The organism is Neobacillus sp. plas4 (assembly GCF_057221695.1).
This window is the reverse complement of sequence record NZ_CM170152.1, coordinates 4,755,466-4,813,136: the sequence shown is the minus strand read 5'-3', so window position 1 is coordinate 4,813,136 and position 57,671 is coordinate 4,755,466. Positions and strand designations below refer to the sequence as shown.

The window sequence follows — 57,671 nt, the reverse complement described above, 5'->3', positions numbered from 1 at the left end:
CATGATATGCCGGTAATAGGGTATAACTCCGAAACAGTGAATACGTTAAGATTGTGGAATGCTGAACCCTCTCAATTCCCTATTCATGAGGATATATTAAAATACAAACGAGAAACGGAATTAGTGTCTGAATTCCTTTATCCGGATGATACCCATGATGAGGGGAAAATTCTTAGATTAAAGCAGCAATATTTTTTAGTTTCCGCAAGTCTGCAGTCCATTATTAAAACGTACAGGAAAAAGCATGGAAATTTAAAAGATTTCCATGAACATGTCTGCATTCACATTAATGATACCCACCCTGTTTTAGCCATTCCTGAGCTCATGAGGATTCTTATTGATGAAGAAGGATTTGATTGGGATCAAGCCTGGCATATTACAAGGAATACGATATCCTATACAAATCATACAACTTTGTCTGAAGCATTGGAAAAGTGGCCGATTCGAATTTTCCAGCCGTTATTACCACGAATATACATGATTGTTGAAGAAATCAATGAACGGTTTTGTGGTGAGTTATGGGACCAATACCCGGGAGATTGGGATAAAATTGCGGGGTTGGCAATCATAGCTGACGGATTTGTAAAAATGGCACCATTAGCAATCTTAGGAAGTTTTAGTGTGAATGGTGTCGCAAAGCTTCATACAGAAATTTTAAAGACAAGGGAAATGAATGATTTTTATCAGTTGTTCCCGGAAAAATTCAATAATAAAACAAATGGAATTGCCCATCGCCGCTGGCTATTAAAAGCAAATCCTGATTTATCAGCGTTATTAACAGATTCTATCGGTTCGTCATGGACGCAATCACCGGCAGATTTGATTCAATTACTTCAATATAAAAATGATTCATCCTTTATGGAGCAGCTTTTGAAAATTAAAATAGATAACAAACAGCGGCTTGCTGAGGTGATTCAAAGCAGGAATGGTATTGTTGTTGATTCTTCCGCTATATTTGATGTCCAAGTAAAGCGTCTGCATGCCTATAAGAGACAGCTGTTAAAGGTATTACATATTATGTACCTTTATAATCAAATAAAAGAGGATCCTAGCTTTTCATTTGTCCCACGTGTATTCATTTTTGGAGCAAAGGCTTCTCCTGGCTATTATTATGCTAAGAAAATCATAAAGCTCATTAATACAGTGGCTGAAAAGGTCAATAATGATCCAATTATTGGAGATAAGATGAAAGTTGTTTTCTTAGAAAACTACCGGGTTTCACTCGCTGAAAAAGTTTTTCCTGCAGCTGACTTAAGTGAACAAATATCAACTGCCAGTAAAGAAGCTTCTGGTACGGGTAACATGAAATTTATGATTAATGGAGCATTGACCGTGGGAACTATGGATGGTGCAAATATTGAAATTCACGAATTGGTTGGGGACGAAAATATCTTCACCTTCGGGCTTTCGGCTGACGAAGTACTTCACTATTATCAGCATGGAGGCTATCAATCTATTGAATATTATCACCATGACAGCCGTATCCGCCAGGCAGTTGACCAGCTGGTAAATGGGTTTTTCCCGGGGGTCTATAATGAGTTTGAGCCGATTTTCGATTCCTTATTAGAGGAAAATGATCAATATTTCGTCTTAAAGGATTTTGCTTCTTATGCTGACACGCAAAAGAAAATTGGGGAAACCTTTAGAGACCAACAAATCTGGCAAAAAAAGTGTCTCGTAAACATCGCTCATGCAGGTTATTTTTCAAGTGACCGAACAATCCAAGAGTATGCAGACGATATATGGGGGATTAAACCCTTCTAATAAAATAAAAGGCTCCTGCTGTAAAAAGCAGAAGCCTTATTTTTTATGAAATAAAGTGTCCAAGGAAGATTCCAATAGCGAGTAAGAATCCAAAGATGGTATTGGTTTTTGCTGTTGCTTTCATGGCAGGTGCCATTTGAATAGGGGTATCACCTGCGATAAAGCCTTTAATTGCTTTCACAGCATTCGGTATACTAAGAAGGACAATTATTGTCCAAATCGGAGCAACACCTGTGATAATTAAACCCAATGCCCAAAGAAATGAGAAAGCGAACAGGCAAGCCATTAATTTAACTGCTTTCTTTTTGCCAATAAGAATCGCTAATGTTCTTCGGCCATTTTCTTTATCGCCCTCTAAATCCCGAATATTATTAGAGAAATTAATGACACCAACAAGAACTAATATAGGAACGGAAATAAGGATGCTTGTAGATGTTACCATTCCAGTTTGGATAAAGAATGAAATTAAAATGATTAACATCCCCATAAAGAACCCTGCAAAAATTTCTCCAAATGGGGTGTAAGCAATTGGCAGAGGTCCTCCGGTATACAAATAACCAATGGACATACAAACCAGTCCAAGAACGGCGAGCCACCAGCTTGTACTCATACAAATATATACCCCAATTAATAAAGCAATTCCATAAAGGCTAAGAGCAAGCTGCATAACTGTTTTTGGTTTTATTCCATCGCGGACAATGGTACCGCCAATCCCGATTGAATGTTCATTATCAAGCCCGCGTTTAAAATCATAATATTCATTAAACATGTTGGTAGCGGCTTGTATTAATAAGCTTGCGATTAACATGGCAAAGAAAAGACCAAAATGGATTTCCCCATGTGAAAGTGAAAGTGCTGTACCTAGCAGAACTGGAACAAATGAGGCCGTTAAAGTATGAGGACGCGTCATTTGCCACCAAACTTGAATACCGCGATTCGATTCGACAGCGGGCTTTGAAGTGTGCTGTAAATTTGGCTGCATTCTCTTCTCCCCTTTAAAAAGTTTTTATCTATATCTATGGTTAATTAGTATTATGAAGTTCAGACATTCCAACCCTTAGTATATGAAATCTGACAACAAGGGTCAAATATTTTTTATTAGGTAAATTAGCAGATAATTCCTGTCTGATTATAAATAGAGTTTTGGAGGGAAAATGTAAGTACCGAATAAAATACAAATAAAACCCTGCTCGGAATGTTTTACGTTATAATAAAGTATGGTAGAGGATAGGTAGTGACAAGTATGACTGACTTCTTTACAATGAAGTAGTATGTTTAAATTGGCATTAAAATGAATGGATAGCAGTCATTGGCTGTTTTGGAGGGATTTTTTTGGTTACCATTCAGGAAACGGAATTAAAGGAAAGGGTTATTTTGGCAGTTAGAACGGCCCAAAGACTAGGCCGGTCGATTTTAATGAGTGAAGTTCATAAAGTCGACAATATTAACCCATTATCTTTTTTTAATAGTGGAAGTGAACGCTATCTAGGGGAACGCTTCTATTGGAAAGACCCATCCGAAGAAGTTGTAATTATTGGCCTTGGCATATCTAAACAAATTCAGTCGGATCAGGCTACTGACCGCTTTTTTCACGTTGAAGAAGAGTGGGCAAAGTTTTTAAAGGATAGCCATATTTTTAATCCTTATAAAGAAAATGGTTTAGGTCCAGTTATGTTCGGGGGATTCTCCTTTGACCCGCTTAAAGCGAAAACGTCACTTTGGTCTAAATACGCGGATTCATTATTCCATATTCCAAAATATATGTTAACGATTGTTGAAGGTCAAACGTTTTTAACGACCAATATGGTTTGTACACCGAATGATGATGTTACACTTTTTGAAAAAGTTAACATTGAACGAGCTCAGTTACTATCATCGCTCGAACAAGATTTTACTTTTAGTCCGGCTAAACTCACTCAAACAAAAGAAATTTCACCACGGCAATGGAAGCAAAGTGTAGATGATTTAGTAATGGATTTAAAAAATGGACCATTGAAAAAGGTTGTTCTTGCCCGTGAATTAAGATTATTTTTTGATAATAACATTAAAGCCGAGGTTATTCTAGAGAATTTATACAATCAACAGCGGGATAGTTTTATCTTTGCTTTTGAATCCAATGGAGATTGTTTTATTGGTGCCACACCTGAAAGGCTGGTAAAAAAACAGGGTAACGATGTCTTTTCAACCTGTCTTGCGGGATCGATTAAACGTGGAAAAACGGAAGAGGAAGACGAGATTTTAGGGCAGACATTATTAAATGATCAGAAAAATCTTATTGAGCATGGATTTGTCGTAGAAATGATAAAAGAGGCATTAGAGGAATCTTGTGAGGAAATCATCCTCCCAGATAAACCACGGTTAATGAAAATTAGGGATATTCAACACCTTTATACCCCTGTGATTGGTAAGTGCCACAATGACGCTTCGCTGCTTTTATTAGTAGAAAGGCTCCATCCAACCCCGGCTCTTGGCGGACTTCCTAAACAAGAAGCAGTTGAAAAGATTAGACAAAGCGAGGAACTTGACCGTGGTTTTTATGCGGCACCACTGGGATGGGTCGATTATCGAGGAAACGGTGAGTTCGCGGTTTCTATAAGATCAGGTCTCATTCAAGGTCAGGAAGCCTCATTATTTGCTGGTTGTGGTGTAGTTGCTAATTCTGATTCAGAAAGTGAATATTTAGAAACAAGCTTAAAATTTAAACCGATGCTTCGCGCCCTTGGAGGAAAATAATATGGATCATCAAGTATCATTAACGGCTTATTTAGCTGCCTTTGTGGCGGAATTAGTGCAAACATGTATAAAAGATGTTGTGGTCAGCCCTGGGTCAAGGTCAACCCCTATGGCGATGGTAATGGCTGAACATCCAGAAATAAATATTCACATCCATGTGGATGAACGCTCTGCCGCTTTTTTTGCATTGGGGATTGCGAAAACAACAAACAAGCCAGTTGCGATTTTATGTACGTCTGGAACCGCTGCTGCGAACTATTTTCCAGCAATTGTGGAAGCGCACTATTCACGAGTTCCATTACTTGTATTAACAGCTGACCGTCCTCATGAACTTAGAGAAGTTGGTGCTCCACAGGCGATTAATCAAATACATTTATATGGCCAGCATGTAAAATGGTTTGCCGATATGGCTTTACCTGAGAATAGTGACGAAATCATCCGCTATGCACGCACTGTTTGTGCACGTGCGGCAGCTATTGCAATGCAGGCACCTGCTGGTCCGGTTCATTTGAATTTTCCGTTTAGGGAACCACTGATTCCAAAATTGGAGGAAGGTATCTTTCAATTAGAAGAACGGCCTATGGGGTATGTGAAGGTTCGAAACGGGGAATTGACCATTAGTGAGGATGAATTCAGAGAAATTGCTTCAAAGCTGAGTGAATACAAAAACGGTATTATTGTATGTGGAGACATAACAGACGAACAGTTTGCTCAAGCCGTCACAGAGTTATCTTCTGCCTTAAATTTCCCAATTCTAGCTGACCCTTTGTCACAGCTTAGAAGTGGGAAACATCAACTAGAGAACATTGTGGAGACTTATGACACATTTTTGCGAAATGAAGATGCCAAGACATTTTTAAAGCCGGATGTTATTCTCCGATTTGGAGCAATGCCTGTTTCAAAGGCGTTGACTATTTTCTTAAAGGAAAATCACCATGCTGAACAATTTGTTATTGATGGTGGCGGAGGCTGGCGAGACCCTGCCTCATTATCTACTGAAATGATATTCTGTCATGAAACTTATTTTTGTGAGCGGTTAGTAGCTTCTATCGATAAACGACAGTCAGCAAACTTCTTAGAGAAATGGCAAAAAATTAATAATCTTACAAAGGAAAACATGTCACTTATAAGAGATTATCAGAAGTTAAGTGAAGGCCGGTTATTCTACCAATTAGCAGAAATGCTGCCAGAGGGTGCTACATTGTTTGTTGGTAATAGCATGCCAATTCGTGATCTAGATAGTTTCTTTCTCAACAATCATAAATCCATTAAAGTAATGGCCAATAGGGGTGCAAATGGTATTGACGGAACGGTATCCACAGCATTAGGAGCTGCTTTATACTCGCAGCCTTTATATTTGGTTTTAGGAGATCTTACTTTTTTCCATGATCTTAATGGTTTGGTTGCAGCAAAATTATATGGTATTGATATTAGGATTATTGTTGTTAACAATAATGGAGGCGGCATTTTTTCCTTCTTACCACAATCGCAGCACCCAAAGAATTTTGAACTTTTATTTGGCACTCCGTTAAATTTAGAATTCGAGCATGCAGTTACCATGTTCAATGGGAATTATACGAAAGTAAAGGACTGGGACCACCTAGGGGAGCTTATGAATACATCATCTAAAAGCAACGGATTAAATGTATATGAAGTTGTCACCAATAGAGAAAGCAATTTAAGTGAACATCGCGAATTTTGGCGTATTGTTTCCCAGGAAATATCAAATTTTGTCAAAGGTCTACATTAATGCAGGTAAATAGTAACGGCCTTACTTATAATGTCGAGGTGTGCGGAGAAGGATTTCCATTACTTCCATTACATGGATTTACTGGAGATTCTTCTACATGGACACCTTTTTGTCCGGTTTGGGGGAAGCATTCAAGATTAATCATTCCTGATATTGTCGGTCATGGTCAAACAGAATTATCAGAGGATATTAATCGGTATAAAATGGAAGCGGTTGCGGCAGATTTGATTTTTATTTTAGACCGGCTGGAAATTGAAAAGTTCGACATCCTTGGCTATTCAATGGGTGGAAGACTAGCGCTAACGATTGCCATTCTTTATCCACATAGAATTCGAAAGCTTATTCTAGAAAGTGCGTCACCCGGGTTAGTAACGGAAGAAGAAAGAATTATGCGCCGAATGAAAGACGGGGAACTAGCAAACTTTATTAATGAACATGGAATAGAAGCATTTGTTGACTATTGGGAAGCCATTCCGCTATTTTCATCGATGGATGCACTTCCGGAACCAATGAAAGATAGGATTAGGGCACAACGGTTATCCAATTCTTCAAAGGGCCTTATGAATAGTTTATTAGGGATGGGGACTGGAGCTCAGCCATCTTGGTGGGAAAAGTTACAACTGCTAAGTTGTGAAGTGTTACTTGTGACGGGAGAAAAGGATGAAAAGTTTTGTAGAATAGCTGAAAAAATGCAAAAGTATTTAAAAAAAGCTTCATGGATTGTAATAAATGGCTGTGGACATGCAATTCATGTGGAACAAAAAGAAAAATTTGGTACAATAGTAAGTGACTTTTTATAAATACATAATTAAGGAGGAAGATTGTTTTGACAGTAGAATGGATTGCAGGACGCAAGTATGAAGAAATTTTATATGAAACGTATAATGGAATTGCGAAAATCACGATTAACCGTCCACATGTACATAATGCATTTACACCGAGAACTGTTGCGGAATTAATAGACGCCTTTGCTTATGCACGTGACGATTCCAGTGTAGGTGTTATTGTATTAACTGGTGCAGGAGATAAAGCATTTTGTTCAGGCGGTGACCAAAAGGTTCGCGGACATGGCGGTTATGTAGGTGAAGACCAAATTCCCCGTTTAAATGTTCTTGATCTTCAACGGTTAATTCGTGTTATTCCAAAACCAGTTATTGCGATGGTTAAGGGGTACGCTATCGGCGGCGGTCATGTCCTTCACGTCGTGTGTGATTTGACGATTGCTGCAGATAATGCTGTATTTGGTCAAACAGGTCCGAATGTAGGAAGCTTTGATGCTGGTTATGGTTCAGGCTATCTAGCAAGAATCATCGGCCATAAAAAGGCACGTGAAATTTGGTACCTTTGCCGTCAGTATAATGCACAGGAAGCTCTTGACATGGGATTAGTAAATACGGTTGTTCCACTTGAAAGAGTTGAAGAGGAAACGATTCAGTGGTGTAATGAAATTTTGGAGAAAAGTCCAACAGCGCTTCGTTTCTTAAAGGCAGCCATGAATGCAGATACAGACGGTTTAGCAGGACTTCAGCAGCTTGCTGGGGATGCAACTTTGCTTTACTATACAACAGAAGAAGCCAAAGAAGGCCGCGATGCATTTAAAGAAAAGCGTAAGCCAGATTTCGGCCAATTCCCTCGTTTTCCATGATTTAAAAGTTATCACGTTGCAGCTTGGTGGACTCCATCAGGCTGTTTTTATATAGGAAAGAGTCTGGCGGGGGTCATCAGAAGGGATTTGTCCTCAATCCGGTGTCTTGAGTACAAATCGTAGTGTTCGTCAGAATGATTTGTCCTCAATCCGGTGTCTTAAGGACAAATCATAGGAGTCGTCAGAAGGGATTTGTCCTCAATCAAGGGTCTTGAGGACAAATCGTAGGAATCCCGAGTAGGATTTGTCCTCAATCAAGGGTCTTGAGGACAAATCATAGGAGTCGTCAGAAGGGATTTGTCCTCAATCAAGGGACTTGAGGACAAATCTGAGAAGTCATCAGAAGGGATTTATCCTCAATCAAGGGTCTTAAGGACAAATCATAGGAGTCGTCAGAAGGGATTTGTCCTCAATCAAGGGTCTTAAGGACAAATCATAGGAGTCGTCAGAAGGAATTGTCCTCAATCAAGGGTCTTAAGGACAAATCATAGGAGTCGTCAGAAGGAATTGTCCTCAATCAAGGGTCTTAAGGACAAATCGTAGAAGTCTCCAGAAGGATTCGTCCTCAATTCAATATCTTGAGGACAAATCACCCGATTGACCAAAAAGGCTCAATCCAGACTCTTTAGAAAAACGTAAATTTCGGCTATTTAGAAAACATGCGGTACAATACTTTAGCTATATAAAAGACAATAAACCATAAAAAAGCAGGTGAGTATGAATGCAAGTAGAGACCATGCCAAACTTTCTAGAAAAGAGAGCATTTTTGACACCTGAAAGAACTGCGATTTTTTTTAATGAGGAAACGGTATCATTTAAGGAGCTTTATGATCGGTCTTATCAAACCGCTGGCAGGCTGCAAAAGTTAGGCATACAAAATGGCCAATATGTTGGGGTACTATTAAAAAATCATGTTGATACGGTAGTGATTTTATTTGCCCTTCAGTTACTTGGCGTTAAAGCAGTAATCCTAAATATACGCTTGACGACAACAGAATTGAGCTGGCAGCTAAATGACTCAAAAGCTGCTTCATTAATTATGGAAGATGAATTTCTTGAAATCAAACGGGAAGTCGAAATTCCGGTCATTACAAAGGACCAGTTGTTTGTGACGACACCAGAGATTCCAGTCATTCAGAAAGAAATTAATTTGGCTGATGTCTGTACCATTATGTATACCTCTGGCACAACCGGAAATCCAAAAGGTGTATTACAAACGTATGGCAACCATTGGTGGAGTGCGGCAGGCTCTGCATTAAACTTAGGATATAATGAAAGTGATCGCTGGTTATGCAGTGTCCCGCTTTTTCATATAAGTGGTTTTTCCATCTTAATGCGAAGTGTCATTTATGGAATGCCGGTAATTCTTCATGAAAGCTTTGAAGCGGAAAAAACCATTAATGATATAAAATCGAAACAGGCTACCATTATGTCAGTGGTAGGGACCATGCTCTTTAGGATTGTGAATACACTTAAGGATCCCCAGCTTCCAAATCATTTCCGCTGCTTCCTTCTAGGAGGTGGTCCGGCACCATTACCACTTTTGGAGGCGTGTTTGGCTAAAAAACTTCCTGTTTTCCAATCCTATGGTATGACTGAGACGTCCTCTCAAATTGTAACCTTAGCTCCTGAATATAGCATCACGAAACTTGGCTCTGCAGGAAAGCCGTTGTTTCCTTCACAACTTAAGGTTCTTTTGGATAATGGAGAGATTGCACCTCCGAATAAGGCCGGTGAAATTGTTGTTAAGGGTCCAAATGTAACAACAGGCTATTTATTTCGTCCGGATGCCACAAAGGAAAAATTTAATGACGGATGGTTTTATACAGGAGATATTGGTCTTTTAGACGAAGAAGGCTTCCTATATGTACTTGATCGTCGCTCTGACCTGATCATTTCAGGCGGGGAAAACATATATCCTGCTGAGATTGAATCTGTACTTTTATCACATCCTGATATCGATGATGCAGGTGTTACAGGCATTAAGGATGAAACATGGGGACAAGTCCCCGTTGCCTTTATTGTACGAAAAGAAGGTGCACGTGTAACGGAGATACAACTTAAGCAGTTTTGTTTGGAACATCTAGCTAAATACAAAGTACCAAAATCGTTTCAGTTTACTGATATCCTTCCGAGGAACGCTGCTAAAAAGCTGCTGCGCAGGAAGCTGAGAGAATGGGTTAATGAGGGCAGGTATAGCGAATGAACATTGCGCAAATTCGCCTTAGAGTAATTTGTATGCCTTTAAAGTCACCCTTTCACACACACTTAGGGACGGTGACAGAGAGAGAAGGAATTATTGTAGAGGTAATGGATTCTGATGGTGTTTCAGGATTTGGTGAGGGTGTGGCCTTTTCCACTCCTTGGTACACGGAAGAGACCGTGAAGACTAGTTTACATATTCTAAGTGATGTCTTAATTCCATTACTTAAGAAGAAGCAAATTAACCATCCAGAAGATGCAGCTGGTTTATTTAAGAAAATTAAAAGAAATCATATGGCCAAGGCTGGTTTAGAGATGGCTTTATGGGTTTTGTATGCTAAGAAAAATTTAATATCGCTTTCTTCTCTTTTAGGCGGTACGAGAGGGGAAGTTGCCTCTGGGGTAGTTATTGCAGCAGATTCTCTCTCAAACTCGCTCACTCAAATTGAAAAGTATTTAGAAGCGGGATATCAGCGATTTAAAATCAAGATTAGCCCAAGGCAGGATTATTCCTTAATAGCTGAAATTCGCCGCCAATATCCTGAGCTTCCGATTATGGCCGACGCTAATTCTGCTTATACGCTTAAAGACATTGACTCCATAAAAGCATTGGATGACTTTAATCTTTTAATGATTGAACAGCCGCTTGCAAGTGATGATATCATTGAGCATTCTCTGCTTCAAAAAGAAATAAGAACGCCGATTTGTTTAGACGAAAGCATTGTTAGTTTTGAGGACGCGAGAAAAGCAATTGAGCTTGGGAGCTGTAAGGTGATCAATATTAAAGCTGGAAGAGTGGGCGGGCTTTATGAAGCGAAAAGAATTCATGATTATTGCGTTGGCAGGGGCATTGAGGTATGGTGTGGGGGAATGATCGAATTCGGGATATCCCGTGCACATAATGTCGCACTAGCCTCCCTGCCAGGCTTCACCGTACCTGGTGATATTTCTGCTTCCAATCGATTTTGGGAAGAAGATATCATTACTCCAGAAGTAACCGTGGAAAATGGCTTCGTAACCGTACCAAAAGGTCCTGGGATTGGGTATGGAATCAATGAAAAGAGACTAAGAGAAACGACACAATTTGAAAAAATAATTACATTTTAAAAAAATTAAACCAGACAAAAGTTGTCTGGTTTGTGTTTTCTATATATCCGTAGGTTCAAAAGTTTTACAATCGGTTTCCTGACTATTATCGGCCGTTTTGCCTTTATGGCTTACAACATAAATGCTTTCAGCACTGCATTTATTTCCCTTTGCCCAATAAGAGCAGTTATTGACTTCACATAATACATCCTGTGCCATCCGTATCACTCCTTAGTCTAAATCGTAATACAGAATTAGCATTTGATGTTTTACCTGCTATCATCCTTGGTAAGTAATAGGTAATGAATGCTTTAGTCGTTTAAGGCCGTTTTTAGTGATTTTAAATTTTGCTCCATAAGGGAAAAGTATGTTTCTTTATCTTCAAGATTTTTCTTTGTCAGGACTCCTAAATTATGGACGGGTAAAGCCTTTGCTCCAATTTCCTTTTTTACAATATCCGCTAACTTTGATTGGACATTTTGCTCAAAAAGGATATAATGGAGGCCTTCTTTATCAGCCTGTGAAATGATTTTTTCCAGTTCTCTCTGTGAAGGTTCATTTGTTGTGGAAAGACCAGAAATACTGATTTCTTCGATCCCATACCGTTGCTCCCAATAGCTAAAGGCTGCATGTGTAACCAAGAAGTTTTTATGTTTAGCGTTTTGAATGGTTGTTTTAAATTCAGAATCTAAATTATCTAATTCATTAGCAAGCTGTTGATAATTTTGATCAAAAACCTCTTTATTTTCAGGCAGTTTTTCTACTAAAGAATCTCTAATAACGGCTGCCATTTCCTTTGAATAAATAGGGTCGAGCCACACATGAGGATTAAAATCTCCATGACCATGATCTTCATGGTCTCCATTCTCCTCGCCCTCATGTCCGTCAACCGGATCTAAAATCAAGTTCTCTGCAGTCGAAATCAGAGCAACGTTTTGATTTTTTAAGGTTTCCTTCGATTTTTCCACAAAGCCTTCTAATCCTAAACCAATATAGAAAAATAAATCCGAATCCGCCAGCTTCATCATATCTTTTTGGGATGGCTCAAACGTATGCTCATCAGAACCCGGTGGATAGATTGTATTGACACTCACGAATTCGCCGCCAATTCTTTCTGTAAAATATTTAAGAGGGAAAACAGTTGTATAGATAGTTAACTGGTCCTTTTCTTTTTGCGTTTGATCTTTTTCTTCACTGCAAGCAGTCATAAACAAACTTAGTAGGATAAAAATAGGCAAGAGTATAATTTTTTTCATAGGTTCTCCTTAGTTTTTTCTCAAATCGGAGCTATTACGATTTAATTTAGAAAAATTTTTAGTAGTAAGATAAATAAAAAAATGTATAATACGGAACGATTACGATTTCCTTATGTATCTTACAAAAAAAAATCTGAAATTGCAAGCAATAAATTGATGCATCTATAACTTATTATGTATTCTTATTATAGAAAAAAGAGAGGTGGAATAATTGTGAAAGAATCTTCATTATTGAATGAGATCCTGAATTATAACGAAAAGTTTGTTGAAAGTCATGAATATGAAAAATACGAAACAACAAAATTCCCGAATAAACGAATGGTTATTCTAACATGCATGGATACAAGACTGTTAGAGTTACTGCCTAAGGCCATGAATTTAGGAAATGGGGACGTAAAGACCATTAAAAATGCTGGTGCACTGGTATCTCATCCTTTTGGAAGTATCATGAGAAGTATTCTTATCGCAGTTTATCAGCTTCAAGCTGAGGAAGTTCTTGTCATTGCGCACCACGATTGTGGGATGAGCGGTTTAAAAGCTGAGCCAGTAATTGCTAGCATGATGAGCCGAGGGGTAACAGAGGAAACGATGGATACTTTGACTTATTCGGGCATTAATATTAAAAAATGGCTTCATGGATTCGAAAATGTTACAGAAAGCGTGGAGCATAGCGTTGGTGTAATAAGGAACCATCCATTAATGCCAAAAGGTGTTCCGGTACATGGTTTAGTGATAGATCCAAAAACAGGAAAACTTGACATTGTTGTTGATGGGTATCAAGATTAAATCTCTTTCTTCTCTGGCACCGGATCAATTCCACCTGGATGAAAGGGATGACATTTAAGTATTCTCTTAAGTGTAAGCCAGCCTCCTTTCAGCGCGCCAAACCGTTGTACGGCTTCTAATCCATAATGTGAACAGGTGGGATAGAAACGACAACTAGGTGGTTTAATGGGTGAAATAACAACCTGGTAAAAACGAATGATTGATATAAAAACTTTTTTAAGCATAAGGACACTCCCTTCAACTAAAAGATATCATAAAAAGAATAAAACATCTAAATTGTTAAATATTACAATGTTGATGAAAAAACTCGGAATATATTGTATGATACTATTTAGATGATAAAAAGGAGTGGAGAAAGAATGCCATCAGTAGAAAGCTTTGATTTAGATCATAATGCGGTTAAAGCCCCTTATGTTAGACATTGCGGTGTACATAAGGTAGGTAGTGACGGTATCGTTAATAAATATGATATCCGCTTTTGTCAGCCTAATAAACAGGCTATGAAGCCGGATGTTATTCATACATTAGAACATTTGCTGGCTTTTAATCTCCGTGCACATGTAGAGAAATATGATCATTTCGATATTATTGATATTTCTCCAATGGGTTGTCAGACTGGCTACTATTTGGTTGTTAGCGGCGAGCCAACAGTTGAAGAAGTCATCGACCTTCTAGAAGATACGATGAAGACTGCCGTTGAAATAACGGAGATACCGGCAGCAAACGAAAGACAATGCGGGCAAGCAAAACTTCATGATTTAGATGGAGCAAAACGTTTAATGCGTTTTTGGCTTGAACAAAGCAAAGAGGACTTAAAGCAGGTTTTTGCTTAAACTAAAAGGAAAATTCCTATTCGTTATGAATAGGAATTTTTTTTAAAGCTTTTTCACTTCATCTTCTATTTTATCGTTTTCTAGATGAGGATTATCATTAATCGGATCCACTGTATGCTTATAGGAATATGCTTTTGAAGTCGTAATAACGGCCAGCAATAGAACCACGATGATGATAATAATACTTACCACAAATATCGTATACATTTTGTCTCCTCCCCTTATTCACTATATTTTAGCACGGTTTAATACCTTTTTAACAAAAAAAGAAACTGCGGTCAGCAGTTCCTTTATCCTTGTATGTACAAATCAGTGAATATTTCTTGGATAGTAAGTATGGGTGCGCTGCTGTCCGTACTCTTCCTGTGCAAATTTACCTTTTAAACTCTCAATTAAATAAAGCCCCATTAAATCGTATAATTCTTGTTTATCCATTTCCTGAATCAAGTGCAGTAGATCTTCATGTGACATTTCTTCTAAGAAGGCGAATGCTAACATATCAATATCTTCTTCATCACCTGTCAGCTTGTCTCGATACATTTGAAATAATTCATCGACCAGTCTCATCTTGTACACCTCCGTAGAATACTTAAATTTTTTCCTTACTTATTCAATTCCCTTAATGATGAAAAATATCCTCTATCTTGCTGCAAAAGAATAGTAAAAAATGAAAAATCATTTTCTTAATATTATGACAATTATACCTGATTCATCGCAAAAAAATTAGTCGAAATTTGAAAAAGAATAAATTTTATTTGATTGTGGGAAATTTTAAATACTACCAGTAAGGGGATGACAAAATGAATCAGCAAAAAAAGACTTATTATATAGATGTTGGGACCGGCGAAATTTCCCAAAGTGCCACAGCCTCCACGTGGAGCTTTAAAATTCAGGCAAATGATGAGGAAATTACCGAGTTGAGAGAATTATTTGATCAAAACTATTCAACCGAATGGCAAAACTTCTTTAGAGCCCATGTTCCATATGTTCAATATCATTATGACCGTGAAAACGATGCATACGACAAAACCATTGAGCAAGTGTATGGAATGATTTATCAACTTGGTGATAATGAGGCAAGAAATCATATTGAATCAATGAATATTTTACCTAAAGAAAATTAATTTAAACGGAAAATCCTGTTTATGGGGGTTTTCCGTTTTTTCGATTATAATAAATGGAATAGTGAGTCAAGGGGAGGGCAAGAATGATAGAATTTTTAGATGCATTCGGAAACAAGGTGGAGCTGTCTCTTGCAGCCAATACTTTTCAGCAAAAGGCAAAGCATGTGCTTGTCATTTGTCAGTATAAAGATCACTGGTATTTAACGAATCATAAAGTTCGGGGACTGGAATTTCCAGGGGGGAAAGTAGAAACAGATGAATCTCTAAGCGATGCTGCTCACCGGGAAGTTTATGAGGAAACGGGCGGGATCATCGACGAACTGTTACAAATAGCAGAATATAGGGTAACAGATGAAAAAGATTCATTTGTGAAGGCCGTTTTTTGGGGAAAAATAAAAACGGTTGATAAAACGAATAACTATCATGAGACCAACGGACCCGTTGCAGTAAAAGGAGATATTCTACAGCTGCGGTTTGGTCAGGAATACAGCTTTATTATGAAGGATGAAGTAATTCAGGAGTGTTTTAAGCAAATTAATAAACTTCAAAATGAAAAGAATAGCGACAAATTTTAATAAGCCGCTATTCCTTGATAAGTTTTTTCTCTAATAGGTCCACAAGCTGATACATAATCGTGGCAACCACGGCAATGACCATTAAGGATAAAAAGACTAAGGTAAAATTAAATACTTGGAAACCGTAAATAATGAAGTAACCTAGTCCCTTAGAGGAAACTAAAAATTCTCCGACAATGACACCAACCCACGATAATCCAACATTCACCTTCAAGGTGGAGATAATGGTTGGAAAACTGGCCGGCAGGATGGCTTCCTTAAAGCACTGAAAACGAGTGGCGCCAAATGTTTGCAGTACTTTAATATAGTTCGGGTCCACCTCTTTAAACGAGGTATAAACGACAATGGTGGTAATAATAACCGAGATAATCGCTCCCATTGCAATAATGGATGGATAACCAGGTCCAAGAGCAACAATCAAGATTGGTCCTAAGGCCACCTTCGGCATTGCATTTAAAACGACAAGATAAGGGTCAATAATTTTTGAAAATATCGGAGACCACCAAAGCAATGCAGCTAATATGGTCCCGAGTAAAGTACCCAGAATAAAACCAAAAATTGTTTCTGTTAAGGTTACACTAAGGTTAGATAATAAGGAACCGTCTTGGATTTTTTCTAGAAATAAACTCCAAATTTTAGATGGTGAACTGAAAAGAAGGGGATCGATCCACCGCTGTTGACTTGAAATTTCCCAGCCGGAAAAAAAGAGTAAAAATATCATCAGTTGGTAAAAACGGACCCATCTTTTTTCAACCGTTAATGTTTGTAAATACTTTTTATGGAGAAGGTTCACATTATTTTTTTCTTGGTTCAAGTGAATCCAACTCCTTCCATATTGTCTGAAAGATACTTGAGAATGCTTCATGATTTCTAGCGTTGAAAGGTGACAAATTCTTAAGTTCATCTGGCATATCAAATACCTTATGAATTCTGCCTGGACCTGGTGAAAAGAGCACAACTCGATCACTCATGGCAATGGCTTCACCGATATCATGTGTTACCAGGATGGCTGTTTTCCCGAATGTATCCAGTGTATTGGATACTAAATCCTCCAGCTTTAACTTTGTTTGGTAGTCTAGTGCCGAAAAAGGTTCGTCTAGCATAAGAAGTTTGGGTTCAGTTGCCAGTGTTCTTACCAGAGCAGCTCTCTGTCTCATTCCGCCCGATAGCTGCTTAGGCAGCTGTTTTTCAATGCCGTTTAAACCCATTTGCTTTAGAAGATCCAGGGCAGCCAATTTGGTCTTTTCATTCAATTGATTTGATAATTTAAGGCCAAGGAGGATATTTTCTTCAATCGTTTTCCAAGGGAATAAATAATCCTGCTGGAGCATATAACCGATTTGATTTTTTTCTCCTGAGAGTGGTTTGTTTTCAAGCATAATACTTCCTTGGGTTGGTTTTATTAGCCCGGCAATGATTGAAAGTAAAGTTGTTTTACCACAGCCGCTAGGGCCGAGGAAAGAGACAAACTCTCCTTCCTCCACTTGAATTGTTATATCGGAGAGGGCCGTGGTTGCAGAGGCTTTAGTGAAATATGTGTGATGAACATCCTTAATTGCTAAGAAACTCATTTTGGACGGCCTCCAAATTTAATTATTCATTTTTAACCTTTTCTGCAATTTCTGTATTTACAAGTGTTTTGTGTTCTACCTCTTGAGGGAGTTCACCTGCTTCGTTCATAATATCCTGAAGATTATTCCATTCTTCAACATCGAGGATTGGGTCTGTTGCGAAGGATCCTTGCTCTTTATATCGATCAACTACAGTACTAATAAGTTCTATATCTGTATCAGGGAAATAGGACTCAATCGACTTAGCCACTTCATCTGAAGTATGTGTATCGACCCATTGCTGAGCTTTAAAGATCGCTCTAGTGAATTTTTCTACGATGTCCTTGTTTTCTTTCATATAACTATCTTTAGCCATAAAGGTTGTATACGGTACATGCCCGGACTCTGTTCCAAAGGAGGCAATAATATGTCCCTTTCCTTCTTTTTCAAAAATACTAGCCTGTGGTTCAAATAATTGGACGAAATCTCCAGTTCCTGAAGCGAACGCACTAGGGATGTTTGCAAAGTCAATGTTTTGAATCAAATTTAAATCTTGATGTGGATCAATTCCGTGTTTTTTAAGAACGAATTCGCCGACCATTTGCGGCATGCCGCCCGTACGCTGACCTAAAAATGTCGACCCTTTTAATAGATCCCATGAGAAATTTTCAATTTTATCTCTCGATACTAAGAAGGTACCATCTGTTTGTGTAAGCTGGGCAAAGTTAATAACTGGGTCATTTGAACCTTGGGCATACACATAAATAGAAGTTTCAGAGCCGACAAGTGCAATGTCTGCACCATTAGAGAGCAGAGCAGTCATGGTTTTGTCTCCACCAAAGGCTGTTGATAATTCAACGTCTAAGCCCTCTTCCTTAAAGAATCCTTTGGCAATGGCAACATATTCAGGAGCATAGAAGATGGAACGGGTAACTTCTACAAGACGGACCTTTTCTATTTTCTCCGTTTCAGTCTTTTCAGTGGTATTACATGCGGCGATTGAAAACATAAGAATCACAATTAGAAGAGAGGAGAGACTAAATTTCAACCATTTTTTCACACCAAAACCTCCTTTTTACAATAAAAAATCTGGGCTGCTGGCCTAATGTATCGTATGAAGGAGAATGAAATGTGTGAATGCCTATTTTTATTAAATTTGAAAGGTGAAATGTAAAGGTGAACAAACAAAATGGAGTAATTATCGAGGTTCATCGCTTCCCTTCACCGAATCCGAATGTGGAATTAAGGGTGATTACCTATCTTTCAAATGGATTGAAAGTGAAGGGAATGCTGGCAGAACCGAAAATAAAGGGGAACTATGATGGATTTTTATATCTTCGAGGCGGAATTAAAAATGTTGGAATGGTGAGACCAGCGAGAATCGCTCAGTTTGCTTCTGAAGGATTTATTGTATTTGCTCCTTACTATCGGGGAAATCAAGGCGGAGAGGGGAATGAGGATTTTGCTGGAGAGGATAGAGAGGACGCCTTTAGTGCCTATCTGCTTTTAAAATCTTTATCCCGGGTAGGTCCTATCCATATATTTGGATTTTCCCGAGGCGGAGTCATGGCTTTGATGACAGGACTCGAGTTTCCGGAAGCTGCTTCGATTGTCACTTGGGGTGGAGTATCGGACATGTTCTTAACTTACGAAGAGAGAAAAGACTTGAGGAAAATGATGAAAAGGGTAATTGGCGGTACACCTGGTAAATATCCAGAAAGATATGAAGCACGTACCCCGCTATATGAACTTGAAAATCTTACCCAGCCTGTTTTAATTATTCATGGAGTAAATGACCAAAATGTATCTGTAGAGCATGCCTACAGACTCGAAAGAAGACTTAAGATGTTAAATAAGCCGGTGGAATGCTGGTATTTTAATGATTTTACTCATTACTTTCCTCCCGTGATGAATAGAAAAATCGTAAAGGATTTAGCGAAGTGGATGAAATATCAAATCAAAAGATGATAAAATGATAGTAAGTCCAATAAAGAGGAGCGGATTCATATGGGTATGCCTTTTGAGTTGAATACAATAATTGTAACAAAAGGCCGTGAAAAAAGGGTAGGAGAAAATCTTTTCGTACTAGAAAAAGAAGGCTATCGTCTTTATCCAATTGATATCCCAATTGATGTTAGAAAAACAATTGAAAGTGATCCGTGTGGAACTGGAGTTATTCAAAAGATCGAATGGCAAAATAACAGCACTTGGTTAACGTATCAATTAATTTCATTAAATTCTACGAATTAAATAACAAAACCCTTATCGACAAAGATAAGGGTTTTGCTTTTTAAGCGACCGGTCCACCTTCTACTTCAATTTCAGCGGGGACCTTGGTGAATTTTTTAAAGTTTTCACGGAATTTTCCTGCTAATTCTTTTGCTTTCTCTTCATATGCTTGTGGGTCTGCCCATGTTTTGCTTGGCTGGAGTACCTCATCCGGAACACCGGCAATGTGGAGTGGAATATGAAGGCCAAAAATATCATCCTTCACTGTTTCTACATGGTTTAGTTCTCCTTCAATTGCAGCCTGAACCATCGCCCTTGTATAGGAAAGCTTCATGCGGCTGCCGACTCCATATTCTCCTCCAGTCCAGCCAGTGTTAACAAGAAAGACCGTTGCATTATGCTCAAGTATCTTTTCACCAAGCATTTCAGCGTATCTTGTTGCAGGTAATGGAAGGAATGGTGCGCCAAAGCAGGTTGAGAAGGTTGCCTCTGGAGAGGTTACGCCACGCTCTGTTCCTGCAAGCTTGGATGTATAACCGCTCAAGAAATGATACAACGCTTGCTCTCTTGTTAATTTAGAAATTGGCGGCAATACACCGAATGCATCAGCTGTTAAAAAAACAATTGTATTTGGGTGACCTGCAATACTTGGCAGAATCACATTATCAATGGCATAAATTGGATAAGCAGCCCGTGTATTTTCGGTCAAAGACGAATCATCGTAATCTGCTATCCTAGTTACAGGATTAAGTACAACATTTTCAAGTACAGAGCCAAAATGGATGGCGTCGAAAATTTGTGGTTCTTTTTCCCTGGAAAGATTAATGGTTTTGGCATAACAGCCACCTTCAATATTAAAGACACCAGTGGATGACCACCCATGCTCATCATCGCCGATTAAACGGCGTTTTGGGTCTGCAGATAAAGTGGTTTTACCGGTACCAGAAAGACCGAAAAATAGTGCGACATCACCTTCTACACCAACATTTGCAGAACAATGCATCGAGAAAATATTATTTTCAGGTAACAGGTAGTTCATAATCGAAAAGATCGCCTTTTTTATTTCGCCTGCATATTCTGTTCCGCCAATTATTATTGTACGTTGTTCGAAAGAGATAATAATGAACGTTTCTGATTTGGTTCCGTCAATCATAGGATCAGCTTTGAAATTAGGAGCTGAAATGATTGTGAAACCTGGTGTGTGCGTCATCAATTCTTCATCACTAGGACGGATGAACAATTGATGAGCAAATAAATTATGCCAGGCATATTCATTAATAATTTGAATGGGCAGCTGAGTCTTTTTATCCGCACCGGCAAATCCTTTAAAAACAAATAACTCATTTTTTTGTTTAAGATAATCCAAAACTTTCTGAAGGAGACTGTTGAAAACATCCGCTGAAATCGGCTGATTTGAATGACCCCAATCAATTTTATCTTTAATTGATTCTTCTTGGACAATAAATTTGTCCTGTGGAGATCTGCCTGTATATTTACCAGTAGACACACTTATAGCACCAGTAGAGGTTAAAACGCCTTCATTCCTGGATAAGATTTTTTCAACTAATTGTGGTACAGACAATTGAATGTGTACATTACTTCCTTCCAACAATTGGCTTAAATCATTTGGGATATGAACAGAATTCATCTCAGGGAACCCTTCCTTTTCGTGTTTTTAATATTCAATATATTCGTAAATAGTATAACACAATGAAGTGAATAATCTATACTAATTGACGAAATTAGGTGCTAATAAACACAGGATTTTTAAGAGTGGTAAAAGTTTGTACCTATATCCTAATTTTACTAAATATTTCATTGACTTTATTCGTTAAGTTCAAGTAAGATGGTAATTTGAACGGATACTCTCTTATCCTGAGCTGGTGGAGGGACAGGCCCTATGAAACCCAGCAACCTGCTTCATGAGAAATGATCGTTATAGGCGATTCTATTCTCGGAGTGCGAAGGTGCTAATCTGACGCAAGGCTGCCGCCTTGAACGATAAGAGTGAAAGGCCCGAGACAACCTTTCCTCATGTGGTAAGGTTTTTTGTTTTGTATAAGACCTTTTATTAAAAGTGCTATTAATAAAAATCCTTTGTTTATTTCATACTAAGGGAATGAGTACCGTATCAATGTCATAGGTTCTAGAAGTATTCCTGTCACCTTCATAGAATCTTGATTTATCTCATAATAAGGAGGAAATCAGATGTCAAGAAACGCTCGTTTGTTCACTTCTGAATCAGTTACAGAGGGTCACCCGGATAAAATCTGTGATCAAATTTCTGATTCGATATTGGATGCAATTCTAGCAAAGGACGCAAATGCCCGAGTTGCTTGTGAAACTTCTGTAACAACTGGATTAGTCTTAGTTGCAGGTGAAATCACTACCTCTACTTACGTTGATATTCCAAAAATTGTTCGTGAAACGGTTAAAGGTATTGGGTATGATCGTGCTAAATATGGCTTTGACTCCGAAACATGTGCCGTTCTAACCTCCATTGGTGAGCAAAGTCCTGATATCGCCATGGGAGTTGACCAGGCACTTGAAGCACGTGAAGGTCTAATGTCTGATGAACAAATTGAGGCTATTGGTGCAGGGGACCAGGGATTAATGTTCGGATTTGCTTGTAATGAAACAAAGGAGCTTATGCCTCTTCCTATTTCTCTGGCACACAAGCTTGCACGCAAACTAACAGAGGTACGTAAGGATTCTGTACTTGATTACCTTCGTCCGGACGGTAAAACACAAGTAACGGTTGAATATGATGAAAACGATAAACCTGTTCGAATTGATACGATTGTCATTTCAACTCAGCATAATCCTGAAGTCACCTTAGAGCAAATCCAGCGAAACTTGAAGGAATATGTTATTAATCCAGTGGTTCCAAAAGAATTAATTGATGACAATACGAAGTATTTCATTAACCCAACTGGGCGATTCGTTATTGGCGGTCCTCAAGGAGATGCCGGCTTAACAGGACGGAAAATTATTGTAGATACTTACGGCGGTTATGCGCGTCATGGCGGCGGTGCATTCTCTGGTAAAGATCCAACTAAAGTTGACCGTTCTGCAGCATACGCGGCGCGTTATGTTGCTAAGAATATTGTAGCAGCAGGACTTGCGGATAAGGTTGAAGTTCAACTTGCTTATGCAATTGGGGTTGCAAGACCAGTTTCCATTTCTATCGATACTTTTGGTACTGGAACTGTGAGCGAAGACGTGTTAGTGAATCTTGTTGATAAAAACTTTGACCTTCGCCCAGCAGGAATCATTAAAATGTTAGACCTTCGTCGCCCCATCTACAAACAAACAGCTGCTTATGGCCATTTTGGCCGTACAGATGTGGATCTTCCCTGGGAGCGTACGGATAAAGCTGACACTTTACGTCAACAAGCTAATAGTTAGAAAAAGTATGGGAGTTGCATGTTATATGTAACTCCTTTTGTACGTTTAACGTCAAAGTTTAAGTCAAAGAAATTTAGTGAAAACTGATAGAATGCCGGAATTTTCCTACCTTTCACACTGCCATTTTTGAAAAAATAGTGGTAGGATAAGAAGGTATATTTTTAGTTAGCTATTTAGATTGGAGTAGGTGAGGTACATAATGTGTGGTTTTATTGGTTGTGTACACGACAAGGAACAAAACTATCGTGATGATCAAAAACAACTATTCAAAAATATGAACGATATAATAACCCATCGTGGACCCGATGATGATGGTTTCTTCTATGATGATCATGTTCAATTTGGTTTTCGCCGCTTAAGTATTATTGATATTGAATGCGGTCATCAGCCATTAACATATGAAAATGAGCGTTATTGGATCATTTTTAATGGTGAGATTTATAACTATGTAGAACTTCGTGAAGAATTACTCAAAGAAGGCTTAGAGTTCGCGACACACTCTGATACAGAGGTTATTATTGCGCTTTACAGCCATTTGAAAGAAAAAGCCGTAGAAAAACTACGGGGAATGTTTGCCTTTACGATTTGGGATAAACAAGAACAAACTTTATTTGGTGCCAGGGACCCATTCGGAATTAAACCGTACTTTTATTTCGTTGATGGAGAGAGGACTTTCTTTGCTTCAGAGAAAAAGAGTATTCTTTTAGCTCTCGAAAATGATGTCTTGGACTATGACTCCCTGCAGCACTATCTAACGTATCAATTTGTCCCGGAACCTAGCACGATGTCTAAGGGCATTCACAAGTTAGAACCAGGACATTATTATACGAAAAAGATTGGCTCTCCAATGGAAATTAAAAGGTATTGGAAAGCACATTTTAACCCTGTACAAAAATCAGAATCAGATTTTATCAAAGAAATACAAGATGTGTTAATTGATTCTGTAAAAATGCACATGAGAAGTGATGTGCCAGTAGGGTCGTTTCTTTCTGGCGGAATTGATTCTTCGATCATTGCATCGATTGCCAAACAATTTCACCCAGCGATTAAGACGTTTTCTGTTGGTTTCGAGCATCAGGGATTCAGTGAAATCGATGTAGCGAAAGAAACGGCAGATAAGCTTGGGGTAGAAAACATCAGCTATGTGATAACACCACAAGAATATATGAATGAACTCCCGAAAATTATTTGGCATATGGACGATCCACTTGCAGACCCAGCGGCTATCCCATTGTACTTTGTGGCTCGGGAGGCTAGAAAGCATGTTACGGTTGTTCTTTCAGGTGAAGGTGCAGATGAATTGTTCGGCGGCTACAATATTTATCGTGAACCGCAAGATTTAGAGGTGTTTAATAAAATCCCTCGAGTAGGAAAAGTATTATTAAAAGGGATTGCCAACATGATGCCGGAAGGAATGAAAGGGAAGAGCTTCATTGAACGTGGAGTAACGCCTATGGAAGAACGGTATATTGGCAATGCCAAAATGTTTACCGAAACAGAAAAGAAAGAACTGCTTTCTGTATACCGTGAAGGTTTAAACCACATGGATATCACCAAACCTCTCTATGCAGAAACAAGAGGTTATGATCCTGTTGACCGGATGCAATACATTGATATTCATACATGGATGCGCGGGGATATTTTATTAAAAGCAGATAAAATGACAATGGCTCATTCACTTGAACTCCGTGTTCCATTCCTAGATAAAGTGGTATTCGAAACAGCTTCTAAAATTCCAACCAGCTTGAAAACAGCTAATGGAACAACGAAGTATATTTTACGAAAAGCAGCAGAAGGAATCGTTCCTGAGCATGTTCTAACCCGTAAAAAACTTGGTTTTCCAGTGCCGATTCGCCATTGGTTGAAAAATGAAATGAATGAATGGGCAAAAACCATTATTCGTGAAAGTTCCACGGATCATTTGTTCAATAAATCGTATGTGTTAAATCTGCTTGAAGACCACTGTCAAGGGAAAGCGGATAACAGCCGTAAAATCTGGACAGTGCTCATTTTTATGGTTTGGCATCAGGTTTATGTAGAAGGTAAATACTCCTTTTTCGGCCAAAAAGAATTACAGACAATGAAAAATTAACGTTTTAGCACCCATAAAAGATTTATGGGTGCTTTTGCACTTTTTATTTTTGCAGGGATTTATAATACTGGGCTTTCTCTGCATATTCTGTATAAATCCTATTCATTTCTTTAATATCGTGCTCATTTAATTCTCTAATAACTTTGGCTGGTCTGCCAAATGCTAATGTATTAGGAGGAATCTTTTTCCCTTGAGGCACGAGACTGCCTGCACCAATAAAAGCACCTTCCCCAATTTCAGCTTGATCTAGAATGATTGACCCCATCCCGATTAAAGCCTTTTTACGAATGATACAGCTATGTAGAATAACCTGATGACCGACCGTTACATCATCTTCAATAATCAATGGATTGTTCGGGCTTTGGTGAAGAACTGAGTTGTCTTGGATGTTCACTTTTTTGCCGATAATAGTAGGGGCGACATCGCCTCTGATAACTGAATTAAACCAAACACTTGATTCATCGCCAATTTCAACATCCCCTGTAATCGTGGTAAAATCTGCAATAAATGCTGAGTCTGAAATTTTTGGGTATTTTCCTTTATACGGATAAATCATTCTGAGTCACTCCTTTTTGACTGAAATAGATATTCATTCTAATATTATACTAAATAGAATTATTTTCTAGGGGGAAAAACGATGTGGAAGTGGGAAGCAGAAGGGGAAGCGAAGGCTGTAATCGTGATGGTGCATGGGGCAATGGAACATCATGGACGTTACGGCTGGCTCATCGAAATGTGGCGCAGGTCTGGATTTCATGTCATTATGGGTGATCTTCCTGGACAAGGTATGACAACTAGATCCCGCAGAGGCCATATCGATTCTTTTGATGAGTACATAATAGAAGTGAAGGATTGGATAAAAGCAGCCTATCGTTATGAACTTCCGGTCTTTCTATTAGGTCATAGTATGGGAGGCTTAATTTCTATCCGATTGCTGCAGGAAGAAAAATTGAATCTAGCAGGAGTGATACTTTCCTCCCCGTGCCTTGGTCTAGTTCATAAGCCGTCCAAATTTTTAGATGTGCTGTCACATGGGATCAATGTTGTTTTTCCATCACTAAAAATGAATTCGGGGATAACAGTCGATATGGCAACCAGGAATAAGGATGTTATTGATGCAGATGAAAATGATACTCTCTATATCACGAAAGTCTCGGTTAGATGGTACCGCGAATTAGTAAGTGCTATGAAGGAGGCATTTTTATCGATTGAAGGCACAAGGGATGTAGCCATGCTCGTCATGCAAGCGGGTGATGATAAAATTGTTCATAAGGGTCCTGTTAAGGACTGGTTCAACCATGCACCTTTATCAGAAAAGAGATTTAAGGAATGGCCAAAGCTTTATCATGAAATTTTTAATGAACCAGAACGGGAAGACGTATTTGAATACGCCAAGGATTTTGTCACCAGCCAATTAAAAGCAATAGGATATATTGTTTAAGAAGTTTTAATCGTTACAAATACAGCTTTAAGAAAGGGGAGATTTCTCCATGATGCCAATCAAACTCATGTCGAAGGTTTATCGTAAAATTATTCCAGCAGTTCATCAAGAACTGAGATTTTGGAGGTACCGTGCAGAAAGTATCCCTAATCAAGAGCTTCGAACACAGGCTCTTGCCAGTATTGAACATAAAACGTTTCATTGTGAAGGAGGAGCGATTCTAGCTCTTTCAGCCAAGGATGAGTATAAAAAAGCGGTAAAATTTATTGTTGCTTATCAAACGATTAGTGATTACTTAGATAATCTCTGTGACCGAAGCACCTCGCTCGATCCCATGGATTTTGCCGCCCTCCATGAATCCATGCACGATGCTCTTACAATAGGAGCAGGCCCTAAAAATTATTATCGGCTTCGTGATGATCAAAACGATGGAAATTATCTGAATGATCTTGCTGAAACATGTCGATCTGTTTTAAGAGAGTTGAAGCATTATCCTTTAATCCAAAACTACCTTATAGAACTCTGTGAATATTATTGTAAGTTGCAAATACACAAGCATGTTATTCAAGAAGAGCGTGTGCCGCGGCTAGAAAAATGGTTTGGAGACCACCAACACAATCTTCCTGAAATGGAATGGTATGAATTTTCTGCTTGTTCTGGCTCAACATTAGGGATATTCTGTCTAATTTCTTATGCGATGAGAGAGGATTTCCGAGCCGAGGATGCAGAAAATATCCGGAAAGGGTATTTTCCCTACATACAAGGGCTCCACATTTTATTGGACTATTTTATCGATCAAGAGGAAGACCGTGAAGGCGGCGACTTAAACTTTTGCTTTTATTACGAAAATCAAGAAACCCTTTTTAATCGATTGAAACACTTTGTTTATGAGGCAGACCGACATACTGAGTTCCTGCCGCATAAAAAGTTCCATCAGCTGATCAACCGTGGTTTATTAGGAATTTATTTATCGGATGGTAAGGTTCGCAAGCAGAAGAGTATACGGAAATTAGCAAAAGATATGATTAAGACAGGTGGTATCACCAGCTATTTCTTTTATATCAATTGTATTGCCTATCGCTCCGTACAAAGGATGGTCCCATCCCTTTTTACTCGACCTATTGTAAAATAAAAACCAGGCAACATCAGCGTAACGGGTTTACTTGAGGTGCAAAACGTCAAATTACCGACCTCATCACGCAGTAAATAGCATAACTTTCACAACACAAATCACAGTCAAAAAGGCTTAGAGTTATTCCAACTCTAAGCCTTTTTTTGTATTATCGTATTTCACTAAAGCACCCAGTTAGTTGAATAAAGAAAAGACGCTTATTCCACAATCGCGCCCAATTGTGGAAGATAATTTGCTAAAATCATATTAAGGATAAGTTCCCGTTAATTTAGAGTTTGGGGAAGGTCTGAAGACTGATAAAAAATAACCAAGGAACTTTCCTCGGCTGTCTCTTTTTTAATCCACAAATTCTATTTGAGTGCCATCATTGAAGATGATTTCCAGCTCGAATTTGTTATAGTCTGCATGAAGGTTAAATGACTTTAATATTTGATCGATAGCATCCTTTTTGTTCGTGTCTTTAGAAATAGTCAGTTTTTCAACTTTTGGATAAATACTGTCGAATGCAACTTTCCCCTTCAGGTGTTCATTGTTTATATCATCATCAACTTCCCCACCAATTAAACCTGAGTTGTCGTAATTAATCCCAGCTTCATACTCTTTTTGTTCCCCGTAAGATACCTCTAATTCAATTTCACTGAAATCCAATTTTCCCATTTGTGACTTCATTTTTTGTTGTTCTTGTGTATTTTGAATTTGTTTGGAATAATTTATATTAGTTGTTTTACCATTACCATTCTGTGTAACATTTTTTTGATCTGTATTATTATCTGTTTCATTTGTTTGCTCACTACAAGCAGTTAATAAGGAGATACAAAATACAGATAAGAAAATAAACAAAATTCGTTCCATTTTTCGCCTCCGTGAAAATGTCCTTTAAACTCAATCCTCTTCAACAGGAAATGAGAATGCGTGTCTCTTAGTATTGGAAGTCACCAAGTATTTGTTCAACTTCAAAATCTTTAACTTTCGGTTGTTCTTCATTTTCTTTCGTCTTCGTCTTTCCTCCTTAGCAATCTACATATTAAGAGGATGTCCAAAGTCCAGGGAAATATGACTAACGAATCATTTCATTCATTTCTTTTTATTTCTTGTCAAGTTAATCATTTCCATTGTTTTAATATTTCGGCTTCGATTTGTCATATTTATTACAGAAAATGGACCTTTAATTGAATAAGGTTTTTTATTAAATTCCAATTAGTTTACATTTTAATTATAACATTTTCAGAATTAACTCATTTTAACATAAATATCCAATAACCTTTGTGAATGATATTCATTCACTCACTAAATCACAAAGAATTCACACACCCTCCATTAATTAATTCATACCCTGTGATTTACTATGTGAATTAGGGCGAAACGGACGAATGAAATACATCGAAATGTTTATAAATCAATAAAAAACGCACTGTGAATTATATTGTCAATTCAAGTGCGTTTTCCTATGTGTTTTACTATGTTTGGACCTCTGAAGTAAACCCGTTATCATCAGCGGACTGGTTTATCTTTTTTCAATTGCAACAATAAAGGGGGGATTATTCTGTTGGTTCATAAATCGGTACTGCAGGACATGCGCTCTTTTTTGGTCAATTTCCTGACAATACCTTAATAAGGCGTCACGTTCAATAGCTCCCTCTTCATGTCCATGGTAAATGACTAGGATAATAATTCCTTCTGGAGCCATAATCGTAAGCAGCTGCTCAATTGCAGAAATGGTGGTTTCGGGCTTTGTAACAATTGATTTATCACTGCCTGGTAAATAACCTAAGTTAAAGATTGCTGCAGTTATTTTTCCATGATGTTCTACAGGGATTAACTCAGATAGCACTTCATGACCTGCATGAAAGATGGTCACTCGCTCCTTTATTCCATGTTGCTGCAGTCTTTCTGTACTCGTACGTATGGCATCTTCTTGGACATCAAATCCATAAACTTTGCCGCTGGGACCGACAAGATTGGCGATAAATAGTGTATCATGACCATTCCCAACGGTAGCGTCAACGGCCACATCACCACTGGTAACTGCATTTTCAAGTAATTTTTTAGCAAAGGGGAGTATCCGATCAAGCTTCATCCCTAAGCCCCCACGATACTTTTTTGAAAGTATTTTCCTTGATAACTATCTCTTCTTTTTAACTCAGCGTCTATCGCATTCAATACTTCCCACTTATTTACACTCCACATCGGCCCAACCATTAAGTCAATCGGTCCATCACCTGTAATTCGATGAACAATCATTTCCGGAGGTAAAATTTCTAATTGATCACATACTAAATTTACATAGTCCTCTTGAGAAAGAAATTCGAGCATTCCCTTTTCATACTGTTTCACCATGGGTGTCCCTTTTAGTAGGTGAAGCAAATGAATTTTAATTCCTTGAACGTCGAGTTTTGCCACTTCCTTCGCTGTCTCCATCATCATTTCATATGATTCAAGGGGTAATCCATTGATAATATGCGAGCAGATCCGGATGCCGTGTTTTCTAAGTTTATTTACCCCTTCAACGTAACATTGAAAATCATGGGCACGATTGATTAATAAGGCGGTGCGTTCATGGACAGTTTGCAGGCCAAGTTCAACCCATAAATATGTCCTCTGATTTAATTCCGCCAAATATTCAACGACGTCATCAGGCAGGCAATCGGGACGTGTAGCAATTGATAGTCCGACTACACCCTCTTGTTTAAGCACCTTCTCAAATTTTTCCCGGAGCACCTCGACAGGTGCATGAGTATTTGTATAGGCTTGGAAATAGGCCATATATTTGCCGTCTTTCCATTTCGTATGCATTTTTTCCTTAATATCAAGGAATTGTGTCTCTAAATCATCTGTTCGATCACCAGCGAAATCGCCAGAACCGGCAGCACTGCAAAACGTACAACCGCCGTGTGCGACCGTACCATCACGGTTCGGGCAGTCAAAACCGCCATCTAGTGCAACTTTAAAAACTTTATGGCCAAATTGCTGGCGTAAATGATAATTCCAAGTATGGTAACGTTTATCGTCAGTAGCATATGGAAAAGGGTTGGTCTGAGTCAATTCAGAAACCTCCTTTATAATTTTAAACATAAATTAAATTTTAACACGAAAATATAGGCTTATCCAACTGTATTGTTTACCAGTAATTATCAAGCGTTGATTGTAATAGGAAAAGGGAGAGAGAACAAAATAAGACATGAAGCACCTTGCTTCAATCATGGAAGTGTGTCACCAAAAAGAAGGGGGTCCTTAGATGGCTACACGTGCTTCAATGGACGCATTAATACAGCAGTGTGAGGATACAATTCGATTTGCTAAAGAACAATTTGAAGAAAGCAGTCTTCAAGAGCATTACAATACTGATAATTATACAAGGGCATTACAGGATTTGGAACAAACCTACCAGGATATTGCTAAGATGGCCCATAGCGCAAATGGGCAGCAGCGTGATCAGCTCCACCGTATGAGACTGCAAATTCAGCAGCTACAAAATACTATGATCTTAGAAGGACAGACTTATACAGGAGGAAACCTATCGTGAAGAAACGATCTAAACAAAATAATCCTGAACAAAAAACAAGAAACGGCAGTAACAATCAAGATCTTGAACTTGGCCAAGATGTTGATCTTGTTAAACAGTCTAAAAAGCAATATGAGCAAACTGGCGGCCAGCCAGTAAAATCGAAATTTCATCAAGAAAAAGATCAATCGTCTTAATAAAGTCCTTTAGACCTTCAACAATATGTTGAAGGTTTTTTTATTACAAAAACCCTGAAAACACAGTGAAAATAAGGTAAAAACCCGTGTTCACATTTTAGAAATAACTCTATAATTTTTTGTGATTTTGGTCACAGAACGAGTTTCGCTCCCATGGGATAAATAAAGTATGAAATTCAGCAATCTTACACCAAATAAAAGTTCACTTATATAAATTAAATTTTTTTGTAATTAATTGTGAATGAATTCACAAATTGTTCACAAATTGAAAGGAAGTAAAAACAATGAAAAAATACCTATTTATTTTCAGTATACTGCTCTTCCTGGTTAACCCTTCGATGACTATGGCTGATGAAAATCAGAACATCCTACGTATGCAGGAGCTTTCCATAAAAGTAATGCCGGAATTTGCGTATCATCTGAATGATGTTGAGAAAAATCATCCGCCTCTATTAATTGGATATCAAGGAACACTGCTTAATCAATCCCTTCAGCCGCAAAAAGGACAGATAGAACTGCCGCTTCCAATCGAGGATAAAAACTTTCGAATTGGCTATGTTGCTGATTACTCCAGCGACTTATCGAAGGTGTATGAAATTGAATACATAATCGACCAAGAAAAAGGGACCATTTCCTGGACAACAAGTGAGGAAATTCAACCTAATGAAGTTTATAAATTCGTTGTTGAGTTTTATACAAATAACATAATCGTTGAGGAAGATAGGAAATCAGTAGCTTATCAATTTAAAAGCTTTACGGATATTGGTTTTTTTAATCTTACTTTTACACCACCCATTGGTGCTGCAAAAATAGACCTAAGCCCGGCACCTGAAAAGAATAAGTCTCATGGAGACGAAGAAGGAGTGTACTCCTATAATGTTCAAGGTATGAAAGCGGGGGACGAAAAGAGCATCGTACTTACGTATGAACGCAGTGAAACAAAACCATCCATTGAGTTAATGGAGCAGCAGCCAGAACAAACTGCAGACAATGAAAATAAAAAAAGCCCTGAGATCTTATCAATTGCGGCTATTAGCGGAGTTGGATTAATAGGTGCAGGTGCTTTTACCTTCATCCTTAAAAGAAAAAAAACAAAGAAATAAAGAGGCAAAACCATACTTTGGTTTAGAGTACAATCGTACTTTATTCATAAAAAAGAGAGAGATTGATCCAATACAATGGGAGGTGAAAGGAAGGATGGTAAAGAGAGGTTTTAAAAAATTGTGGGCGATTGATAAGAGGGTATTACTCTTAGGTGCATTATTAGCTGGCGTACTGTTTTCCTTCGGTACAGTGAAAACAATGGCTTACTTGGATTCACCAGGCTTTTGTCAGAACTGTCACACGATGAAGTCAGTTTATACCTCATTTGTCGATTCCACTCATGCAGATTTGCAGTGTAATGATTGCCATTTACCGCATGAAAGCGAGGCAGGGAAGTTATTTTTTAAAGGCCGTGCTGGGATGACTCATATTTATTACAACACCTTAGGTACGGAGGATATACCTGATCGAATTTATGCCACAACACGCACGTTAAGAGTCATCAATGCAAACTGTGCAGATTGTCATAAGAGTACGGTCAGCAATGTTTCACATGACCAAAAGGAAAACTGTATGTCATGTCACAAGACTGTGCCGCATGGAAAAGACTTTAAGGATGATACCTTTGACCAGGCACCAAAGTCTGGCGAATTATTAAAAAATAAGGGAGGATTTTAAGTATGATTAGGTTCCGTAACGGGGCATACCTCCTTCTGATAGCATTGATTCTAATTATTACTGGCTGCAGCAGCAATGAGACTGCGAGTGAGAAAACAGCAAGTGCTAAAGAAGTGAAGGGAACAACTGGCCTATCAAAGGATGAAATAAGTAATGAAGCTTTTAAAAAGCTATTTCCACTACAATACAATAGTTACAAGAAAAATGAAAAAATGGAAGATACCAAATACAATGGTTCTGTAAAACGCAGTAAGTATGATCCTGATAAAGAACCGTTACTGCCAGTTCTTTTTAACGGCTATGGTTTTGCTACTGAATATAATGAAGACCGCGGTCACGTTTATGCACTTGAGGATATTCGGGATGTTAAACGGATTAACGATAAATCAGTTGGTTCCTGTTATACATGTAAATCAACTGCCGTTCCGCAAATGATCGAAGAAATGGGCGATGATTATTGGGGAGCTAATTTCAATCAAGAAATTTGGCCAAAAGGGGAAGCGATGGGTCATTCTCCAATCGGCTGTTCTGACTGTCATGACCCTGAGACAATGGACCTGCGTGTAACTCGTCCAAGCTTTTATAAAGCATTAGAGGCTCAAGGAGTTGATACTTCAAATCCAACGAAAAATGATATGCGCAGCTATGTGTGTGGTCAGTGCCATGTAGAATACCATTTTGCAGCAAATAATAGCGAAGTAACCTTCCCGTGGGATAATGGCTTCAAACCAGAAGAGATGTATGAATACTATAATACCATTGCTAAAGAAAATGGCTTTGAAAAAGACTGGGTTCATAACATATCAGGTGCACCAATGTTGAAATCACAGCACCCTGAATATGAAACACATTCAAGTGGTACTCATGGAAAAGCAAATGTTTCCTGTGCAGATTGCCATATGCCATTTGAGCGTGTAGATGGTAAAAAGAAAATTACTTCACACTACTGGACATCACCGCTTAAAACAATGGATACATCTTGCGGCCAATGCCACGGTGACCGTGATCTAGATAAATTAAAAGACCGTGTGACTGAAATCCAAGATGCAAACGTAAGTGCCTTACATGAAGCACAGGATATCTCTACCACAGCTCACTATTACATTAATAAGATGATTACATCCGGAGTCAGCCCAGAAAAGATTAAGCAGGCTCAGGAATTCGTTCGGAAAGGTCAATGGTTCTGGGATATTATTGCAGCGGAGAACTCTTCAGGATTCCATAACCCACAAGGTTCAATGGATTCATTAAGAGAGTCAGTTGTACAATCTAACAATGCAATACGCCTTGCGACAGAAGAGTTAGTGAAAAAAGGTGTCAGCATTGAAGAGCTTAATACCGAAATTGAAAAAGCGAAAACTGCTGTACAAGCTGAAAGTGTGAATGAAAAGAAAAAGGATCATGCTATAAACAGCTACTTTCCAGCACAGCAGCCAGCAGTCCCTGCAGTAAAAAAATAGACCCTTTTGATCAACAAACTTAACCGTCCCGTTAAGAAGGATTAAGAAAAGTTGAGAAAGAGTCCATAAAGTTGAGGGAAAACACCACTTCCACAATGGAAGTGCTGTTTTCTTTTTTTTATTGTGGCAAATTTATGGTGATGTGTTAATTTGCTAAGCTTTTTTAAGCCCGAGTTGGTCTAAATCAATCGTTCATGAAATATTTTATAGGGAGATTCTAATCTGTGTATTTCATATGAATGGAGAGACGTGCATATGTTTGTTGTCCATTTTTTTGAAAATAAAAATGAGCTTTTAAACCAACTTCTTAGACAGGTGCCTGCTGAAGGTGATGATGTTGTAATAAAGGGGCGCAAAGGAAAGGTAACAAGCGTTACCAATATTGACGAAAACCATATTCATGTGCAGCTCTTTTTTGAGAAACTTAAGGTAGTTAATAAAGGTAAAGCTGTAGTGGATACTTCTAAAAAGAAAAAACGGTAATCATAATTGAGCCTTCAACAAGGAAAAACGAATTAGCGATAACCATGAAATTTATTAACTTAGTATTCACGAAAAAGTCTCGTTAAATCGAGGCTTTTTTTCATTTTTACAACAATTCCTAAAGGCATTGCGCGGAATCTGGAATGGGAATACAATGTTCTTTTGGAACTCGAAATAAGTTAATGTTAGGAGCGTTTTTCATGCCGCGTGCCTTATGGCTTTTAATTATTGGGATGGCAGTAAATGTAACGGGCTCTTCTTTTTTATGGCCGTTAAATACCATCTATATTCATGATCATTTAGGGAAATCGTTAACAGTGGCTGGAGTTGTACTAATGCTAAACGCTGGTGCGACTGTTATTGGTAACTTATTCGGTGGCACGCTTTTTGATAAAATCGGCGGCTATAAATCAATCCTTCTAGGAATCTGGATCTCGCTTTTAGCTCTAATTGGATTAACGTTCTGGCATGGCTGGCCAGCATATATCATCTTTTTAACCATCATAGGTTTTGGATCAGGCATTGTTTTTCCTGCAATGTTTGCAATGGCAGGAAGTGTCTGGATAGAGGGCGGACGGAAGGCCTTTAATGCTATTTATGTAGCCCAAAACCTTGGAGTGGCCATTGGGGCTTCCCTGGGTGGCTTTGTTGCAGACTATTCATTTCAGCTGATTTTCCTTGCGAATACAATTATGTACGTCATCTTTTTCATAATCGCTGTTTTTGGTTATAGAAATATCGCAACAGTACCAGTAAAGCAAGCAAAAACAAAGGATCAGTCAGTAGTAAAAAGTCGAATCAATCTGCAGGCTTTGCTTATTTTATGTTCAGGTTATGCGTTGTGCTGGGTTGCGTATGTTCAATGGACGACTACCATTTCATCTTATACACAGGAAATCAATATTTCACTAACGCAATATAGTTTTTTGTGGACGATAAACGGGGCATTAATTGTCCTTGGACAGCCAATTTTAAATAAAGTATTGAAGCATCTTTCTGAGTCACTCAAGGTACAAATTCTTATTGGAATCGGCTTTTTTATCGTATCATTTTTAATTGTAGGAAAAGTAACTGTCTTTACGGGCTTCCTTGTAGCGATGATTATATTAACCATTGGTGAAATGTTTATTTGGCCGGCAGTACCGACGATTGCCTTTGAACTAGCACCTAAGGGACGAGAAGGATTCTATCAAGGGATCGTTAACAGTACTGCTACTGGAGGAAGAATGGTTGGACCATTGCTTGGTGGAGTGCTTGTTGATTTATACAGCATGTCAGCACTATTCTTCATTTTAATAGGCTTATTCTTCATTGCTATTGTTACAACTCTAACGTATGATAGGATTTTAAAATCAGAAAAAAAATTATCAAACATAAATTTACCGGTCTCATGACGAGTCCGGTTTCTTATGTTTAAAAAATAATTCATATGGTCAAACTGTTTTATGTGAATGTTACTTGCATACTAACGGGAAATTTAATACAATAACCGTAATACTTTTATATATGAAAAGACAGTGAGTAGGAGTAGTAATGATTCATATCCGTTTCTAGAGAGTTGACGGCTGGTGGAAGTCAACACGGTACATCATGAACTCGCCTATGAGTTGCAAACATGAAACCAGTAATGTTTGCCGTTTGCCGCGTTAAGGTGAATGAAGCGAGTGTTTACAACACTAATGTGGGTGGTACCGCGGGAAGATACATAGATAATCCTCTCGTCCCTTTTGGGATGAGGGGTTTTTTTAATTTTTTTTAGGAGGCAACACTTATGAGTTTCGATCATCAGCATATCGAGAAGAAGTGGCAAAAGAAATGGGAAGAAGAAAAAACGTTTAAGACAAGTGAAGAATTTGATAAACAAAAATTTTACGCATTAGACATGTTTCCATATCCATCAGGTGCTGGACTGCATGTAGGACACCCTGAAGGCTATACCGCTACAGATATTCTTGCACGATTAAAAAGAATGCAAGGATACAATGTGCTACATCCAATGGGCTGGGATGCTTTTGGTTTGCCGGCAGAGCAATATGCATTAGATACTGGGAACGACCCTGCGGAGTTCACTGAGAAGAATATCAATACGTTCCGCAGACAAATTAAATCATTAGGTTTTTCATACGATTGGGATCGCGAAGTAAATACAACCGACCCAGAATACTATAAGTGGACTCAATGGATCTTCTTAAAGTTATGGGAAAAGGGTCTAGCCTATATCGATGAAGTAGCTGTGAACTGGTGTCCTGCTTTAGGTACCGTTTTAGCAAATGAAGAAGTAATCGATGGCAAGAGTGAGCGCGGCGGACATCCGGTTGAACGCCGGCCTATGAAGCAGTGGATGTTAAAAATTACGGCTTATGGAGATCGTTTACTTCAGGACTTAGAAGAACTTGACTGGCCAGAGAGTCTAAAAGAAATGCAGCGTAACTGGATCGGCCGTTCCGAAGGTGCTGAAGTCACGTTTGCTATTGATGGACATAATGAAACGTTTACCGTATTTACCACCCGTCCTGATACTCTATTTGGTGCCACTTATGCCGTTCTTGCACCAGAGCATTCTTTTGTGGATAAAATTACAACAGCACAGCAGCGTGATGCGGTAGAAGCTTATTTAGACAAAGTGAAGACGAAGAGTGATCTTGAACGAACTGACTTAGCGAAGGAAAAGACTGGCGTATTTACTGGTGCTTATGCGATCAATCCGGCAAACGGCAAAAAGATACCAATCTGGATTGCGGATTATGTATTGGTCAGTTATGGTACTGGAGCAATCATGGCCGTACCAGCACATGATGAACGCGACTATGAGTTCGCGAAACAATTTGATCTAGAAATTATTCCTGTTGTTGCGGGCGGCGACGTTGAAACAGAAGCCTACACAGGAGACGGTGAACATATTAATTCTGAATTCTTAAATGGTTTGAATAAAGAGGAAGCCATCACAAGGATGATTTCTTGGTTAGAAGAAAAGGGGATTGGAACGAAAAAGGTAACGTTCCGTCTGCGTGATTGGCTGTTCAGCCGTCAGCGTTATTGGGGTGAGCCAATTCCAATTATCCATTGGGAAGATGGTACAATGACAGCAGTTCCTGAGGACCAGCTGCCATTAACTTTACCGAAAACAAAGAACATCAAACCTTCCGGAACAGGAGAATCACCTCTTGCAGTAATTGAGGACTGGGTAAATGTCGTTGATCCAGAAACAGGCAAGAAGGGGCGTCGTGAAACGAATACCATGCCGCAATGGGCGGGAAGCTGCTGGTATTATTTACGGTATATTGATCCTAATAATGATCAAGCACTTGCTTCACCGGAAAAATTAAAGCACTGGCTACCAGTAGATGTATACATTGGCGGTGCAGAGCATGCCGTTCTTCACTTGTTATACGCACGTTTCTGGCATAAAGTCTTGTATGATATTGGTGTGGTCCACACGAAGGAACCATTCCAAAAGCTTTTCAACCAAGGAATGATTTTAGGAGAAAATAATGAAAAAATGAGTAAATCAAAAGGAAATGTAGTCAATCCTGATGATATTGTTGACAGCCATGGTGCCGACACACTTCGTTTATATGAAATGTTTATGGGCCCATTAGACGCTTCCATTGCTTGGTCAACAAACGGCCTTGACGGTTCTCGTCGTTTCTTAGATCGTATTTGGCGTTTGATGGTCGAGGAAAATGGAGAGTTAAATCCAAAAATCCAAGAAAATGAAGAAGCCTCAAATTTAGAAAAAGTTTATCACCAAACAGTGAAAAAGGTAACAGAGGATTACGAAGGCTTGAGATTTAATACTGCAATATCACAAATGATGGTATTTATCAATGAAGCCTATAAAGCAACGGTTCTTCCAAAACAGTATATGGAAGGGTTTGTTAAAATGCTTGCTCCTGTTGCACCGCATCTTGCCGAAGAACTTTGGGAGAAATTGGGCCATAGCGGAACTACAATTTCCTATGAAACTTGGCCGGCATATGATGAAGCGAAACTAGTGGATGATGAAGTTGAGATTGTAATTCAAGTGAACGGGAAGGTAAAGATGAAGCTAAAGGTTCCAACAGCTGCCAGCAAGGAAGCATTAGAAGGAATTGCGATGGATGATGATCGAGTGAAAGAACAAATCGAAGGTAAAACCATTCGCAAAGTCATCACCGTTCCTGGTAAACTTGTTAATATTGTAGCTAATTAATTGGATTTCCCCCTGCCAAACAGGGGAAATCTAAAATAGGGGTGGGAAAGATGGAAGAAATTAAAATTATTACACCAGAAGAATTAAAGAAAAAGCTCGAAGAAGGGGTGAAACTCGAGCTTGTCGATGTTAGGGAACATGAAGAGGTAGCACAAGGAATGATACCAGGTGCTAAACATATCCGCATGGGGGAAATTCCAGCTAACCTTGATTACTTTGATAAAGAAAAAGAATATATCTTCATTTGCCGCTCTAGCCGTAGAAGCGAAAATGTCTGCTATTATTTAAAGGACCAAGGATACAAGGTTCGTAATATGATTGGCGGCATGCTTGAGTGGACGGGTGAAACGAAATAAACGATTCCAATGAGGAATCGTTTTTTTTTATACTCTTTTATTTTTAATTTTCAGAAAAAGTGGAAATAATGAAAATAAAAGTAGAAAGGGAGAGTTGAATGATACAAGTAAAATTGTTCGATCGTGAGCATGAAAAGGATTTAGAAAAAGAAATGAATCGGTTTTTAAAAGGCATCGACGAAAAGAAATTAGTAGATATTAAATATAATGTTGCCGCCTTGCCTGAGGAAGAAGAGGAAGAGCAAATCTACTGTTTCTCAGCAATGATCATCTACAAGGCCTGATGTAGAATCAGGCCTTGTATTGTTTCTTAGCGGATAGGGCTGCATTGGTTCCAGCGAGTCTGCCTGTTACTAAAGCAGAAGTGATGTTATAACCGCCGGTGTACCCATGAACATCAAGAATCTCCCCGCAAAAATAGAGACCACCCATTAATTTTGAAGCCATTGTCTGTGGTTCAATTTCCTTTACGGAAACACCGCCTCCTGTAACAAATGCTTTTTCAAGCGGCAGAGTTCCATTCACTTTTATCAAAAATTGTTTACAGCTTTTTGCAAAGGCACGGATTTTCTCGTTTGAAATCATGGCACCTTGTTCTGATGGGTCAATCTCACTCGTTTCTAAGAGGAACAACAAATAACGTTCAGGTAAAAACCCTTTTAACGTATTTTTTATGCTTTTCTTCGGCTCGCTTTTTACTAACTTGATTATTTCTTGAAAAATTTCTTCTTCCTTTTTATCTGGCAGAGCATCTAACCCCATCACAACCTCGTTTAGCTTCCATTTTTTCATTGCCTTGACAACAAATTGACTGCAGCGAAGCACTGCAGGACCGCTTAACCCAAAATGGGTGAAAATCATATCCATCCGGTGAGTTATGAGTGGTTTTCCCTTTGGATTTAAAACACTTAATTCAATCTCCCTTAAAGACAAACCTTGAAGAGACTTATTTTTGATAAATGGTTCATTTGAGGTGACAGGCACCTCAGTTGGAAACAGCTCTGTAATGGTGTGACCGGCTTTTTGTGCCCAAGCATATCCGTCCCCTGTTGAGCCAGTGTGGGGAACGGATTTACCGCCGACAGCGATGACGATAGATTTCGCTTCAATTTCTGTCCCATTTTTTAGTATCACGGTTGAGACATGACCGTCCCTGTAATGGATGTCAGCAACAGGGCTGTTGGTGTATACCTTCACCTTAAGCTTTTCCAACTGACTCAACAGTGCTTCCACAACGGATTGCGCTTTATTGGAAACAGGGAACATCCGCCCGTGGTCCTCTTCTTTTAGTTCAATCCCTAACTTTTCAAAGAATTTAATAATATCTTCATTGCTAAAGATAGAAAAAGCACTGTATAGAAATTTTCCGTTACCAGGCAGGTGCTTAATGATTTCTTCAACAGGCAGCCGATTCGTGACATTACACCGCCCGCCGCCAGAAATCGCCAGCTTTCTTCCCAGCTTATCTCCTTTATCGATTAATAGGACCTTTAATCCTTTCTCCCCTGCGGCAATGGCAGCCATTAAACCGGAAGGGCCGCCGCCAATAACAACAACATCGTATTGCATACTTCCACCAACTTTATGTATATTCATTTCATTGTATCCTCGCATTATCTCATTATAAACACTCTTTTTGAAAAGGAAACGATAAGTCAACACATTTTAAGAAAATTCCTTAGGTTGTTAGTAGCATCGTTGTTAAAAGAGATGTAAACTACTAATAGTGTGCAAAAAAAAGCGTACTGAACGTTTGCTCATATGCACACAAACTTTTTCTTCACTAGGAAGGGATTCTTATCTTATGTCGTCAAAGCTTATAAGAGGAACGTTTATTTTAACATTGGGTACCATTATATCCAAGATTCTTGGCTTATTATATGTTATCCCCTTTTATCAAATCGTGGGTTCAGAAGGAACAGCATTATACCAATATTCCTACATACCTTACACCATCTTTATTAGTATTGCCACAGCAGGGGTGCCGCTGGCTGTTTCAAAATTTATTTCAAAATATAATGCACTCGAGGAATATGCGGTTGGCCGTAAATTGTTTAAATCCGGGCTAGTGTTCATGCTGTTGACCGGAATTGCTTCATTTTTCATTTTGTATTTTTCAGCACCGCTTATAGCTGACATGATTATTACCGATAAAGACAATGTCGGATCAAGGGTAGAGGATATTATAACAGTTATTCGAGCGGTAAGTTTTGCATTGATTGTTATCCCGTTTATGAGCTTAATTAGAGGATTTTTTCAAGGACATCAATCAATGGGTCCGTCTGCTGTTTCTCAAGTAGTTGAACAGATTGTTCGGATAACTTTCACACTTGCAGGTGCATATATAGTCATAAACTTTTTAAATGGAAGTATTGTAACGGCGGTTAGTGTAGCAACCTTTGCAGCCTTTGTAGGGGCAATTGGGAGCCTGGTGGTTTTATTTTGGTACTGGTATAAACGCAAACCGCATTTAGACCAGCTGCTAGAACATGATAAAGCAACCGTACAGGTATCATTAAAAGAAATTTATAAAGAGATTCTTATTTATGCTGCTCCTTTTGTGTTTGTTGGAATCGCCAACCCATTATTTCAAGCAATTGACCAAGTTACCTTTACACGGGCAATGGAGGGTATCGGCCACAGTTATAAGGCAGCTGAAGCAGCATTCTCAATTCTGAATTTTGAATCCCATAAAATCGTAATAATTCCAGTTTCGCTTGCGACAGGGTTCTCGCTCGCTCTGGTTCCAAGCATCACAAAGGCATTTGTCGAAAATGACAGGAAAGAACTAAAACAGCAGTTAAATCAATCCTTTCAAGTGTTGTTATTTTTGACATTGCCTGCAGCCATTGGACTTTCTTTATTAGCCGAGCCTATCTACACTGTATTTTATGAGCATAAGGAGCTTGGATTCGAAGTACTACGAGCCTATGCCCCAGTTGGAATTCTTTTTTCTTTATTTTTAGTAACGAGTTCCATTCTGCAGGGAATCAATGAACAACGATGGACAGTATTAAGTTTGTTGGTAGGATTGCTTATTAAGTTATCGCTAAATATTTATCTTATTACTATGTTTGAAACAAGAGGCGCGGTGTTCGCTACGGCACTAGGATATATCGGGGCCATATTGATTCAAATACTTGTTATAAAAAAATATGCAAGCTATCCTTTCTTATTTGTTTGGAGAAGGAGCTTATTAATTGTTATCTTTGCCGGGGTTATGTGGGCAGGTACAGAAATCGTTTACCAGCTGCTTTTATTATTTCTGACTCCAGAATCTAAGTTCCAATCCCTCGTGATGATCGTGATTTCTGCAGCCGTAGGTGTGGTTATCTATTTTTACCTTGGATTAAAATCTGGTCTTGTCTCCAGACTATTTGGTGATAGGGTTGACCGAATAAAAAGGAAATTAAGAATGAATTAAAAGCTGAAAGAGGAAGGAGGAAAACCGATTGAGAATTGATAAAATGCTGGCTAATTTAGGCTATGGCAGCCGGAAAGAGGTTAAACAGCTGTTGAAAAGCGGTGCTGTCAAGATTGATGATGTGATTGTGAAGGACGCGAAACAGCATGTAGACACGAATAAACAAATTGTAACGCTCAATGGGGAAGTCATTGAATATCGAGAGTTTATCTATTTAATGATGAACAAACCTCAAGGAGTCTTATCTGCGACCGAGGACAGTGTTGGCGAAACGGTGATAGACCTATTGGAACTTGAAGATCAGGTCTATGAGCCCTTTCCTGTCGGAAGACTGGACAAGGATACAGAGGGGTTATTGCTGATTACGAATGATGGTCAATTAGCGCACCGGCTGTTATCTCCAAAAAAACATGTACCTAAGACCTATTTTGCTGTAATTGATAGAGAAGTAACTGATGAAGACATCAGAGCCTTTGCGGAAGGTGTAACACTTGATGACGGCTATGAAACTAAACCAGGTGAGTTGAAAATATTAAAATCCGGCATTCGCTCGGACATTGAACTGACGATAACTGAAGGCAAATTCCATCAGGTCAAAAGAATGTTCGAGGCAGTTGGAAAAAAAGTGGTGTACCTTAAGCGTATTTCCATGGGACCCCTGCCATTAGATGAAACCCTTGAGTTAGGGGAATACCGGGAGTTAACGGATGAAGAAGTGCAGTTGCTAAAGGAATACCAAGTAATATAAAAATGAGGCTGGGACAAAACCCTCCTCTGGAATGAAAAAGCCGTTGAAATTTTACGACGAGTAAAATTTCACCGGCTTTATTTTTTTCAATAAAATAAGGACAACTTCTGATAAAATTAAGTTACCACACAAAATAAAATCAGAAAGAAGTGTCCTTATGTTTAAAAATTATATCATGAATCAATTAGTTTTGCCTTTAGATTTAGAAGTAAAATTACAAAATAATGATATTGCCTTCCATGTCCATCATTTAGTTGAAAGTATTCCTCAGGAAGCGTTGGAACCATTTCTTCGAAATGAGGGATGTCCTGCCTACCACCCACGCATGATGCTCAAAATACTCTTATGTGCCTACACGCAATCTGTCTTCTCAGGGCGCAAAATTGAAGCCCTATTAAAAGACAGTATCCGTATGATGTGGCTAGCTCAAGGGCATGAACCAAGCTACCGTACAATTAACCGATTCCGTGTTCAATCAGAAGTGAAAGAATTAATTCGCCAATGTTTTGTCCAATTCCGTTGCCAATTAGTCGAAGAAAAACTTATCGATCAAGAAGCAATTTTTATCGATGGCACAAAGATTGAAGCGAATGCGAATAAGTTTACGTTTGTCTGGAAGAAATCAATTGAGAAGTATCACAAAGCATTAATTGAAAAGTCAAATGAACTATACAACGAGCTACTTGAAAAGGAAATTATACCTGAGATTGAACGAGAAAGTGAGGAACAGTTATCGATTGAGGAACTTGGTCAAATGGTTCAAAAAGTAGATGATATTGTTACCGATTATGACAAAAAAATAGAAGCATCGTCAGATGTAGTGGAACGAAAGGCGTTAAGGAGTGAGAGGAAATATCCCAAGCAGTTGCGTAAACAGATGGTTGATTATATCTTGCGAACACAGAAATACCAACGAGATTTTGAAATCTTTGGCCCACGTAATAGTTATTCAAAAACAGATCACGATGCCACGTTCATGCGCATGAAAGATGATTATATGAAAAATGGTCAATTGAAAGCTGGTTATAATGTACAACTCGCAACCGAAGGTCAATACGCACTTGCCTATAGTTTATTTCCAAATCCGACAGACACACGTACGTTAATCCCGTTCCTGGATGAAATTGAGCAACATTATTTTAAGTTACCAAAGCATATTGTCGCAGATGCAGGTTATGGCAGTGAGCAAAATTATGAAGATATCCTTTCCAATCGTAAACGAGAAGCGCTCATTACATATAACATGTACTTGAAAGAGCAAAAGAAAAGATATAAACAAAACGATTTTAATCCAGACAACTGGCAGTATAATGAAGGAGATGATATATACATTTGCCCGAACCAGCAACGCCTGGCTTTTAAATATTGTTCTGTACGCACGGATAAAACAGGTTTCAAGCGAGAGTTTAAAATCTATGAATGTGAAGACTGTTCAGGCTGCCCATTCCGTTCATCGTGTACGAAGGCAAAAGAAGGCAATAATCGAACGTTAATGGTGAACAAGAAATGGGAACAACAAAAAGAATATGTGAGAGCGAAGCTTTCAGAAGAAAAAACGAATGCCATCTATCGAAAACGCAAAATCGATGTGGAGCCAGTTTTTGGATTCTTGAAGGCTAATTTGCGTTTCACTCGGTTTTCTGTACGTGGAAAATCGAAGGTTGAGAATGAAATGGGAATAGCGTTAATGGCCGTGAATTTACAAAAATTCACGGCTAACAGCTAAGAATAAACAACAATTATGAGTAAAAACAGAAAAAGGTGAAATTGAGCACACTCAATTTCACCTTTTTCACTATTTGAAGCTAGTTATGTCCCAGTCTCATTTTTTATCCTTGTAGAAATGAAGTTAACATCCAATTATGCTTGCTTAATTTTTCAATAAGTTCAGTAAACATATCACTGGTTACTTCATCGTTTACCTGTTCTGCAGCCTTTTTACCTTCCTTTAATTGAGAGATAAGCTGCGAGAAATCATTGACAACGTTTTGTACCATTTCTTCAGCTGTTAAAACTTCGGAAGTTTCTTCAATGGTTGCAAAGTGAAGGTATTCTTTTAATGTGGAAACTGGTTTTCCACCCGTAATTAATAATCGTTCTGCTAATTCATCCATGGTTCCAGCTGCCTCTTCATATAGCTCTTCAAATTTTTCATGTAAGGTAAAAAAGTGAGGTCCTTTTACATACCAGTGGAAACGATGGAGTTTTGTGTATAATACATTCCAATTTGCGAGTTGTTGATTCATTACTTGTTCAAGGGTTAATGTTTGTGTCATATTTCATACCTCCTAATTATTATCTATACTAATTATAACATATATTAATTAAAAGTAAATATTAAATTAGAATTATTATAAATAAGGATGGAGAAATGTAATTTTTATAAGTAACAAATCTTAAAAATGGGTAATCTAAAAATATTTACGACACTGTCCCACGTTTCCTGAAAATCGAAAGGGGGAAGCTGTATGAAACTCACACCGAAAGAAACCATTGAATTGCATGGCTTTAATAACTTAACGAAATCACTAAGTTTCAATATGTATGATATTTGTTATACACGATCGAGGGAAGAGCGCGAGGCATATGTAAAGTATATTGATGAACAGTACAGTGCCGAAAGATTGCAGAAAATATTAACCCACGTATCAGACATTATTGGCGCGCATGTATTAAATGTCGCAAGTCAGGACTTTGAACCAGCGGGGGCAAGTGTCACACTTCTCGTTTCAGAGGGACCAGTTGAAGACGCACCTTTAGAGCACTTTGAGGAGTCACCAGGACCGTTACCGGGTTCAGTAGTCTTGCAGCTAGATAAAAGTCATATCACAGTGCATACATACCCTGAATATCACCCAGATGAGGGGATTAGCACATTTAGGGCAGACATAGATGTATCAACGTGTGGAGAAATCTCGCCGCTTAAAGCACTGCATTACCTCATACGTTCGTTTGAAACAGACGTCATGACAATTGATTATCGGGTTCGTGGTTTTACTAGGGATAAGGATGGTTATAAATTATTTATTGACCATGAGATTAGCTCCATTCAAAATTATATTCCCGAGGACGTTGGCGAACTGTTTGATATGATTGATGTAAATGTGTATCAAGAAAATATCTTCCATACAAAATGTAAACTTCGGGAATTCGATTTAAACAACTATTTATTTGGCTATAAAAAAGAAACCCTACATCCAGAAGAGTTAATTGAAATTACCGAGAGAATTAAGCTGGAAATGGATGAAATTTTTCATGGGAAAAATATGGTGTAATACATGACAATTCTTTTCTTAACATATTTATGGAGAAAAATCATAGCCAAAAGGAAAGTGCGCAGCTTTATTAAAAAGTAAAGCTGCTTTTTGCATCTATCGTGTAAAATGAATGATATAGAAATGTTATATAGGGAGAGCGTTATGTTTTTAAAAAAAGTTACTTTATTAAAAGAAAAGATTCCCATTTTTAACGATTACCCTTTTTCCATCCCCTCAATAGCGAACCTGGACGAGATTAAGTTTGAGAGTAATGTCACCTTCTTTGTAGGTGAAAATGGATCCGGGAAATCAACTTTATTAGAGGCAATTGCTGATCAATGTGGTTTTAATACCGCTGGCGGTGGGAGAAATAATACTTATGAGGTATATGAGAAAGATTCAGGGCTTGGTAATTATATAAAACTTTCTTGGATGCCTAAAATTACGAATGGATTCTTTTTGCGGGCAGAATCGTTTTATCATTTTGCGACGCATATCGATGATGTGGATGAGAATGGATTTAAGGATTATGGCGGGAAATCTTTATTAAAGCAATCCCACGGAGAATCCTTTATGTCTTTATTTCTAAATCGATTTAATGGAGAAGCCATTTACCTATTAGATGAACCTGAGGCTGCATTATCCCCTGCACGTCAATTAGCCCTTCTGAAAGTTATCCATGACCTTGAAACACAAGGAGATGCTCAATTCATCATCGCCACACATTCTCCTATCCTATTAGGATATCCAGATGCAGAAATTTATAGCTTCGACCACGGTCAAATTTCGAAAATAGACTATGAAAGTACAGACCATTACACAATTACAAAATACTTTTTAGAAAATAGAAAAAGGTTTCTTTATGAATTGTTTAAAGAGGAATAAAGGAAAAAAAAGTGAGACACACTAAAGTGCCTCACTTCTTTTTTGCTATAAAGGATAGGAAAATGAGAAGTCCCAAAATGAGTAGAGACACGCTCGAACCAATAAGGTTGTTTGGGCTTAAAATAAATCCAATAAAAATCAAACTCAGCGCTAAGATGGCAATAATCGTAGTAAATGGGAACCATTTTACTTGAAATGAAGGTTTCATCTTATATTGCGGCCGGAGTTTTAAATGTGCTGCACAAATACCAATCCAAACGAGCATAATCGTGAACCCAGGGATGGTCATAAGATAACTAATGATATTACTAGGACTGATATAAGCTAGGAAAACGCCCACTAATAAACAGATTGTTGTAATCATAAGCCCTATAATGGGAATTCCGTTTCTTGATGTTTTCATCAATGCTTTCGGAGCAACATCGCTTTTTGCCATTGAAAAAAGTGTTCTTGATGTTGCGTAAATCCCAGAATTTGCGGCTGAAAGTACCGCTGTTAAAAGAATAAAATTCATTACATGTGCCGCACCAGGCAACCCTGTAATATTGAACACTTGAACAAATGGACTATCTTGACCGGTTACTTGATTCCAAGGAATAATACCGCAAATAATGATAATAGGGAAGATATAAAAAATAATAACCCGCCAAACAGCACCCTTAATAATACTAGGCATGACGCGTTCGGCATCCTTTGTTTCAGTTACTGCCACCCCAATTAATTCAGCACCGCCATATGAAAACATAACGACAAGAAAGGCACTCAGCATTCCACTCCATCCATGAGGGAAAAAGCCGCCATGGGCCGTATAGTTTGAAAGAGGGTCCTCAATATTACTTGGGAATATACCAAATATTATAAGTGCACCCAATACGATGAAAGCAACTAATGCAGCTATTTTTATTCCTGCAAACCAAAACTCTAGTTCTCCGTAATATTTTACCGGGAATAAATTAAAGCCAATAATGAAAGCTGCACAAAGCAGACTAAGCAGCCATAGTGGGATTGAAGGATACCAAAATTGCAGAAAGCTTCCTGCTGCTAATAATTCAACTGTTATTACAATGGTCCAATTAATCCAGTATAGCCAGCCGGTTATAAATGAAAGTTTAAAACCAAAAGCTCGATACAGAAGCAGCTGGACATTATGGTTGGGAAAAGCAATGGCCATCTCACCCAAAGCAGCCATTACGATGAATAATAGCAGCCCGCCTATTAAATACGTAAAGATAACACTAGGACCTGCTATACTTAACGTATCAGAGCTTCCTTTAAAAATTCCTGTACCAATCATTCCAGCTAAGGCAATAAATTGAACGTGCCTTGGCAGTAATCCTTTTTTTAAATCATGTTGATTATTTTCCATGATGATCCTACCTTTATTTATGGAGTTGTCACTTTTTTGCTTAAACGCTTTTACGCGTTAAAATATTATACTAATATATCATATTATACTAGATATTCAACACTATTTTAAAAATAAAAGCAAACAAGCACGCGAGGTTATCGCGTGCTTGTTTGCAAAAGCTGTTTATTCATATTTTAAGATGACATTTTAACTTTCTTTTGTGTTGTCGTCCATTTTCCGCGGCTTGGGCTTATTACCAAGTCATTATAGGCTAAAACATTTAAATCCCGTTGTATGGTGCGAGGAGTGATACCAAATTCCTCTACAAGTTCTTGCGTCGTGACTGTGCCTTTATTACGAATAAACATGTAGATACATTTGATGCGGTTTAACATCCGGTTAGTCGAAGGTTTCAAAGAACCACTCCCTATCCATTTTTAAAACCTATTGTCTATCCCTCTACCGACAGCCTCTAAGATTAGTATGTAATTTTTTCCCCGCAGACAACTCCTTTTTTTAATAGATAGTTGCAGTGGATACCCTGATGACTTAAATATATTGTACCCACAATTTCTGAAAATTTCCACCAATTGCGAATAATTTACATAAAAAACATATCTTATTAACAATAATTGTTCGTTTTTTCTCCTCCCTTTCCTGATTCTTACTATAGTCTATGGGAGTAATTGTTAAGATTATGACAAATCGATTGAATTATTTGTAAATTAATGATAGGACAAGAAGGCGAAAATCATTTCGTTTTTGTAAGGAAAATTGATAAGATATTGGCATAGGTGTAAATAACCAATTAAGGAAATAGGAGGAACACTATTGACAATAATTAATTGGATGGCTGAAGTAGAGAAGAGAAAAGATGATCTCTTGAGAGATACCCAGAGATTATTACATATTAAAAGTCTTTTAGACGAGGAAAATACTTTTCCCGATGCCCCGCTTGGCAAAGGTGTGAAAGAAGCATTAGATTTCATGCTTACTCTTGGTGAAAAAGACGGGTTCACTCCAAAGAATGTTGGAAATGTAGCTGGACATTTGGAATTTGGCGAGGGAGATGAGCTACTCGGTATCCTCTGCCATGTTGATGTTGTTCCAGAAGGTGACGGTTGGAGCAGTGATCCTTTTGCCGCTGAAATTCGCGATGGGAAAATATATGCCCGAGGAGCGATTGATGATAAGGGTCCTACAATGGGTGCTTATTATGCAATGAAAATAGTAAAGGAACTTGGTCTGCCGCTAAATAAACGAATCAGGATGATTATTGGTACGGATGAAGAAAGCGATTGGCGTTGTGTGGAGCATTATTTTAAAGAAGAAGAAATGCCAACCTTAGGCTTCGCACCTGACGCAGATTTCCCGATTATTAATGCCGAAAAAGGAATCGCAGATTTGGATATGACGCATCAAAAGTCTATCACAGATACTGGAACAGCGAATGTTGAAGTTCTTACTTTTACATCCGGTCAAAGATACAATATGGTTCCGGATTTTGCAACGGCAACCTTATGCATTAAAGGGAGTCAAACGGAAGTTATCCAAAGATATACAGAGTTTATGAAGCAAAATAAATTAGAACACAGTTCTTATGTTGAAAAAGGAGACCTCATACTTGAAGTAAAGGGTGTATCTGCTCATGGAATGGAGCCGAAAAAGGGAATAAATGCTGGTTTATTTCTAGCAGAATTCCTTTCGAAATTGGAATTAGACGATTTGGCTGCACACTATTTTAAATTTGTCTCTCACTATTTCTTTAATGATTCCCGTGCTGTGAACCTAGGAGTAGCATTCTCAGATGAAATCTCTGGTGAATTAACCATCAACCCTGGGAAGCTTTCTTACTTCCCTGAGTCTGGCGGCAGCATTGGGATAACTTGCAGATATCCGGTTACGAACAATATGGAGGCTGCCAAAGGAAAGCTAGATGAACTTTTGTTAAATGAAGGTTTTGCGATTACAAAATTTAAGGACACCAAACCCCACCATGTCGACGAAAATGAATTCTTAATTCAAACCTTAAAAAAGGTTTACGAAGAACAAACGGGTGAAGAGGCTGAATTGATTTCGATTGGCGGAGGAACATATGCACGGTCCTTAAAAGCAGGTGTAGCATTTGGTCCCTTATTTCCAGGAAGACCAGATATAGCCCATCAAAAAGATGAATATATCGAAATCGATGACTTATTGAAAGCGACTGCTATTTATGCACAGGCCATTTATGAGTTAGCTAAGTAATGAACATTAGGGGGAGTGTAAGAATGGAATTTGCATTATTGAACGGGGAAATTATTGAGAGGTCCGAAGCCATGATAGATGTAGAAGACCGAGGCTATCAGTTTGGTGATGGTGTTTACGAGGTAATACGTGTTTATAATGGAAAGATGTTTACGGCAGCTGAACATTTAAACAGATTTGCAAAAAGTGCTGAAAGTATAGGGATTTCATTAGCATATACGAGTACTCAATTAACTGGCCTGTTAGAAAAATTAGTTATAAAAAATAATCTTGTGACAGGCAATGTTTATATGCAGGTTACTCGAGGGATTGCACCTCGTAATCATGTATTTCCAGCAGGCGCTGTTCCTCCAACACTAGTGGCCTATACAATTCGGGGAGTTAGACCGTTCGACAACCTGAAGACTGGTGTAAAGACCATCTTGACGGAAGACATTCGCTGGCTTCGCTGTGATATTAAAAGCTTAAATTTACTTGCGAATATACTAGCTAAACAAAAGGCCAGCGAAGAGGGGTGTTTTGAAGCCATTCAGCACCGCGGCCAAGATGTCACAGAGGGCAGTTCATCTAATATTTTTATCGTTAAAGATGGGACGGTCATCACCCATGAATCGAACAACTTAATCCTAAAAGGAATTACGAAAGATGTTATTTTGGACCTTTGTATAAAAAACAATATCCCAGTAAAAGAGCGGACAGTCTCGTTAGCAGAACTTGATGAAGCTGACGAAGTATTTTTATCAAGTACAACAGCAGAAGTAACGCCGGTGATTGAAATAAGCGGGCAGAAAGTTAAAACGGGAGTTCCTGGGCCAATCACCAAAAAATTGCAGAAACTATTTGAAAAAGAAATTGAAAAACAATGTGGTGTACTTGTTGATAAAGATATGTAGCGAATGTGCGTGCAGCGGATTAAAACATCTGGTGCACGTTTCTCTTTATGTTAGGCTGTTTTTCTGCGGAAACTGACAAAGTATAAGATAAGAGCCCTAATAATGCTGTTAAATACACTCAATTAGGAAAAAATAGTCTAAAATAAGAAAAGGAATGATAAATATGAACAAGCAAACACATTATTTCTTCGCTATTAAAATTCCACAAGAGACAAAGCTGATCATGAAAAAGCATAGAGATAGGTTTAAAGAAATTCTCCCATTCAGCACCTGGGTTCACCATGAAGATTTACACATTACATTAGCCTTTTTAGGCAATGCACCTGCAGAGAAACTTTCTATTGCTATAGAAAATGTTCGCGAAGCTTTACGTGAATGTAAGGGATTTCCTTTAGAAATAAACAATCTTGGTACGTTTGGAAAGGTGGATTCACCGCGTATTTTCTGGGCGGATACGAGAGAAAGCAATGAGCTGCGAGAAGTTAGAGAAAAGGTGTTCAAATCCTGCTTAGAAGCTGGTTTTAAACTTGAAACAAGACCATTTAAACCTCATATCACCCTTGCACGAAAGTGGACAGGGGATCAGCACTTTCATAAAAGACTCCTTGATGAGTTACAGCCCAATCCGCTCCTATTTCAAGCAAATGAAGTAGTTTTATACCAAACACATCTTGATCAAACACCAAAATACGAAGTAAAAGAAAAATACCTATTGGAATAAACGGGTATTAAGATCAAATCTTCATGAGGAACCAATTAGATTTGTCCTCAAGCAGGGGCATTAAGGACAAATCATCAAAAGGAATAAAATAGATTTGTCCTCAAAGAGGCGGTAAAAGGACGAATCTCTTCTGAAAATTAATGTTGAAGGTTGGTTGTATGAAACAACTCTATTTTATTATCAATCCGAAGGCTAGAAATGGATACAGTTTAAACGTCTGGAAAAAAGTTGAATCCAAATTAAAGGATGATTATATTCCTTATTTGGCCTTTTTTTCAGAATATCACGGTCATGCGATTAAACTAGCGGCACACATTGCGGAGGAAAATAATGACCATAAAGTCATTATTGCCCTTGGGGGCGACGGAACCATAAGCGAGGTAATGAATGGAGTTGTAAAATATAAGAATATTACTCTAGGTTTCATACCCGGTGGTTCAGGAAATGATTTTTCAAGAGGATATCATATACCCGCAAATCCAAAAGAAGCAGTAGAGTTTATTCTTGGCCTGATGGAAAAAGAAGCACCATTAATCGATATTGGTAAGGTTTCTATGAAAGATAATTGTGAGCATTATTTTATTAATAATATGGGTGCAGGGTTCGATGCACTAATTTCATATGAAGTGAACCGATCTAAAATGAAAGCGTGGCTAAATAAACTATCTTTAGGCCGACTGGTTTATGTGTATTTTTTACTAAAAAAGCTTTTTTCTTATAAATGCTCAACAATTGATTTATCAATTGACGGGAGCAGGCATATACTTGAACAAACGTGGTTTGTAACTGTTTCCAATCAACCCTATTACGGAGGAGGCATGAAAATTGCCCCTGGGGCAGTCCCAAATGACGGACTCTTAGACATTACAGTCGTTCATCATTTATCTAGGTTGAAGCTATTATTGGTTTTTATCAGTGTTTTTTGGGGGAAGCATATCCACTTTAAAGAAGTAAAAACATTTAAGGGACAAATGGTTACAATTCAATCCTCATCACCTTTATATGTCCATGCAGATGGTGAAGATATTGGATTTACCCCCTTAAACATTCATGTTCAAACCAAAACGCTAAAAGTCTTAACGAGGGTGCGAAGTTTGCGAGATATTGATCTGAAAGAGAGGGACGTGAATGAATCCCAATGAACGAAATTTCCAAGCCTATTTAGATGAGATGGATATCATTACGATTCTTCTTCCACTTTCCTATCATCATGGTTTGTCTTCCACTTTCTCGATTACCGATGATTCACAGCAGGTTAAACCGATACAATTGATCAAAAAACAGCAAATTGAGAACCATAATAAATATATATGCAGGCTTTCTGAGGAAATTTCTTTTGGTCATCCCTACTGGATTTTAGATGAGCATGGAGGAAAAACCGATCTTCAAATTGGGGCTGTCATTCGAACAGGAGCATTTGATGAACGTTTTTTCTATGATGGAAATGACCTAGGGGTTAAATGTGAGGCCAATCAAACACAGTTTAAAATTTGGGCACCAACAGCTGCACAAGTAAAAGTAAAATTACGAAAAGCTAATAGTACTTTTTCAGAAATTATCAAGATGAGACGGGAAGAAAAAGGGGTATGGTCAACGGTTGTTCACTCTGATTTAGAACTTTATCAATATACGTTTCTAGTCCTTGTAAATCAGGAATGGCGGGAATCAGTTGATCCATACGCCGTTGCAGTCACTGCGAATGGAGAGTTAGGGGTTATTGTAAAGTTAGAGAAAACACGGAGAGAAAAACCACCGCTGCCTCCTTTTGAAAATCCAGTAGATGCGATCATTTATGAAACGCATATCAGAGATTTCACCATCCATCCCAATAGCGGCGTTAAACAAAAGGGACTCTATCTTGGTGCTGCAGAGTTAAATACAAAAAGTAAAAATGGCGAACTCACTGGACTCTCCTATGTTAAGGATCTAGGCATCACACATATTGAATTCCTGCCTTTCAATGATTTTGCAGGAGTAGATGAGTTAGATCCTGCTAAAGAATATAATTGGGGGTATAACCCTATTCACTTTAATGTGCCTGAAGGCTCGTATTCAACAAATCCCTCAGACCCCTATTCAAGAATCATTGAACTTAAGAAATTAATTGATTCTATTCACAGTCAAGGAATAAGAGTGATTATGGATGTTGTCTATAATCATGTATATATTCGGGAAACATCCCCTTTTGAAAAAATCGTTCCGGGTTATTACTTCCGCCATAATGAGCTTGGGTTCCCAGCAAACGGAACGGGTGTTGGAAATGATATTGCCTCTGAGAGAAAAATGATGAAAAAGTTTATCGTAGATTCTGTTCGTTTTTGGATGGAGGAATATCATATAGATGGGTTTCGATTTGATTTAATGGGGATTTTAGATATTGATACCATGCAGGAGGTTAGAAAGACCTGTGATAGCATTCAAAAGGGAACGTTAATTATTGGAGAAGGCTGGAACTTGAATACTCCACTTCCAATTGAGAAAAAGGCAATCCTTCGGAATCAATCTAAGCTTCCAGCAATTGGTCAATTTAATGATAAATTTCGTGATTCGATCAAGGGGAGTACCTTTAATTTGTATGACAAAGGGTATGTACTTGGAAATGAGCATTACCATAAAGGCGCACTACAAACCATAACTGGCAGCATTGGTTTAGATGAACCAGCCAGCGGTCTTTTCAATCAGCCCACACAATCGGTGAATTATGTAGAATGTCATGATAATCACACTATGTGGGATAAACTTGGTTCTTGTCTTTCAGATTTAGACCCTTTATTCCATATTAAATATCACCGGCTTGCAACTGCTATTGTATTATTATCACAAGGAATACCTTTTCTTCACAGTGGACAGGAGTTCTTCCGAACAAAACGAGGCGATGGGAATAGTTATAAATCCCCTAATCATATTAACCAGCTTGATTGGGATCGTAAGGACCTCCATCAAGATAATGTTGAATATATCAAAGGTCTAATTCAAATCCGTAAAGCCTTACCGTGCTTTCGAATGAACAATGCGGAGGAAATACGAACAAATACTCATATTTTACCGCTGCCAACGCCGCTTATTGGGTTTTCCTTTCAAAATCAAAGCGAAGATTTTCGGGAAGTGCTGCTTTTGATTAACCCTTTAAGGAGAAAACAAACGATTGAAATTTCTAACGGAGCTTGGAACGTAATTGCCAATGATAAAAAGGCGGAAATTTATTCCAAACAAAGAGTAGAAGGTAAAGAAATCGTTCTAGAGCCTGTTTGTGTAACTATACTGGCAAAAAAATAGTTTGTTCATATATACTTGACTACTAAAGCCAATTGGAGATAAAATTTATTAAGATGGCTATTGTGTGCTATTGTCCAATAGCTTTTTTTATTTTTCTAAATAATATTTTCTACTAAAACTACTAAATGGGTGTTTTTTGACCTATTTTTAGAACGGCATACATTGAAGGTGAACAATATTGGAACATATATTAGGACAAGAATGGGAGATTGTCCCTGCGGGGGGTAAAACGGGAGAGGCTTTTTTTGCTTGCTTTGAAGACCAAAGGCTTTTTCTAAAACGCAATTCCTCTCCATTTCTAGCCGTATTATCTGCAGAAGGAATCGTCCCAAAGCTTGTTTGGACAAGACGATTGGAAAACGGAGATGTGATTACAGCACAGCAATGGCTGCCTGGGCGGGAATTAAAGTCTTCCGATATGAATCATGAAGCTGTTGCAAGGATGCTTAGGAAAATTCACCGCTCAGAACCAATGGTTGCGATGTTAAGCAGGCTTGAAATGGAGCCATTACAGCCAGACACAATTTTTCAATCAATCATTGACCAATTGGATGAAGAGGTACTATCATTACCCGTTGTAAAAGAAACACTGAGTTTTCTACTAAACGAGGAAAAAAATATTCTTTCTAATGAACAGGTAGTGTGTCATGGCGATGTCAACCATAACAACTGGCTGTTAACAGAAGACAACCAGTTGTATTTAATTGACTGGGATGGTGCAATGATTGCTGACCCGGCAATTGACCTTGGCATGCTGCTTTACTGGTATATTCCTGAGGATAGTTGGAATAGCTGGTTAGCCATGTATGGTAAACCGTTAACAGAAAATTTAAAGCTCCGAATGAAATGGTATGTGGCACTGCAAACCCTATCTTCCATTCAATGGTACAAGAACAAAGATAGGAATCAGGAAATGGAAAAATGGATCACTTTTTTAGATGGTCTTTTATAATTAAGAAAACGAGTCAATATTTGATACCCATTGAGACAAATTACCTTGGTTAGAAAGTATATGTTCATCCAAATCAGCTGTTTGGGCACCATGCTGACTGTAATTATATACCTCCTGTAAAACACTTTTAACATTTTGATCAATTTGTGTGTTTACCATTAAAGATTTTACTAATCGTTCCAATTGTTCACATTCGGAAACAGATCCACAGCAGTCGGTTTGATGATTATTTAAAATATCTTTTAGTAATGAAACTTGGTCCTGATGACTTAATGGCATGTTCGAACACCCTTTCAAGTGAAAATAAAAAGAATTCACAGTTAGGTTGTGAATTCTTTTTTTGTTTATACATTAATGGTACACCCCATTATTACCAATAATAAAATGAATATGATTTTTAGG

57 protein-coding genes, 1 riboswitch and 1 other annotated feature (1 of these 59 running past the window's edge) are annotated in these 57,671 nt (G+C 38.3%); of the genes, 38 read left to right on the top strand and 19 right to left on the bottom strand.

Annotated features, from left to right (window positions below; all coding sequences use genetic code 11):
* Positions 1-1,764, top strand: the 3' portion of a protein-coding gene (locus AC2TFD_RS24270; RefSeq protein ID WP_335569848.1) for a glycogen/starch/alpha-glucan phosphorylase. It extends 630 nt beyond the left edge of the window; 1,764 of the gene's 2,394 nt are visible here — the last part of the coding sequence; its start codon lies off the left edge, out of view; it ends in the stop codon at positions 1,762-1,764.
* Positions 1,765-1,807: 43 nt separating this feature from the next.
* On the opposite strand, the gene AC2TFD_RS24265 is transcribed toward AC2TFD_RS24270, so the two are convergent.
* Complete coding sequence (locus AC2TFD_RS24265) at positions 1,808-2,746, bottom strand: 1,4-dihydroxy-2-naphthoate polyprenyltransferase (protein WP_335509106.1); 939 nt, start codon at positions 2,744-2,746, stop codon at positions 1,808-1,810.
* Between the two features lie 350 nt (positions 2,747-3,096).
* Between AC2TFD_RS24265 and AC2TFD_RS24260 the strand changes: the two genes are divergently transcribed.
* The 6 genes from AC2TFD_RS24260 (at position 3,097) to menC (ending at position 11,201) form a co-directional block, all read left to right on the top strand.
* Positions 3,097-4,497 (top strand): isochorismate synthase, encoded by a 1,401-nt coding sequence (locus tag AC2TFD_RS24260; RefSeq protein WP_335569847.1) that lies wholly within the window; start codon positions 3,097-3,099, stop codon positions 4,495-4,497.
* A gap of 1 nt (position 4,498) precedes the next feature.
* Positions 4,499-6,247, top strand: a complete 1,749-nt coding sequence (menD, locus tag AC2TFD_RS24255) for a 2-succinyl-5-enolpyruvyl-6-hydroxy-3-cyclohexene-1-carboxylic-acid synthase (RefSeq protein WP_335569846.1) — start codon at positions 4,499-4,501, stop codon at positions 6,245-6,247.
* The gene (gene menH, locus AC2TFD_RS24250; protein WP_335569845.1) at positions 6,247-7,047 is read left to right on the top strand and encodes a 2-succinyl-6-hydroxy-2,4-cyclohexadiene-1-carboxylate synthase; all 801 of its coding nucleotides are present in this window, start codon (positions 6,247-6,249) and stop codon (positions 7,045-7,047) included. The genes menD and menH overlap by 1 nt, the downstream gene beginning before the upstream one ends.
* Before the next feature lie 26 nt (positions 7,048-7,073).
* Positions 7,074-7,892 carry a 1,4-dihydroxy-2-naphthoyl-CoA synthase gene (gene menB, locus AC2TFD_RS24245; protein ID WP_179601634.1) on the top strand — a complete coding sequence of 273 codons (819 nt, stop codon included), beginning with the start codon at positions 7,074-7,076 and terminating at the stop codon, positions 7,890-7,892.
* A gap of 721 nt (positions 7,893-8,613) precedes the next feature.
* On the top strand, positions 8,614-10,098 hold the full coding sequence (locus tag AC2TFD_RS24240; protein WP_484674115.1) for an o-succinylbenzoate--CoA ligase: 1,485 nt from the start codon (positions 8,614-8,616) through the stop codon (positions 10,096-10,098).
* Positions 10,095-11,201 carry an o-succinylbenzoate synthase gene (gene menC / locus AC2TFD_RS24235; RefSeq protein WP_484674114.1) on the top strand — a complete coding sequence of 369 codons (1,107 nt, stop codon included), beginning with the start codon at positions 10,095-10,097 and terminating at the stop codon, positions 11,199-11,201. The genes AC2TFD_RS24240 and menC overlap by 4 nt, the downstream gene beginning before the upstream one ends.
* A gap of 39 nt (positions 11,202-11,240) precedes the next feature.
* Here menC and AC2TFD_RS24230 read toward each other — a convergent pair whose 3' ends face one another.
* Together AC2TFD_RS24230 and AC2TFD_RS24225 are read right to left on the bottom strand one after the other, a co-directional pair.
* Positions 11,241-11,399, bottom strand: a complete 159-nt coding sequence (locus AC2TFD_RS24230) for a DUF1540 domain-containing protein (protein WP_335509118.1) — start codon at positions 11,397-11,399, stop codon at positions 11,241-11,243.
* A gap of 92 nt (positions 11,400-11,491) precedes the next feature.
* Positions 11,492-12,436, bottom strand: coding sequence for a metal ABC transporter solute-binding protein, Zn/Mn family (locus AC2TFD_RS24225; RefSeq protein WP_335569842.1), 945 nt, complete (start codon positions 12,434-12,436; stop codon positions 11,492-11,494).
* A gap of 174 nt (positions 12,437-12,610) precedes the next feature.
* Between AC2TFD_RS24225 and AC2TFD_RS24220 the strand changes: the two genes are divergently transcribed.
* The gene (locus AC2TFD_RS24220; protein WP_335569841.1) at positions 12,611-13,222 is read left to right on the top strand and encodes a beta-class carbonic anhydrase; all 612 of its coding nucleotides are present in this window, start codon (positions 12,611-12,613) and stop codon (positions 13,220-13,222) included.
* Here AC2TFD_RS24220 and yidD read toward each other — a convergent pair.
* The gene (gene yidD, locus AC2TFD_RS24215) at positions 13,219-13,446 is read right to left on the bottom strand and encodes a membrane protein insertion efficiency factor YidD (protein WP_335520706.1); all 228 of its coding nucleotides are present in this window, start codon (positions 13,444-13,446) and stop codon (positions 13,219-13,221) included. The two genes, AC2TFD_RS24220 and yidD, sit on opposite strands and share 4 nt — an antisense overlap.
* Positions 13,447-13,581: 135 nt before the next feature.
* On the opposite strand from yidD, the gene AC2TFD_RS24210 reads away from it, so the two are divergent.
* Entirely contained in the window at positions 13,582-14,055 is a 474-nt protein-coding gene (locus AC2TFD_RS24210) for an S-ribosylhomocysteine lyase (RefSeq protein WP_335569840.1), read from the top strand.
* Between the two features lie 42 nt (positions 14,056-14,097).
* Here the strand turns inward: AC2TFD_RS24210 and ytzI are convergent, their stop codons facing one another.
* Entirely contained in the window at positions 14,098-14,262 is a 165-nt protein-coding gene (gene ytzI, locus AC2TFD_RS24205) for a YtzI protein (protein ID WP_335520711.1), read from the bottom strand.
* A gap of 102 nt (positions 14,263-14,364) precedes the next feature.
* Positions 14,365-14,622, bottom strand: coding sequence for a DUF6154 family protein (locus AC2TFD_RS24200; protein WP_045523809.1), 258 nt, complete (start codon positions 14,620-14,622; stop codon positions 14,365-14,367).
* A gap of 233 nt (positions 14,623-14,855) precedes the next feature.
* Between AC2TFD_RS24200 and AC2TFD_RS24195 the strand changes: the two genes are divergently transcribed.
* Positions 14,856-15,179, top strand: coding sequence for a hydrolase (locus AC2TFD_RS24195; protein WP_335512785.1), 324 nt, complete (start codon positions 14,856-14,858; stop codon positions 15,177-15,179).
* A gap of 83 nt (positions 15,180-15,262) precedes the next feature.
* Positions 15,263-15,754 (top strand): RNA deprotection pyrophosphohydrolase, encoded by a 492-nt coding sequence (gene ytkD, locus AC2TFD_RS24190; protein WP_335569839.1) that lies wholly within the window; start codon positions 15,263-15,265, stop codon positions 15,752-15,754.
* Between the two features lie 7 nt (positions 15,755-15,761).
* On the opposite strand, the gene AC2TFD_RS24185 is transcribed toward ytkD, so the two are convergent.
* Genes AC2TFD_RS24185 through AC2TFD_RS24175 form a run of 3 tightly spaced genes read right to left on the bottom strand, consistent with a single transcriptional unit; the run spans position 15,762 to position 18,364 of the window.
* The gene (locus AC2TFD_RS24185) at positions 15,762-16,568 is read right to left on the bottom strand and encodes an ABC transporter permease (RefSeq protein ID WP_335569838.1); all 807 of its coding nucleotides are present in this window, start codon (positions 16,566-16,568) and stop codon (positions 15,762-15,764) included.
* Positions 16,549-17,325: an ABC transporter ATP-binding protein gene (locus tag AC2TFD_RS24180; protein WP_335569837.1), complete on the bottom strand. Its 777-nt coding sequence runs from the start codon at positions 17,323-17,325 to the stop codon at positions 16,549-16,551. The genes AC2TFD_RS24185 and AC2TFD_RS24180 overlap by 20 nt, the downstream gene beginning before the upstream one ends.
* A 22-nt stretch (positions 17,326-17,347) precedes the next feature.
* A complete protein-coding gene (locus AC2TFD_RS24175; RefSeq protein ID WP_335569836.1) occupies positions 17,348-18,364 on the bottom strand; it encodes an ABC transporter substrate-binding protein in 1,017 nt (338 codons plus the stop codon).
* A 116-nt stretch (positions 18,365-18,480) separates the two neighbouring features.
* Between AC2TFD_RS24175 and AC2TFD_RS24170 the strand changes: the two genes are divergently transcribed.
* Together AC2TFD_RS24170 and AC2TFD_RS24165 are read left to right on the top strand one after the other, a co-directional pair.
* On the top strand, positions 18,481-19,272 hold the full coding sequence (locus AC2TFD_RS24170; protein ID WP_335512776.1) for an alpha/beta hydrolase family protein: 792 nt from the start codon (positions 18,481-18,483) through the stop codon (positions 19,270-19,272).
* A gap of 39 nt (positions 19,273-19,311) precedes the next feature.
* Positions 19,312-19,554 carry a DUF2584 domain-containing protein gene (locus AC2TFD_RS24165; RefSeq protein ID WP_335512775.1) on the top strand — a complete coding sequence of 81 codons (243 nt, stop codon included), beginning with the start codon at positions 19,312-19,314 and terminating at the stop codon, positions 19,552-19,554.
* A gap of 40 nt (positions 19,555-19,594) precedes the next feature.
* Here AC2TFD_RS24165 and pckA read toward each other — a convergent pair whose 3' ends face one another.
* The gene (pckA, locus tag AC2TFD_RS24160; RefSeq protein WP_335569835.1) at positions 19,595-21,181 is read right to left on the bottom strand and encodes a phosphoenolpyruvate carboxykinase (ATP); all 1,587 of its coding nucleotides are present in this window, start codon (positions 21,179-21,181) and stop codon (positions 19,595-19,597) included.
* Between the two features lie 219 nt (positions 21,182-21,400).
* A riboswitch (SAM riboswitch) is annotated at positions 21,401-21,541 on the top strand.
* A gap of 200 nt (positions 21,542-21,741) precedes the next feature.
* Here pckA and metK point away from each other — a divergent pair.
* Positions 21,742-22,941 carry a methionine adenosyltransferase gene (metK, locus tag AC2TFD_RS24155; protein ID WP_335512772.1) on the top strand — a complete coding sequence of 400 codons (1,200 nt, stop codon included), beginning with the start codon at positions 21,742-21,744 and terminating at the stop codon, positions 22,939-22,941.
* A 199-nt stretch (positions 22,942-23,140) separates the two neighbouring features.
* Complete coding sequence (gene asnB / locus AC2TFD_RS24150; protein WP_335569834.1) at positions 23,141-25,033, top strand: asparagine synthase (glutamine-hydrolyzing); 1,893 nt, start codon at positions 23,141-23,143, stop codon at positions 25,031-25,033.
* Between the two features lie 43 nt (positions 25,034-25,076).
* On the opposite strand, the gene AC2TFD_RS24145 is transcribed toward asnB, so the two are convergent.
* Complete coding sequence (locus AC2TFD_RS24145; RefSeq protein ID WP_335512768.1) at positions 25,077-25,589, bottom strand: gamma carbonic anhydrase; 513 nt, start codon at positions 25,587-25,589, stop codon at positions 25,077-25,079.
* Positions 25,590-25,670: 81 nt separating this feature from the next.
* Here AC2TFD_RS24145 and AC2TFD_RS24140 point away from each other — a divergent pair, with 81 nt between their 5' ends.
* Together AC2TFD_RS24140 and AC2TFD_RS24135 are read left to right on the top strand one after the other, a co-directional pair.
* Complete coding sequence (locus AC2TFD_RS24140; RefSeq protein WP_335512766.1) at positions 25,671-26,474, top strand: alpha/beta hydrolase; 804 nt, start codon at positions 25,671-25,673, stop codon at positions 26,472-26,474.
* 49 nt (positions 26,475-26,523) lie between these two features.
* Positions 26,524-27,606 carry a tetraprenyl-beta-curcumene synthase family protein gene (locus AC2TFD_RS24135; RefSeq protein WP_335512763.1) on the top strand — a complete coding sequence of 361 codons (1,083 nt, stop codon included), beginning with the start codon at positions 26,524-26,526 and terminating at the stop codon, positions 27,604-27,606.
* Positions 27,607-27,942: 336 nt separating this feature from the next.
* Here AC2TFD_RS24135 and AC2TFD_RS24130 read toward each other — a convergent pair whose 3' ends face one another.
* The 3 genes from AC2TFD_RS24130 to mnmL form a co-directional block, all read right to left on the bottom strand.
* A complete protein-coding gene (locus AC2TFD_RS24130; RefSeq protein ID WP_335512761.1) occupies positions 27,943-28,458 on the bottom strand; it encodes a YusW family protein in 516 nt (171 codons plus the stop codon).
* A gap of 652 nt (positions 28,459-29,110) precedes the next feature.
* Positions 29,111-29,683, bottom strand: coding sequence for a tRNA 5-(aminomethyl)-2-thiouridylate-methyltransferase MnmM (gene mnmM, locus AC2TFD_RS24125; protein ID WP_335512759.1), 573 nt, complete (start codon positions 29,681-29,683; stop codon positions 29,111-29,113).
* A gap of 2 nt (positions 29,684-29,685) precedes the next feature.
* Positions 29,686-30,648, bottom strand: a complete 963-nt coding sequence (mnmL, locus tag AC2TFD_RS24120) for a tRNA modification radical SAM protein MnmL/YtqA (protein ID WP_484674113.1) — start codon at positions 30,646-30,648, stop codon at positions 29,686-29,688.
* A gap of 193 nt (positions 30,649-30,841) precedes the next feature.
* Between mnmL and AC2TFD_RS24115 the strand changes: the two genes are divergently transcribed.
* The 10 genes from AC2TFD_RS24115 (at position 30,842) to AC2TFD_RS24070 (ending at position 39,802) form a co-directional block, all read left to right on the top strand.
* Positions 30,842-31,129: a YtzC family protein gene (locus tag AC2TFD_RS24115; RefSeq protein ID WP_335569832.1), complete on the top strand. Its 288-nt coding sequence runs from the start codon at positions 30,842-30,844 to the stop codon at positions 31,127-31,129.
* Positions 31,126-31,305 carry a glycogen biosynthesis protein GlgD gene (locus AC2TFD_RS24110; protein WP_484674112.1) on the top strand — a complete coding sequence of 60 codons (180 nt, stop codon included), beginning with the start codon at positions 31,126-31,128 and terminating at the stop codon, positions 31,303-31,305. Before AC2TFD_RS24115 ends, AC2TFD_RS24110 begins: the two co-directional genes overlap by 4 nt.
* A gap of 284 nt (positions 31,306-31,589) precedes the next feature.
* On the top strand, positions 31,590-32,408 hold the full coding sequence (locus AC2TFD_RS24105; RefSeq protein ID WP_335512751.1) for a hypothetical protein: 819 nt from the start codon (positions 31,590-31,592) through the stop codon (positions 32,406-32,408).
* A gap of 94 nt (positions 32,409-32,502) precedes the next feature.
* Positions 32,503-33,027: a NapC/NirT family cytochrome c gene (locus AC2TFD_RS24100; RefSeq protein ID WP_335569829.1), complete on the top strand. Its 525-nt coding sequence runs from the start codon at positions 32,503-32,505 to the stop codon at positions 33,025-33,027.
* 2 nt (positions 33,028-33,029) lie between these two features.
* Positions 33,030-34,487 (top strand): ammonia-forming cytochrome c nitrite reductase subunit c552, encoded by a 1,458-nt coding sequence (locus AC2TFD_RS24095; RefSeq protein ID WP_335569828.1) that lies wholly within the window; start codon positions 33,030-33,032, stop codon positions 34,485-34,487.
* 255 nt (positions 34,488-34,742) lie between these two features.
* Complete coding sequence (locus AC2TFD_RS24090) at positions 34,743-34,970, top strand: hypothetical protein (RefSeq protein WP_335512747.1); 228 nt, start codon at positions 34,743-34,745, stop codon at positions 34,968-34,970.
* A 200-nt stretch (positions 34,971-35,170) separates the two neighbouring features.
* Positions 35,171-36,364: an MDR family MFS transporter gene (locus AC2TFD_RS24085; RefSeq protein ID WP_484674111.1), complete on the top strand. Its 1,194-nt coding sequence runs from the start codon at positions 35,171-35,173 to the stop codon at positions 36,362-36,364.
* 114 nt (positions 36,365-36,478) lie between these two features.
* Positions 36,479-36,699, top strand: a binding site (T-box leader).
* Positions 36,700-36,741: 42 nt separating this feature from the next.
* Complete coding sequence (gene leuS, locus AC2TFD_RS24080) at positions 36,742-39,162, top strand: leucine--tRNA ligase (RefSeq protein WP_335569826.1); 2,421 nt, start codon at positions 36,742-36,744, stop codon at positions 39,160-39,162.
* 50 nt (positions 39,163-39,212) lie between these two features.
* The gene (locus AC2TFD_RS24075; RefSeq protein WP_484674110.1) at positions 39,213-39,518 is read left to right on the top strand and encodes a rhodanese-like domain-containing protein; all 306 of its coding nucleotides are present in this window, start codon (positions 39,213-39,215) and stop codon (positions 39,516-39,518) included.
* A gap of 98 nt (positions 39,519-39,616) precedes the next feature.
* Positions 39,617-39,802: a sporulation protein Cse60 gene (locus AC2TFD_RS24070; protein WP_335512741.1), complete on the top strand. Its 186-nt coding sequence runs from the start codon at positions 39,617-39,619 to the stop codon at positions 39,800-39,802.
* Between the two features lie 7 nt (positions 39,803-39,809).
* Here the strand turns inward: AC2TFD_RS24070 and AC2TFD_RS24065 are convergent, their stop codons facing one another.
* Positions 39,810-41,087: a BaiN/RdsA family NAD(P)/FAD-dependent oxidoreductase gene (locus tag AC2TFD_RS24065; RefSeq protein ID WP_484676362.1), complete on the bottom strand. Its 1,278-nt coding sequence runs from the start codon at positions 41,085-41,087 to the stop codon at positions 39,810-39,812.
* 235 nt (positions 41,088-41,322) lie between these two features.
* Here AC2TFD_RS24065 and AC2TFD_RS24060 point away from each other — a divergent pair, with 235 nt between their 5' ends.
* The 3 genes from AC2TFD_RS24060 to AC2TFD_RS24050 all read left to right on the top strand — a co-directional run bounded on the left by AC2TFD_RS24060 (position 41,323) and on the right by AC2TFD_RS24050 (position 45,416).
* Positions 41,323-42,942 carry a putative polysaccharide biosynthesis protein gene (locus tag AC2TFD_RS24060; RefSeq protein WP_335512740.1) on the top strand — a complete coding sequence of 540 codons (1,620 nt, stop codon included), beginning with the start codon at positions 41,323-41,325 and terminating at the stop codon, positions 42,940-42,942.
* A gap of 28 nt (positions 42,943-42,970) precedes the next feature.
* Positions 42,971-43,690, top strand: coding sequence for a pseudouridine synthase (locus AC2TFD_RS24055; RefSeq protein ID WP_335512738.1), 720 nt, complete (start codon positions 42,971-42,973; stop codon positions 43,688-43,690).
* Positions 43,691-43,847: 157 nt separating this feature from the next.
* On the top strand, positions 43,848-45,416 hold the full coding sequence (locus AC2TFD_RS24050) for an IS1182 family transposase (RefSeq protein WP_484674109.1): 1,569 nt from the start codon (positions 43,848-43,850) through the stop codon (positions 45,414-45,416).
* A 103-nt stretch (positions 45,417-45,519) separates the two neighbouring features.
* Here AC2TFD_RS24050 and AC2TFD_RS24045 read toward each other — a convergent pair whose 3' ends face one another.
* Positions 45,520-45,966: a Dps family protein gene (locus tag AC2TFD_RS24045; protein WP_335512736.1), complete on the bottom strand. Its 447-nt coding sequence runs from the start codon at positions 45,964-45,966 to the stop codon at positions 45,520-45,522.
* A gap of 192 nt (positions 45,967-46,158) precedes the next feature.
* Between AC2TFD_RS24045 and speD the strand changes: the two genes are divergently transcribed.
* Positions 46,159-46,965 carry an adenosylmethionine decarboxylase gene (speD, locus tag AC2TFD_RS24040; protein WP_335512734.1) on the top strand — a complete coding sequence of 269 codons (807 nt, stop codon included), beginning with the start codon at positions 46,159-46,161 and terminating at the stop codon, positions 46,963-46,965.
* A gap of 144 nt (positions 46,966-47,109) precedes the next feature.
* Entirely contained in the window at positions 47,110-47,832 is a 723-nt protein-coding gene (locus AC2TFD_RS24035) for an AAA family ATPase (protein ID WP_335512732.1), read from the top strand.
* 31 nt (positions 47,833-47,863) lie between these two features.
* Here AC2TFD_RS24035 and AC2TFD_RS24030 read toward each other — a convergent pair whose 3' ends face one another.
* Positions 47,864-49,198, bottom strand: coding sequence for an amino acid permease (locus AC2TFD_RS24030; protein WP_335512730.1), 1,335 nt, complete (start codon positions 49,196-49,198; stop codon positions 47,864-47,866).
* Between the two features lie 176 nt (positions 49,199-49,374).
* Positions 49,375-49,596 carry a DeoR family transcriptional regulator gene (locus AC2TFD_RS24025; protein ID WP_063252171.1) on the bottom strand — a complete coding sequence of 74 codons (222 nt, stop codon included), beginning with the start codon at positions 49,594-49,596 and terminating at the stop codon, positions 49,375-49,377.
* Positions 49,597-50,011: 415 nt separating this feature from the next.
* Here AC2TFD_RS24025 and pepV point away from each other — a divergent pair, with 415 nt between their 5' ends.
* The 6 genes from pepV (at position 50,012) to AC2TFD_RS23995 (ending at position 57,269) form a co-directional block, all read left to right on the top strand.
* Positions 50,012-51,427, top strand: a complete 1,416-nt coding sequence (pepV, locus tag AC2TFD_RS24020) for a dipeptidase PepV (protein WP_484674108.1) — start codon at positions 50,012-50,014, stop codon at positions 51,425-51,427.
* A 23-nt stretch (positions 51,428-51,450) separates the two neighbouring features.
* Positions 51,451-52,320 (top strand): D-amino-acid transaminase, encoded by an 870-nt coding sequence (dat, locus tag AC2TFD_RS24015; protein WP_484674107.1) that lies wholly within the window; start codon positions 51,451-51,453, stop codon positions 52,318-52,320.
* Positions 52,321-52,483: 163 nt separating this feature from the next.
* Positions 52,484-53,041: an RNA 2',3'-cyclic phosphodiesterase gene (gene thpR, locus AC2TFD_RS24010; protein WP_484674106.1), complete on the top strand. Its 558-nt coding sequence runs from the start codon at positions 52,484-52,486 to the stop codon at positions 53,039-53,041.
* A 158-nt stretch (positions 53,042-53,199) separates the two neighbouring features.
* Positions 53,200-54,183, top strand: coding sequence for a diacylglycerol/lipid kinase family protein (locus tag AC2TFD_RS24005; protein WP_335516237.1), 984 nt, complete (start codon positions 53,200-53,202; stop codon positions 54,181-54,183).
* Complete coding sequence (gene pulA / locus AC2TFD_RS24000) at positions 54,170-56,317, top strand: type I pullulanase (protein WP_484674105.1); 2,148 nt, start codon at positions 54,170-54,172, stop codon at positions 56,315-56,317. The genes AC2TFD_RS24005 and pulA overlap by 14 nt, the downstream gene beginning before the upstream one ends.
* Before the next feature lie 178 nt (positions 56,318-56,495).
* Entirely contained in the window at positions 56,496-57,269 is a 774-nt protein-coding gene (locus AC2TFD_RS23995) for a phosphotransferase (protein ID WP_335516232.1), read from the top strand.
* Here the strand turns inward: AC2TFD_RS23995 and AC2TFD_RS23990 are convergent, their stop codons facing one another.
* Positions 57,270-57,548, bottom strand: a complete 279-nt coding sequence (locus AC2TFD_RS23990; RefSeq protein ID WP_132093300.1) for a YtzH-like family protein — start codon at positions 57,546-57,548, stop codon at positions 57,270-57,272.
* Between the last annotated feature and the right edge of the window lie 123 nt (positions 57,549-57,671).

What these genes read in the sequence shown, in the direction of transcription:
- leuS (WP_335569826.1), top strand. Translation starts at nt 36,742, where the DNA reads ATGAGTTTCGATCATCAGCATATCGAGAAGAAGTGGCAAAAGAAATGG.
- AC2TFD_RS24030 (WP_335512730.1), bottom strand. Translation starts at nt 49,198, where the DNA reads ATGGAAAATAATCAACATGATTTAAAAAAAGGATTACTGCCAAGGCAC.
- dat (WP_484674107.1), top strand. Translation starts at nt 51,451, where the DNA reads ATGGAATTTGCATTATTGAACGGGGAAATTATTGAGAGGTCCGAAGCC.
- AC2TFD_RS24100 (WP_335569829.1), top strand. Translation starts at nt 32,503, where the DNA reads ATGGTAAAGAGAGGTTTTAAAAAATTGTGGGCGATTGATAAGAGGGTA.
- AC2TFD_RS24045 (WP_335512736.1), bottom strand. Translation starts at nt 45,966, where the DNA reads ATGACACAAACATTAACCCTTGAACAAGTAATGAATCAACAACTCGCA.
- AC2TFD_RS24035 (WP_335512732.1), top strand. Translation starts at nt 47,110, where the DNA reads ATGTTTTTAAAAAAAGTTACTTTATTAAAAGAAAAGATTCCCATTTTT.
- metK (WP_335512772.1), top strand. Translation starts at nt 21,742, where the DNA reads ATGTCAAGAAACGCTCGTTTGTTCACTTCTGAATCAGTTACAGAGGGT.
- AC2TFD_RS24105 (WP_335512751.1), top strand. Translation starts at nt 31,590, where the DNA reads ATGAAAAAATACCTATTTATTTTCAGTATACTGCTCTTCCTGGTTAAC.
- AC2TFD_RS24195 (WP_335512785.1), top strand. Translation starts at nt 14,856, where the DNA reads ATGAATCAGCAAAAAAAGACTTATTATATAGATGTTGGGACCGGCGAA.
- asnB (WP_335569834.1), top strand. Translation starts at nt 23,141, where the DNA reads ATGTGTGGTTTTATTGGTTGTGTACACGACAAGGAACAAAACTATCGT.
- menD (WP_335569846.1), top strand. Translation starts at nt 4,499, where the DNA reads ATGGATCATCAAGTATCATTAACGGCTTATTTAGCTGCCTTTGTGGCG.
- ytzI (WP_335520711.1), bottom strand. Translation starts at nt 14,262, where the DNA reads ATGTATACGATATTTGTGGTAAGTATTATTATCATCATCGTGGTTCTA.
- speD (WP_335512734.1), top strand. Translation starts at nt 46,159, where the DNA reads ATGAAACTCACACCGAAAGAAACCATTGAATTGCATGGCTTTAATAAC.
- AC2TFD_RS24065 (WP_484676362.1), bottom strand. Translation starts at nt 41,087, where the DNA reads ATGCAATACGATGTTGTTGTTATTGGCGGCGGCCCTTCCGGTTTAATG.
- AC2TFD_RS24090 (WP_335512747.1), top strand. Translation starts at nt 34,743, where the DNA reads ATGTTTGTTGTCCATTTTTTTGAAAATAAAAATGAGCTTTTAAACCAA.
- thpR (WP_484674106.1), top strand. Translation starts at nt 52,484, where the DNA reads ATGAACAAGCAAACACATTATTTCTTCGCTATTAAAATTCCACAAGAG.
- pckA (WP_335569835.1), bottom strand. Translation starts at nt 21,181, where the DNA reads ATGAATTCTGTTCATATCCCAAATGATTTAAGCCAATTGTTGGAAGGA.
- mnmM (WP_335512759.1), bottom strand. Translation starts at nt 29,683, where the DNA reads ATGAAGCTTGATCGGATACTCCCCTTTGCTAAAAAATTACTTGAAAAT.
- AC2TFD_RS24200 (WP_045523809.1), bottom strand. Translation starts at nt 14,622, where the DNA reads ATGAGACTGGTCGATGAATTATTTCAAATGTATCGAGACAAGCTGACA.
- AC2TFD_RS24180 (WP_335569837.1), bottom strand. Translation starts at nt 17,325, where the DNA reads ATGAGTTTCTTAGCAATTAAGGATGTTCATCACACATATTTCACTAAA.
- AC2TFD_RS24210 (WP_335569840.1), top strand. Translation starts at nt 13,582, where the DNA reads ATGCCATCAGTAGAAAGCTTTGATTTAGATCATAATGCGGTTAAAGCC.
- AC2TFD_RS24140 (WP_335512766.1), top strand. Translation starts at nt 25,671, where the DNA reads ATGTGGAAGTGGGAAGCAGAAGGGGAAGCGAAGGCTGTAATCGTGATG.
- AC2TFD_RS24005 (WP_335516237.1), top strand. Translation starts at nt 53,200, where the DNA reads ATGAAACAACTCTATTTTATTATCAATCCGAAGGCTAGAAATGGATAC.
- yidD (WP_335520706.1), bottom strand. Translation starts at nt 13,446, where the DNA reads ATGCTTAAAAAAGTTTTTATATCAATCATTCGTTTTTACCAGGTTGTT.
- pulA (WP_484674105.1), top strand. Translation starts at nt 54,170, where the DNA reads ATGAATCCCAATGAACGAAATTTCCAAGCCTATTTAGATGAGATGGAT.
- AC2TFD_RS24095 (WP_335569828.1), top strand. Translation starts at nt 33,030, where the DNA reads ATGATTAGGTTCCGTAACGGGGCATACCTCCTTCTGATAGCATTGATT.
- menH (WP_335569845.1), top strand. Translation starts at nt 6,247, where the DNA reads ATGCAGGTAAATAGTAACGGCCTTACTTATAATGTCGAGGTGTGCGGA.
- AC2TFD_RS24225 (WP_335569842.1), bottom strand. Translation starts at nt 12,436, where the DNA reads ATGAAAAAAATTATACTCTTGCCTATTTTTATCCTACTAAGTTTGTTT.
- menC (WP_484674114.1), top strand. Translation starts at nt 10,095, where the DNA reads ATGAACATTGCGCAAATTCGCCTTAGAGTAATTTGTATGCCTTTAAAG.
- AC2TFD_RS24130 (WP_335512761.1), bottom strand. Translation starts at nt 28,458, where the DNA reads ATGGAACGAATTTTGTTTATTTTCTTATCTGTATTTTGTATCTCCTTA.
- AC2TFD_RS24230 (WP_335509118.1), bottom strand. Translation starts at nt 11,399, where the DNA reads ATGGCACAGGATGTATTATGTGAAGTCAATAACTGCTCTTATTGGGCA.
- AC2TFD_RS24240 (WP_484674115.1), top strand. Translation starts at nt 8,614, where the DNA reads ATGCAAGTAGAGACCATGCCAAACTTTCTAGAAAAGAGAGCATTTTTG.
- AC2TFD_RS23990 (WP_132093300.1), bottom strand. Translation starts at nt 57,548, where the DNA reads ATGCCATTAAGTCATCAGGACCAAGTTTCATTACTAAAAGATATTTTA.
- AC2TFD_RS24060 (WP_335512740.1), top strand. Translation starts at nt 41,323, where the DNA reads ATGTCGTCAAAGCTTATAAGAGGAACGTTTATTTTAACATTGGGTACC.
- AC2TFD_RS24085 (WP_484674111.1), top strand. Translation starts at nt 35,171, where the DNA reads ATGCCGCGTGCCTTATGGCTTTTAATTATTGGGATGGCAGTAAATGTA.
- AC2TFD_RS24265 (WP_335509106.1), bottom strand. Translation starts at nt 2,746, where the DNA reads ATGCAGCCAAATTTACAGCACACTTCAAAGCCCGCTGTCGAATCGAAT.
- AC2TFD_RS24115 (WP_335569832.1), top strand. Translation starts at nt 30,842, where the DNA reads ATGGCTACACGTGCTTCAATGGACGCATTAATACAGCAGTGTGAGGAT.
- AC2TFD_RS24145 (WP_335512768.1), bottom strand. Translation starts at nt 25,589, where the DNA reads ATGATTTATCCGTATAAAGGAAAATACCCAAAAATTTCAGACTCAGCA.
- AC2TFD_RS24135 (WP_335512763.1), top strand. Translation starts at nt 26,524, where the DNA reads ATGATGCCAATCAAACTCATGTCGAAGGTTTATCGTAAAATTATTCCA.
- AC2TFD_RS24070 (WP_335512741.1), top strand. Translation starts at nt 39,617, where the DNA reads ATGATACAAGTAAAATTGTTCGATCGTGAGCATGAAAAGGATTTAGAA.
- AC2TFD_RS24220 (WP_335569841.1), top strand. Translation starts at nt 12,611, where the DNA reads ATGTATTCTTATTATAGAAAAAAGAGAGGTGGAATAATTGTGAAAGAA.
- AC2TFD_RS24075 (WP_484674110.1), top strand. Translation starts at nt 39,213, where the DNA reads ATGGAAGAAATTAAAATTATTACACCAGAAGAATTAAAGAAAAAGCTC.
- AC2TFD_RS24050 (WP_484674109.1), top strand. Translation starts at nt 43,848, where the DNA reads ATGTTTAAAAATTATATCATGAATCAATTAGTTTTGCCTTTAGATTTA.
- ytkD (WP_335569839.1), top strand. Translation starts at nt 15,263, where the DNA reads ATGATAGAATTTTTAGATGCATTCGGAAACAAGGTGGAGCTGTCTCTT.
- AC2TFD_RS24165 (WP_335512775.1), top strand. Translation starts at nt 19,312, where the DNA reads ATGGGTATGCCTTTTGAGTTGAATACAATAATTGTAACAAAAGGCCGT.